Source organism: Serratia sp. YWN4, assembly GCF_055790845.1.
In genome coordinates this window covers 3968486-4025686 of record NZ_CM147696.1, presented here as the reverse complement: position 1 = coordinate 4025686, position 57201 = coordinate 3968486, and the positions used below count along the sequence as shown (strand labels likewise).

The window sequence follows — 57201 nt, the reverse complement described above, 5'->3', positions numbered from 1 at the left end:
CTGAAAAAAGATATTGGCTACACCGACCTATTCACTGTTGAGGATTTCCACATATCGATCAGTATGCAGGTCGATTACGACTTATCGGAGTGGGTTGAATCGGTAACCTTCCTACCTGCCTCAGAGGTGCGCTGGTAATTCAATTTTAACGGAGAGCATTTCCGACTACAGACTAACCCCACTTTTTGGTGGGGTTAGTCTGTAGCAGTGGCTAACGGACACCTCATTTTGTCTCGATCTGATGGCTAATGGCGCTGTCGCCATTTTGTCGCCACTACAAAGAAAAAGGGGCTACGCTTTCACGTAACCCCTTGTTTTATTTGGTGGAGCTGGGGGGATTTGAACCCCCGTCCGAAATTACTACACCGTCGGCACTACATGCTTAGTCCAATCTTTACATTCGCCGGTCAGCTGCGGATGGACACGCCACTAACAAACTAGCCTGATTGGATTTAACGCTTCAGCCCCAGGCAGGACATTCACGCGATCTCTTTTGGATTTGACCTCTCTTTATCCCCGTCTTAAGAGCGGAAGCTAGGGAGAGAGGGCTCTGAGCAGGGTATTAAGCTGCTAGTGCGTAGTTTTCGTCGTTTGCGACTATTTTTTTGCGGCTTTTTACGAGGCAAACCGCCCCTCGGCATGCTCCTAGGGCTTCGCAAATCCCGTCGAATCCAGAATCAGCCCCAAGTAACTGTGAGCAGTATAACAGAAGTTTACCCTGTTAAGCCAGAAGCTTAACGATTGGCATGCTTCATGATACGGGCTTTCGCCGTCTGCCATTCACGATCTTTGATGTCATCGCGCTTATCGTGTTCTTTCTTACCTTTGGCAACGCCAATCTTCACCTTGCTCCAGGCATTTTTCCAATACATGGATAAGGCAACGAGAGTGTAGCCATCGCGGTTCACCAGGCCAATCAGTGAGTCGAGCTCGCGTCTTTTCAGCAGTAGTTTGCGGGTACGAGTGGGATCGCATACAACATGAGTCGAAGCGACGTTCAGCGGCGAGATGGTAGCACCAAACAGATAGGCTTCACCGTCACGGAACGTTACGTAGCTGTCGCTGATGTTAGCTTTGCCTGCACGCAGTGATTTTACTTCCCAACCTTGCAGAGCCAAGCCCGCTTCGATCTCCTCTTCAATGAAGTATTCGAAACGTGCTCGCTTATTTTGCGCAATGGTAGCGGAACCGGGTTTGTGTGTTTTTTTCTTTGCCATAGTGTGAGCATTATACTGGATGCTACAGCGAAAGAAATCCTTTCCCGATCAGCACCTGCGCAATTTAATGCATTTTTGAACCATTAAATGTGCAGCGGTTTTTTTGTCTGACGATAGATAAATGGTATTATCTGTACGTTTTATGTCTCACAGGAAATGATATGCCCCAGATCAGTCGGTCTGCGTTGGTGCCGTTCAGCGCTGAGCAGATGTATCAGTTGGTTAATGATGTTCATTCTTACCCCGATTTTCTGCCGGGTTGTACCGGTAGCCGGGTGATTGCCGCTTCCCATAATGAAATGACCGCAGCGGTTGACGTTGCGAAAGCTGGCATCAGTAAGACTTTTACTACGCGTAATACGTTGCAGGATAACCAACGCATCAATATGCAACTGGTTGATGGCCCGTTTCGTAAGCTGATGGGGGGCTGGCAGTTCACCGCGTTGAGTCCAGAGGCTTGTAAGGTTGAATTGCATCTGGATTTTGAGTTCACCAATAAGCTGATCGAATTGGCTTTCGGTAAAGTATTCAAAGAGCTGGCAGGCAATATGGTGCAGGCGTTCACCCAGCGTGCAAAAGAGATTTACAGTGTCTGAAATACAGGTTGAGGTGGTGTACGCGCTACCAGAGCGCCAGTATGTGCGCCAGGTAAGATTGGCACCGGGTAGCAGCGTTGAGCAGGCAATCTTGGCTTCTGGGCTGCTTGAACTGCGCAGTGATATCGATTTAAGCAGCAATAAAGTCGGGATCTACAGTCGACCCGCCAAATTGGGCGATGTGCTTAATGATGGTGACCGGGTGGAGATTTATCGGCCGTTGATTGCCGATCCTAAAGAACTACGCCGCCAACGGGCGGAAAATGCAAAAAAATAAGGCGCAGTTAGCGCCTTATTTTTTATCAGAATTTTATCTTCCGAGTTGCAGCCTGTGACTGTCGTGAAGAATGCCAAACCTCCCCACGGGCCGGATGACAATCTCGGCTCAGCTTACTGTGGCGTCAGCGCGGTTTTATTCTGAATATCTGTTAGCACGCCCGCACTGTCGAAAGTCAGCGTCAGCGTTTGTTGCGTGACTTTTTCATGACCAGGTTGCTGGCGGAATACATAGAACCACGTCTTAGTACCAAACGGATCCTGCATCATTGGCGTGCCCAAGGTATAAGCAACCTGTTGTTGCGTCATTCCTTTGTGGACTTTCGCCACATCAGTGGATGTCAGGTAGTTACCCTGGTTGATATCAGGCCGGTAAACCACCTTCTCGAAAGTAGAACAGCCTGCAGTCAGCATCACAAGAACCACAGCGGCAGCTGTCAGCGTTTTACAGCGCATAGTAATCACATTCCTTTAGGGCATAGGATGCCGATGATAATAGACCTTGCGGCAGTTGGAAACCTTTACAGGGCTCCAATATGACCTCAGGAAAGTAAAAAAGTTATGCAGCCAACAATTCTTTTGCGTTTGCCAGCGTATTTTTGGTGACTTCGCTGCCACCAAGAAGGCGCGCCAGCTCTTGCAAACGAGCCCGTTTGTCCAAGGGGGACATCTGAGTTTCGGTTTCTGTTCCGTCGGTTTGTTTGCTGACAAAGAAATGCTGGTTACCACAACCGGCGACCTGTGGCAAGTGAGTAACGCACATCACCTGGGTTGATTCACCCAACTGGCGCAGCAAGCGACCGACAATGGCGGCGGTCGGGCCGCTGATCCCCACATCAACTTCATCGAAGATCAATGCCGGAGTTTCCATTTTACGCGCGGTAATCACCTGAATGGCTAACGCGATACGCGAAAGCTCACCACCAGATGCCACTTTAGCCAAAGGCTGCAACGGCTGCCCTGGGTTGGTGGAAACGCAAAATTCAATGCGGCTTGCTCCTTCACTGCTGAGATATTCTGGTTCAAAGCGTACATCAATATGGAATTTACCATGCGGCATGGAGAGCGTATTCATGCTGTCGGTAATCAACGCCGTCAGTTCTGCGGCATAATGCTGGCGTTTTTGATGCAATTGCTCAGCCAGAACCAGCGCTTGCTGATGATGCAAGGCAACCGCTGCGCTGAGATGCTGATGATCGCTTTCCTGCTGGGAAAGTAGCTGTTGTTCATCGAGCAATTGCTGATGCAGGTTGGGTAGCTCTTCCGGTGAAACATGGTGTTTACGCGCCAGGCTGATTTGCCGGGAAAGACGTTGCTCCAGCTCATACAACCGATTGGGATCGAGATCCATACGATCGGTGTAATGGCGCAGTTCGTCACTGGCTTCGCTGATTTGGATCGAGGCTTCTTCAAGCATATCCAGCAAGCCGCTGAGTTTCTCGTCCATGCCTGCCAACTCAACCAGCAGATGTTTGGTGCTATAGAGCTGGCTGAGCATGTTGTGTTCTTCATTATCGGCCAGCAGTTGCAAGGCCTGTTGGCTGAGCGTTAACAGCTGGCCGCTGTTGGCCAGGCGCTTATATTCGGTGTCGATCTGCTCGAATTCACCCGCCTGTGGGGCAAATTCATTCAGCTCTTTCAGTTGATATTGCAGCAGTTGCTTGCGGGCATCACGCTCGATGGATTGCTGCTGATGATGTGCCAGCTCGCGGCAGCTCTGATGCCACTGCTGGTAAACCTGGCGCATTGCCGCTTGCAGGGCGGGCTCACTGGCATAGGCGTCCAGCAACTGCTTCTGGTGTTCGGGTTTTAGCAGCAATTGGTGTGCATGCTGGCCGTGGATCTGGATTAGCCGCTGGCCCAGTTCACGCAGTTGAGAAAGCGGGACGGCGGTACCGTTGATAAAACCGCGGGAACGGCCATCGGCACCTATTACGCGGCGCAGCAGGCATTCGTTACTGTCATCAAGCTGATTCTGCTCCAGCCATTCGCGGGCGGAGGGCGTATCCGCCAGAGAGAAGCGAGCACAGATATCGGCGCGGGCGGCCCCCAAGCGCACCACCTTGCCATCGGCACGATTGCCGAGGCACAGGCCCAGCGCATCAATAGCGATCGACTTGCCGGCACCGGTTTCACCGGTAATCGCCGTCATACCCGGTTGAAAGTCGATCTCCAACTCACGAACGATAGCAAAGTTGCTGATGGTTAATTGTGCCAGCATAGGGACCTTCCTGTGTATAAAAACACAACTGTTGTTTCATACAGTATAAACTGGTTTTATATACAGTAAAGTAGCTGGTGCAATTTTTAGAACAATTTTTTTGACCACCCCAGTTTGGTGCTCAATGTATTGAAATAGCTGTAATCCTTCGGATGAATAAGATTCAGATGGAAGTCACTACGGCGAATCAAGACCTCTTCACCTTCCTGTATGGGCAGCGCGATCTGGCTGTCGCAACTGATTTCCAGGTCGCGGCCGGTCTGGGAAAACTTCAACCGGATGGTGCTGCTGCCATTGATGACTAACGGCCGTGCAGAAAGCGTGTGCGGGAACATCGGGACTAACGCGATGGCTTCCAGCGATGGGGTCAGTATTGGCCCACCGGCGGAAAGTGAATACGCGGTGGAGCCGGTGGGTGTGGCGATGATCAGGCCGTCGGAACGCTGGGAGAACGCAAAGCGATCGTCGATATACACTTCAAATTCAATCATGTGCGCCACTTTGCCGGGGTGCAGCACCACTTCGTTAATGGCGGTGCTGATGCGGCATTGCTGGTGCTCTTTATGCACGATGGTTTCCAGCAGGAAACGCTGTTCGTCAATGTATTCGCCTTCCAGCACGTCAGCCAGTTGCTGTAGAGCGTTATCGGGATCGAGATCGGTCAGGAAACCCAGATTACCTCGGTTAACGCCGATCACCTTGATATCGTAACGTGCCAGCACGCGTGCAGCCCCGAGCATATTGCCGTCGCCACCGACCACCACTGCCAGATCGGCCTGCTGACCAATATCCGCCAGGCTGCCGGTAACCACGTCTTTCAGCCCGAGATCGTGGGCGATCTGGCGCTCAAGCATCACCGCATAACCACGGGCGACCAGCCAGTGGAATAGCATCTCATGTGTTGCCAGTGCAGAAGGGTGGCGCGGGTGGCCAACAATGCCAATACATGTAAATTTTTTATTCATTGTTGTGAATTTCCTCACCTGGGCTGGTTTATGCCCCACATTGTGACCGGTTGACTTGAAACCCCGGTTTTGATCCCCATAATAAGCCAAGTTGCGAGATTAATGCTAAAACGCGGAGATATTCATGAGTAATAAAGAACAGAAGACGCCAAACGAGCAAGTTTCGGAAGAGATGGAACAGCAAGCTCAGCACGAGGAAACCCTGCCGGAGATGATGGAAGGTGTCGATCTGCGCGATGAACGCATTACTGAGCTGGAGGCTCAATTGGTTGAGGCTCAGCAGCGTGAGCGCGATAGCCTGTTGCGTGCCAAGGCGGAGATGGATAACGTCCGTCGTCGTACCGAGCTAGACATTGAAAAGGCACACAAATTCGCACTGGAGAAATTCGCAGGCGATCTGTTGCCAGTGATCGATAACCTCGAGCGTGCGCTTGAACTGGCAGACAAGAACAATCCAGATCTGGTCGCGATGATTGAAGGCATCGAGCTTACGCTGAAGTCGCTGCTGGATGCGGTACGCAAGTACGGCATTGAAATTGTTGGTGATATCAACGTTCCATTCAACCCGGATGTGCATCAGGCGATGAGCATGATGGAGTCCGCCGAGCATCAGCCGAACCATGTGATGATGGTGATGCAGAAAGGCTATACGCTGAATGGCCGCCTGCTGCGCCCGGCGATGGTTGCGGTTGCTAAAGCTAAAGCGTAAATCTTTAGTGATAAGTGAGGGCACCTTCGGGTGCCCTTGTTGTTTTTATCTGGGCACCCTTTCTCTCTCGTTACAAATCTTGCCTTCCCTTTAATCACTCCATTACAGATATTGCATTTATTTGCGATACAGTCTCGATATCCTCTTATCTGTATGCTTTAAAAATTAAAATTCTAAATCTGTATTCCTTTTTTGCCTGACGGCACACTAGTTAGCGGTAAGTCAGGCGAAAAGGGAGGGTGTGATGGATAACCTGCTGGAGGAACCCAGTGAATGTCAGCAAAACAAGGCCGTTAAGGTTAGAAAGTGCGGTGCCTGGTTGCTGTTGCGTTGGCGAGCTTGGTGGAACAGATATAAGACAAGAAAAGTTCTGGCAGCAATGAGTGAGGCACAATTGCGGGATATCGGGCTCAGGCGCAGTGATGTGAAACAGGAAGACCGCCATAGTATGGGCATAGGCCGTGGTCACTAATCCCTATGCCTCAAATAGGGGCATAGGGACGTAGCTTATGCTTGTGGCAAACGCGGTGTCCAGTCGATTGGCGCTGAGCCTTGCCGTTCAAGCAGTTGGTTGGCCTGCGAGAAATGGCGGCAACCGAGAAAACCCCGGTGTGCAGAAAGGGGGGATGGATGAGGGGCTTTCAGCACGTGATGGCGTTGGCGATCGATAAAATTCCCTTTCTTTTGCGCATGTGAGCCCCACAACAGGAACACTACCCCTTCGCGATGTTCATTCAGCGCGGCAATCACCTTATCGGTAAAGGTTTCCCAGCCCAGATTGGCATGAGAGTGTGCCCGGCCAGCCTCAACGGTTAATACGGTATTGAGCAGCAGCACGCCTTGCTCGGCCCAGCTTTGCAGATAACCGTGGTCAGGGCGTTCAAAACCGGGAATATCAGTCATCAGCTCTTTATACATATTGACCAGCGACGGCGGTGCCGGAATGCCGGGGCGCACGGAGAACGACAAACCATGAGCCTGATTCGGGCCGTGGTAAGGATCCTGGCCGAGGATCACCACTTTGACATCCGCCAGTTCAGTAAATCTGAAGGCATTAAACACGTCTTTCTGTGGTGGATAAATGGTCTTACCAGACTGACGCTCGGCGGCAACAAAGGCGAGCGTTTCAAGAAAATAGGGCTGCTCTTTCTCTTTGCCGATGACGTCATGCCAGGTGAGGGAGGTAGACATAAACGCTCTCCTTTGTTTTCGTTAGCAATTCACTGTGCATAGCTTACCGTTTACCTCGGCACAGTGAAACCCGCTTTTATTAAAAGCCTTAACGCCTTGACCGGCAAAAAATACAAATATTTTTTAAAATTTACAAAAATAATTTGAAGGGACGAAAAGGGTAAAATTGATATAAAACATAAATTTGCCTTTGGTGGCCGTAACGGCACCCCGTAAAAATTGACTTTAATCAAAGAACTCGCGGGGTCAGACTGGTATACAGAACAACAAGACAACATTGGTTTTACCAAATAGCCGGAGCTCAAAGTGGGTTTCGACAACGTAGAAATTTTTCTCCCTTATTACGGAGGCAACAAAATGATTACTGGTATTCAAATCACTAAAGCGAACAATCAGGCACTGGTGAACTCTTTCTGGCTGTTGGATGAAGAGAAATCAGAAGCTCGCTGCGTGTGCGCTAAAGCTGATTACTCTGAAGATCAGATCGTTCCTGTCAGCGAACTGGGCCAGATCGAGTATCGCGAAGTGCCGATGGAAGTACAGCCAACCGTGCGTGTTGAAGGTGGTCAGCACCTGAACGTGAACGTGCTGCGCCGTGAAACGCTGGAAGATGCGGTCAAAAACCCGGAAAAATACCCGCAACTGACCATCCGTGTTTCTGGTTATGCTGTGCGTTTCAACTCACTGACGCCAGAACAACAACGTGATGTTATTGCACGTACCTTTACTGAAAGCCTGTAATTTCGGGCTGAGTGCAAAAGGGAGCTTCGGCTCCCTTTTTTAATGCTGGTTGTGTAGAAAACGCTGAGCTTATAAAAAACCGCCCGGGAAAAGGCGGTTTTCTGATAATAGGCAACGCTATTATTCGGGTTTGGCTTTTGGCTGGCGGCGCTTGCCGACGTTTTTCGCGTCGCGATGGCGCACTTTGACCTTGGCCTTTTCTTTATTCTTTAGTTTGTCTTCCGCACGCTTGGCCATAACCTTCTTCGAAGGTTTGCCGTTGCTTTTCTCGCTTGGCGGCTTGGTGGTTGGGCGTAATTCATCAATCACGCGGGCTTTCAGCGGTTCATTCAGATAACGGCCCACTTTGCCCAGCAGCAGATGATCGTGTGCTTCCACCAGGGAGATCGCGGTGCCCTTGCGCCCGGCGCGGCCAGTACGACCGATACGGTGCAGATAGGTGTCGGCGGTACGCGGCATGTCGAAGTTGAACACGTGGGTGATATCCAGGATATCCAGACCGCGTGCGGCAACGTCGGTGGCAACCAGCACGTTCACCCGGCCATCCATCATGCGTTTGACCGCTTCGTTACGCTTGGCTTGCACCATTTCACCTTCGAGATAACAGGTGTTGATACCTGCTTCTCGCAGCCAGGCGGCCAGTTCATGCACCCGCTCACGTTTGCGCACGAAGATAACGGATTTTTGCACGTCCGGCTGTTTCAGCAAGTGCACCAGCAGGGCGGTTTTATGCTTCACGTCATCAACGCGGTAATACCATTGCAGGATTTTTTTGCGCTCGCGGCGTGAGGGATCGGCTTCCACTTCCACCGGTTCTTTCAGGATGCGCTCGGCAAATTCGCGAATGGCATCGCCTTCCAGCGTCGCGGAGAACAGCAGTGTCTGGTTGCGCCAGCGCGTTTCGGCGGAAATGGTCTCGATATCCTGTGCGAAACCCATATCGAGCATGCGATCGGCTTCGTCGAGGATCAGGGTTTCAACCGCGCGGCAGTCAAAGTTTTCTTCTTTGATGTATTGCAGCAGGCGGCCAGTGGTTGCCACCACGATGTCCTGATTCTCACTGAACACTTCCGCGTGGTTCATGTAGGCCACGCCGCCAGTGATGGTGGCGATATCCAACGAGGTATGAGCAGCCAATTCACGCGCCTGATCGGCCACCTGCATTGCCAGTTCACGCGTTGGAGTGAGGATCAGTACGCGCGGTGGGCCGGATTTTTTACGCGGGAAATCCAGCAGGTGCTGCAAAACGGGCAGCAAAAATGCGGCGGTCTTGCCGGTGCCGGTCGGAGCCGAACCCAATACGTCGCGCCCGTCCATCGCCGGCGGGATCGCTTCGGCTTGAATTGCGGTGGGGCGATCGTAGCCTTTATCACGCAGCGCGGTGATCAGGCGTTCATCGAGTTCGAGTTCGGAAAATTGGGTTGCTGTCATGGTCTACCTCTACTTGGGGCGCCGATTATAGACGGGTTAGCTTCAGGGTTCACCCTTTTTAAGGAAAGCATCTCTTTTACCCTAAATCAGATTGCCTTATGCTACGCCAGTTTTGTCTTCAGGTGGCTATTGTGAGTAATCAAACGACAACCCAACAGACTCCGCGCCGCGGCGGTTTTACCTTCAAACAATTCTTTGTGGCTCACGATCGCTGTGCAATGAAAGTGGGCACCGATGGCGTCATGCTTGGTGCCTGGGTGGCACTAGGGCAGGCAAGGAGGATCCTGGATATCGGCTGTGGTAGCGGGTTAATCGCGTTGATGCTGGCGCAGCGAACGGTCGCAGAAGTGAGCATCGACGCGGTTGAGTTGGATAATAGCGCCGCCGCCCAAGCGCGCGAAAACGTGCTGGAATCGCCCTGGCCGCAAAAGATTAACGTGTATAACCAGGATATTCACCATTTTGCCCAGCAACACGCCCATGGCTATGACTTGATCGTCAGCAATCCGCCCTATTTTGAGCCTTCCGTCGCCTGCCGCGATCTGGCCCGAGCTAATGCTCGTTACACCGAAACTCTGACGCACGATGCTCTGCTGGATTGTGCCGAACGTTTGATCGGTGAGAACGGCCATTTTTGTGTGGTGTTGCCCTATGGTATCGGCGAATCCTTTGAAGTGAATGCACACCAACGTGGTTGGCATACCGCTCGGCGGCTGAATATCAGCGATCGGGCCGATACGCCGAAGCATCGTATATTGTTGGCGCTGGCCCGCAGCTTAGTGGCGAAGGAAGAAACTGAGTTGGCAATAAAACGGGCGGATGGCAGCTATACCGCTGATTTCCGCCAGTTGATTACGGATTTTTACCTGAACTATTGAGATTCCCCTCTCTCACAACAAGAAAGGGAAAGGGTTCAAGGTTGCAAGATGGTGGGTTTGGGTTCCGGCAGCAGGTCGGGATAATCCAGCGTGAAGTGCAGCCCACGGCTCTCTTTGCGCTCCATCGCGCTGCGCACAATCAATTCCGCTACCTGCACCAGATTGCGTAACTCCAGCAGATTATTGGAGATGCGGAAATTGGCGTAATACTCGTCAATTTCCTGCTGCAACATATTGATGCGGCGCAGGGCGCGCTCCAAACGCTTGGTAGTACGCACGATACCCACGTAATCCCACATGAACAGCCGCAGTTCGTGCCAGTTATGCTGGATCACTACGCGCTCGTCAGAATCATCTACCCGGCTTTCATCCCACAGTGGCAGTTGTTTAGCTAATTTGATGGTCGGCAGGCGAGTCAGAATATCTTCGGCGGCGGACCAGCCATAAACCAGGCATTCCAGCAGTGAATTGGACGCCATGCGGTTAGCACCGTGCAGGCCGGTATAGCTGACTTCGCCGATGGCGTACAGGCCGTCCAGATCGGTACGGCCATGCTGATCGACCATCACGCCGCCGCAGGTATAGTGGGCGGCTGGCACGATGGGGATTGGCTGCTTGGTCAGGTCAAAACCCAGCGTCAGCAGCTTTTCGTGGATCATCGGGAAATGCTGGGTGATAAATTCAGCCGGTTTATGGCTGATGTCCAGATACATGCAGTCGGCACCCAAACGCTTCATTTCATGGTCAATGGCACGTGCCACGATATCGCGCGGAGCCAGTTCGCCACGCGGGTCGAAGTCCGGCATAAAGCGGCTGCCGTCCGGGCGTTTCAGATAAGCACCTTCACCGCGCAGCGCTTCGGTCAGCAGAAAGTTACGTGCCTGCGGGTGGAACAGGCAGGTTGGGTGGAACTGGTTGAATTCCAGGTTTGCCACCCTGCATCCGGCGCGCCAGGCCATGGCGATGCCGTCACCGGAGGAGATATCCGGGTTGGTGGTGTATTGATAGACCTTGGCCGCGCCGCCGGTGGCCAGCACCACCGTTTTGGCGCGGTAAGTCTCTACCTGCTCCTGCTCACGGTTCCAGACGTAAGCACCCACTACGCGTTTGGTTCCCGGCAGGCCGACTTTATTGGAGGTGATCAGATCGACCGCATTGCGGCGCTCCATCACACAAATATTGGGGTGTGCGCTTGCTTTCCCTACTAGGGTGGTCTCTACTTCTTTACCGGTAGCATCCGCAGCGTGCAGGATACGGCGGTGGCTGTGGCCGCCTTCGCGCGTCAGGTGATAGCGCTCTTCACCTTGGGAATTGGTTTCGGTGTCGAATAAAACGCCCTGATCGATCAGCCACTGTACGCAGTGGCGTGCATTTCCGGCAATAAATTCGACGGCGTCTTTATCGCACAGACCGGCTCCTGCGATCAGTGTGTCATCGACGTGTGAGGCAATACTGTCCGTTTCGTCGAACACCGCGGCGATCCCGCCTTGGGCATAAAAGGTTGCGCCTTCATTGAGTGGCCCTTTGCTGAGGACCGTAACCTTGCAATGTTGCGCCAGGCGCAACGCCAGTGACAAGCCCGCAGCACCGCTGCCGACGATCAGTACATCGCTAACATGTTCAGATGATGGTTGCATAACGTATGATGTGTGCAGAAGAAGAGTGAAATTCATGTTAGCCTACTTGTCCGGGCAAAAGCCACGGTAGGATGACATCGACAGAAAAACAATGGCGATATGGAACTTCATGTTCCATATGAACTCCAAGCGAGTGCTTGCTCAGGAAGATAATGTATGGCTGGCAGTACAATGTTACGCGTGGAGACAGATTTGGGGAGAATTTACCTCGGATGAGCGAGCAGTTAACGGATCAGGTGCTGGTTGAGCGAGTCCAAAAAGGCGATCAGAAATCTTTTAACCTACTGGTAGTGCGTTACCAGCATAAGGTTGCGAGCCTGGTTTCCCGCTATGTGCCGCAGGGTGATGTGCCCGATGTGGTGCAGGAATCGTTTATTAAAGCCTATCGCGCACTGGAATCATTTCGCGGAGATAGCGCCTTCTATACTTGGTTGTATCGCATTGCTGTGAATACGGCAAAAAACTACCTGGTTGCTCAGGGGCGGCGTCCACCGTCAAGCGATGTGGATGCTAACGATGCTGAAAATTATGAAAGTGCGGGTGCACTGAAAGAAATTTCGAACCCTGAGAACTTAATGTTGTCAGAAGAGTTGAGACAGATAGTTTTCCGTACTATTGAGTCGCTTCCTGAGGATCTTCGCATGGCGATTACCTTGAGGGAGTTAGATGGTCTAAGCTACGAAGAGATAGCTACTATCATGGACTGTCCGGTAGGAACAGTACGTTCGCGTATTTTCCGTGCCAGGGAGGCTATCGATAATAAAGTTCAACCGCTGATCCAACGTTAGCGATGGCGGACACAGGAAGGGTACTTAGGTATGCAGAAAGAAAAGCTTTCCGCTCTGATGGATGGAGAAACGCTCGACAATGAGCTGTTAAGTTCGTTGTGCAAAGATAAAGCGCTTCAACAAAGCTGGCAGAGCTATCACCTGATCCGTGACACATTGCGGGGTGATATAGGGCAAGTCATGCATCTCGATATCGCAGATCGTGTTGCTGCTGCGCTGGAGAAAGAACCCGCTCGTCTGGTTCCTTCAGCCGTTCCCGAGTCTCAACCAGAGCCTCGTACTTGGGAAAAAATGCCTTTCTGGAACAAGGTTCGTCCTTGGGCCAGCCAACTCACGCAGGTTGGGGTGGCCGCTTGTGTCTCTCTGGCAGTGATCGTGGGTGTGCAGCATTATAACCAGCCAAATGTAGAATCTGGTGTATCTGAAACGCCGGTGTTCAATACGTTGCCGATCATGGGGCAGCCTTCTCCGGTCAGCTTGGGCGTTCCAGCCGACAGTTTCTCTACCGGCAGTGGTCAGCAACAACAGGTGCAGGAACAGCGCAAGCGTATCAACGCTATGCTGCAGGATTATGAACTGCAACGCCGTTTGCATTCTGATCAACTGCAATTTGAACAGGGTACTCCACAACAAGCCGCTGTTCAGGTTCCCGGAACCCAGTCTTTAGGAACGCAACAGCAGTAATGAAGCAAATCTGGTTCTCCGTTTGTCTACTGACGGGCAGCCTGCTCTATTCAAGCATCGCCCCGGCGCAGCCTGCGTCTGGGGCGATGTTGCAACAAATGAGCAGTGCTAGCCGTTCACTCAATTATGAACTCGCCTATATCAGCATCAGCAAGCAGGGGATAGAGTCGTTACGCTATCGCCATGCGGTGATCGATAAACAGCCTTTGGGGCAATTGCTGCATATGGACGGCGCACGCCGTGAAGTGTTGCAGCGCGGTGGCGGGATCAGCTATTTCGAGCCTGGCTTGGAGCCTTTCACCTTATCTGGCGATCATATCGTCGATGTGCTGCCTTCCATCGTGTATGCCGATTTCAATTATCTGGCGAAATACTACGATTTCATTGCCGTCGGGCAAACCCGTATCTCCGATCGTCCGAGCGAGGTGTTCCGCGTCGTTGCGCGTGACGGCTCCCGCTACAGCTATGTTGTCTGGATGGACACGGAGAGCAAGCTACCGCTGCGGGTGGATCTGCTCGATCGTGATGGTGAAACCTTAGAACAGTATCGTGTGATCTCGTTTGTGGTGGGGGATCAGGTGAAGAACGTCATGCAGGGTTTGCTTAAGGCTAATCTGCCGCCATTGCTGGCGTTGCCCGCAGCAGAAAATATTCAACTGAGCTGGAGCACTGGCTGGTTGCCTGCCGGGGTCAATGAAGTGGCTCGCAATCGCCGCAAATTGCCCAATGTAGAGCAGCCCGTTGAGTCGCGCCTCTACAGCGACGGTCTCTTCAGTTTTTCGGTGAACGTAACTCCTTCTGGCAGCAATAGCGGCCAGCAGTTCTATCGTCAGGGCCGCCGTACCATTCAGAGCGAAATTCGTAACGGCAATGAAATTACCGTGGTTGGTGAATTGCCGCCATCAACGGCCAAACGGATTGCTGACAGTATTTCTTTCAAGGTATCAACACCATGATGAAAGAGTGGGCCACGGTTGTCTCATGGCAACAAGGCGTGGCGTTGCTGCGCTGCGAACCTAAAGCGGGTTGTGGCAGTTGTACGGCGCGTTCTGGTTGTGGGGCTCGTGCGCTGAATGAACTGGTGCCGGAAAGTGAGCACCATTTGCAGGTGCAGATTGAGCAGCCGCTTGAGCCAGGGCAGCGCGTTGAGGTTGGTATTGCTGAAGGCAGTTTGCTGCGCTCGGCGATGCTGGTCTATATGACTCCGCTGTTTGGCATGATGCTCGGCGGTGGTTTGCTGCAAGGGTGGTCTGGCAGTGATGCAGCAGCGCTGCTCGGTGCGGTTGTCGGTGGCAGCGCAGCCTTTCTGGTAGCCCGATTGTTGGCAACGCGCCTTGGTGAACAGGCCGATTACCAACCTGTGATACTGCAAATTGGTTTGCCCCCAGGTGCTCTGCGTTTACAAACAGAAAACGAAGCTCCGCTCTAAAATTATAACCGCCTCATCATCAGAATTATGTGGGCAGGATGCGGTTATAGCTCATACCTTCCATCGATACGTTCAGCCAGGATCCTGTACTGCTGCTGAGCAGAACCTTCTCTATTGGCTTTTGCCATTTACCTCGCTGGAACAAGGGTGCTTGTCGCAGCTGTTATTTGCTGACGGCAGCTTTCAAAACTCGTAGCGCTCTGCAACACTAAAGTAAGCATAATAGAACGCCTTCACTGCACCGATCGCTAGGTTTTCAGTGGTGTGGCATGTAGAATGCTGCGATTCAGGCGAAAGACGGCCGAACCCATTCACTGTCGCTTTATGTCCATGCGGGTTTCCATAGGCGAGTAATTCAGAAATACCAAGGCAGAAAAACTTTTATAATGAAGCATATACGAAATTTCTCCATTATTGCCCATATTGACCACGGTAAGTCGACGCTGTCAGACCGTATTATTCAAATCTGCGGTGGCTTGGCCGAGCGTGAAATGGCTGCACAGGTTCTGGATTCAATGGATCTGGAGCGCGAGCGTGGCATTACCATCAAGGCACAGAGCGTGACGCTCGATTATAAAGCCCCTGATGGCCAAATTTATCAGCTTAACTTTATCGATACCCCAGGGCACGTTGACTTCTCTTATGAAGTCTCCCGTTCGCTGGCCGCCTGCGAAGGCGCGCTGCTGGTGGTGGATGCCGGGCAGGGCGTAGAAGCTCAGACATTGGCCAACTGCTATACCGCACTGGATATGAATCTGGAAGTGGTGCCGGTATTGAACAAGATCGATCTGCCAGCCGCCGATCCGGATCGTGCAGCGCAGGAAATCGAAGATATCGTGGGCATTGATGCCACCGATGCGGTGCGCTGTTCAGCGAAGACCGGCGTAGGTGTACCTGAAGTTCTAGAGCGCTTGGTGCGCGATATTCCGCCGCCAGAAGGCGATCCGGAAGCACCATTGCAGGCGCTGATCATTGACTCCTGGTTTGATAACTACCTGGGTGTGGTTTCCCTGATTCGTGTTAAAAACGGTACGCTGCGCAAAGGCGACAAGATCAAGGTAATGAGTACCGGTCAAACCTATAACGCGGATCGTCTGGGGATTTTCACCCCGAAACGTGTAGATCGCGATGTGCTGAACTGCGGCGAAGTTGGCTGGCTGGTTTGCGCAATCAAAGACATTCTTGGTGCACCGGTAGGGGATACCCTGACCTTGGCGCGTCAACCGGCAGATAAAATGCTGCCAGGCTTCAAGAAAGTGAAGCCACAGGTTTACGCTGGCCTGTTCCCGATCAGTTCCGACGATTATGAAGCCTTCCGTGATGCGCTGGGGAAACTGAGCCTGAACGATGCTTCGCTGTTCTACGAGCCAGAAAGCTCCACGGCGTTGGGCTTTGGCTTCCGCTGTGGTTTCCTGGGCTTGCTGCACATGGAGATCATTCAGGAGCGTCTGGAGCGTGAATACGATCTGGAGCTGATCACTACTGCACCAACGGTGGTGTACGAAGTGGAAACCACCGGCAAAGAAACCATTTACGTCGACAGCCCCTCCAAGCTGCCGCCGCTGAACAACATTGCCGAGCTGCGTGAGCCGATCGCTGAATGTCATATGCTGATGCCGCAGGAATATCTCGGCAACGTGATTACGCTGTGCATTGAGAAACGCGGCATGCAGACCAACATGGTTTACCACGGCAACCAGGTGGCACTGACCTACGAAATTCCGATGGCCGAAGTGGTGCTCGACTTCTTTGATCGCCTGAAGTCGACTTCGCGTGGTTACGCGTCGCTCGATTATAACTTCAAACGTTTCCAGACCTCTGACATGGTGCGCGTCGATGTGCTGATCAACAACGAACGTGTGGATGCATTGGCGTTGATCACTCACCGTGACAACTCCCAATATCGCGGTCGTGAACTGGTAGAGAAAATGAAAGAGCTGATCCCGCGCCAGCAATTTGACATTGCGATCCAAGCGGCGATTGGCACTCACATCATTGCGCGTGCCACGGTGAAACAGCTGCGTAAAAACGTTCTGGCAAAATGCTATGGCGGTGACGTGAGCCGTAAGAAGAAGCTGTTGCAGAAACAGAAAGACGGTAAGAAGCGCATGAAGCAGGTGGGTAACGTTGAGTTGCCACAGGAAGCCTTCCTGGCCATTCTGCACGTAGGCAAAGACAGCAAGTAAGAGCGAAAGCTCGTTTAACGAGGAAGTTTGCATGGCGAATATGTTTGCCTTGATCTTGGCAATTGCAACGCTGGTGACTGGGATCATCTGGTGCTTTGAGCGCTTTAAATGGGCACCTGCACGCCGGGCGAAAATTGCGGCGATCAATGCACAGGCTACGGGCGAAATTGACGAAAGCGTGCTGGCGCAAGCGGCGAAGCAGCCGAGCTGGGTTGAAACGGGGGCCTCGGTCTTCCCGGTATTGTTACTGGTGTTTGTGGTGCGTTCGTTTATTTACGAGCCTTTCCAGATCCCTTCCGGTTCAATGATGCCGACGCTGCTGATTGGCGATTTTATTCTGGTAGAAAAGTTTGCCTACGGTATTAAAGACCCGATCACCCTGACGACGTTAATTCCTACTGGCCAACCAAAACGCGGTGATATTGCGGTATTTAAATATCCGCGTGACCCGAAACTGGACTATATCAAACGCGTTATTGGTTTGCCGGGCGATCGCGTGAGCTATGATCCCGTGAATAAGCGCGTCACGGTGCAACCGTCTTGTAATAACGGCCAGTCCTGCGATAGCGCATTGGCGGTGACCTACAGCGATGCGCAGCCAAGCGATTTCGTGCAAATGTTCAGCCGTAGCAGCATGGGTGAAGCCAGTAATGGTTTCTTCCAGATCCCATTGACCGACAATGTGCCACCGGGCGGTCTGCGCCTGAGCGAGCGCAAGGAAACCTTGGGTGATGTAACTCATCGTATTCTGACTGTGCCCGGTGCGATGGACAGTCAGCCTTATTATCAGCAACCAGGCCAGCAATTAGCTGAGTGGGTGGTTCCTGCTGGCCATTATTTCATGATGGGTGATAACCGCGATAATAGTGCTGACAGCCGTTATTGGGGTTTTGTACCTGAACGAAATCTGGTGGGTAAAGCGACGACTATCTGGATGAGTTTTGAAAAGCAGGAAGGTGAATGGCCAACCGGCGTAAGATTGAGCCGTATTGGTGGAATTCATTAATAAGCGTTTTTACCCTTGGTCTTTTTAACCGTAGCCGGTTTGGCTGCGGTTAAAAATCCACTGGGTATATATAAACGCAGCATTATATTTCCACTCGTTGTAGAATACCTTCTTGAGCGATAAAAAGTTGGCTCCCTTTCGGGAGCCACTGCAAACGAAACAGCTTTGGATTGGTTTTTGGCGAAGCAGGCCTGTTCCGTATGCTGCAAGTTTTTGACGCATTCTTGATCTATTGGTAACTCATGAACCCCATCGTAATAAACAGGCTACAGCGGAAGCTGGGCTATACTTTTCAACAGCAGGAGCTTTTACTGCAAGCGTTAACACACCGTAGCGCCAGCAGTAAACATAATGAACGTCTTGAGTTTCTGGGTGACTCTATTCTGAGTTTTGTCATCGCCAATGCGCTCTATCACCGTTTTCCTCGCGTAGATGAAGGCGACATGAGCCGCATGCGTGCCACGCTGGTGCGGGGTAATACGCTGGCGGAGATGGCACGCGAATTCGATCTGGGTGAGTGCCTGCGCCTTGGGCCGGGAGAGTTGAAAAGTGGTGGATTCCGCCGCGAATCGATCCTGGCGGATACGGTGGAGGCATTAATTGGCGGCGTGTTTCTGGATAGCGATATTCAAACCGTCGAACGCCTGATTTTGGACTGGTATCGTAGCCGGTTGGACGAAATCAGCCCCGGTGATAAGCAGAAAGACCCGAAAACCCGTTTGCAGGAGTTTTTACAGGGTCGCCATCTGCCGTTGCCTTCTTATCTGGTGGTGCAGGTTCGCGGTGAAGCGCACGATCAGGAGTTTACCATCCACTGCCAAGTGAGCGGTTTGAGCGAGCCTGTGATGGGCACCGGTTCAAGCCGCCGTAAAGCTGAACAGGCGGCAGCGGAACAAGCGATGAAAAAGCTGGAGCTTGAATGAGCGAAGAAAAACAATACTGCGGTTTTATCGCGATCGTGGGTCGTCCCAACGTGGGCAAATCCACTTTGCTGAACCAGTTGTTGGGGCAAAAAGTCTCCATCACCTCGCGTAAACCACAGACCACCCGTCACCGCATTATGGGGATCCATACCGAAGGGCCTTATCAGGCTATCTACGTGGATACTCCTGGGTTGCACATCGAAGAAAAACGCGCCATCAACCGTTTGATGAACCGTGCGGCCAGCAGTTCGATCGGCGACGTAGAGTTGGTGATCTTCGTGGTTGAAGGCACCCATTGGACCGCCGATGATGAAATGGTGGTGAATAAACTGCGCAGCCTGAAATGCCCGGTATTGCTGGCGATCAACAAGGTCGACAACGTGACCGACAAATCCAAGCTGTTGCCGCACATATCGTTCCTCAGCCAGCAGATGAATTTCCTTGATGTGGTGCCTATCTCCGCAGAAAAGGGCATGAACGTGGATACTATTGCCAGTATCGCGCGTAAACTGCTGCCGGAAGCGGAACACCATTTCCCGGAAGACTATATTACCGATCGTTCCCAGCGCTTTATGGCGTCGGAAATCATTCGTGAAAAACTGATGCGTTTCCTCGGTGAAGAGTTGCCTTATTCGGTGACGGTGGAAATCGAACAGTTTGTGGCCAACGATCGCGGTGGTTACGATGTCCACGGTCTGATTCTGGTGGAGCGTGAAGGCCAGAAGAAAATGGTGATCGGCAACAAAGGTTCGAAGATCAAAACCATAGGTATTGAAGCCCGTCAGGATATGGAACAGATGTTTGAAGCCAAAGTGCATCTGGAACTGTGGGTTAAAGTAAAATCTGGCTGGGCAGACGACGAACGTGCGTTGCGTAGCCTGGGTTATGTTGACGATTTGAAGTAACACATCTGATGGATGGCTGGGAGCGCGCCTTCGTCCTGCATGGGCGGCCGTACAGTGAAACCAGCCTGATGCTGGATATGTTCACGGAAAATCATGGGCGGGTGCGCTTGCTGGCAAAAGGCGCGCGCAGCCGCCGTTCCAACTTGAAAGGGTGCTTGCAACCTTTCACCCCTCTGCTGGTACGCTGGGGCGGGCGTGGCGAAGTTAAAACGCTGCGTAGCGCCGAAGCAGTCTCTCTCGGTTTACCCCTCAGTGGCATGATGCTCTACAGCGGCCTGTACGTGAACGAATTGCTGTCGCGCGTGCTGGAGCAGGAAGGCAATTATTCGGTGCTGTTTTTCGATTATCTGCAATGTCTGCAAGCACTCGCGGCGGAAGATAGCTCGCCGGAACATGCTCTACGCCAGTTCGAACTGGCTCTGTTAGGCCACCTCGGTTACGGTCTGGATTTTCTGCACTGTGCTGGCAGCGGTGAGCCGGTGGACGATGGCATGACCTATCGCTATCGCGAAGAAAAAGGCTTTATCGCCAGCCTGGTGGTGGATCACTACAGTTTTACCGGCCGTGAGCTGCGCGCTTTGGCCGAACGTCAATTCCCTGATGCGCCCACCCTGCGAGCGGCCAAACGCTTTACCCGTATGGCGCTGAAACCCTACCTTGGCGGCAAACCGCTGAAGAGCCGCGAACTGTTCCGCCAGTTTGTGCGCAAACAACCCGATACTCCCGTCGACGAAGCCTGATTTCTTTCTGCTTTTGCCGGTTTCCGCAGGCGTGTAAACTGCTGCTACTGAACATCGTTATTGAGAGGATTGTCATGGCTGATTTGCTGCTGGGCGTTAATATCGATCATATCGCCACGTTACGTAACGCGCGCGGAACTCACTATCCGGATCCGGTTCAGGCGGCCTTTATTGCCGAGCAGGCCGGTGCCGACGGCATTACCGTTCACTTGCGGGAAGATCGCCGCCATATCACCGATCGTGATGTGCGTATTCTGCGTCAGACGATCCAGACGCGCATGAATCTGGAAATGGCGGTCACCGACGAAATGTTGGATATCGCCATTGAGCTGAAGCCGCATTTTTGCTGCCTGGTGCCGGAAAAACGCCAGGAAGTGACCACCGAAGGCGGGTTGGACGTGGCCGGGCAACTGGACAAAATGACCGTGGCGGTCGAGCGGCTATCCCAAGCCGGGATCCTGGTTTCACTGTTTATTGATGCCGATCACCGCCAGATCGACGCCGCCGTTGCGGTTGGTGCTCCTTATATCGAGATCCACACCGGTGCCTATGCTGAGGCCGAAGGTGAACTGGCCGTGCAGGCTGAGCTGAAACGCATTGCCTCGGCGGCAACCTACGCCGCAGGTAAAGGGCTGAAGGTGAATGCCGGTCATGGCCTGACTTACCACAATGTCCAACCAATTGCAGCGATGCCGGAAATGCACGAACTGAATATCGGCCATGCGATTATCGGCCAGGCGGTGATGAGTGGTTTACCGGCGGCGGTGGCGGATATGAAACTGCTGATGCGCGAAGCACGCCGCTGATGGCGATCCTGGGTTTAGGTACCGACATCGTCGAGATAGCGCGCATCGAAGCGGTGGTGGAACGCAGCGGCGATCGTTTGGCGCGGCGGGTGTTGAGCCAGGCCGAATGGGAAGCGTATCAGCAACATCAGCAACCGATACGATTTCTGGCCAAGCGCTTTGCGGTGAAAGAAGCAGCCGCTAAAGCCTTTGGCACCGGGATCCGCAACGGTTTGGCTTTCAATCAGTTTGAAGTATTTAACGATGGTCTGGGCAAGCCCAATATCCGCCTGCATGAAAGTGCCGCTGAACTGGCGCAGAAAATGGGGGTTGTTTCGATCCACGTTTCTCTGGCAGATGAGCGCCGTTATGCCTGTGCCACCGTGATTATCGAAGGGTGATGGATTTCAGCTAACGCAAGGGCTCAGCATTTTGGGCCCGATGTTCCACCACTGCGCTTCGGTTCACAACCGATCGGCGTGGTGCAGCAGCACAAATTTTTCCCACAGCTGTTCCTGATTTTCGACGTGCTGTGGATCGGTAATGATGGTGTTGTCGATCGGGCAAACCTGCTGGCAGGTTGGTGTATCATAGTGGCCAACGCATTCGGTGCAGCGATTGGCGTCGATCTGGTAAATGTCATCCCCCATCGAAATGGCCTGATTTGGGCACTCCGGTTCGCACATATCGCAATTGATACAGCGTTTGGTAATCAATAGGGCCATTGCAGTTATTTACCTTTCTATCTTGTCATTTCAACGCCGCGCACTTTATCACAGAACCTGGTACATAAGCATCGGTGTTGCGGTGCTAAAACCCTTCCTTTGGGCCGAAGCGATAGGCTCGCACCTCTTTGGCTATGCGTCCAACTTCCCATCAGTTGCATTCCCCTGGTTATCTTTTAGTTAATGTCAGACATGTTGTAGATCTTCTTTATTCATTAGTAATTTGAAAGCGATGGTGATCGCTAGTTTAAATCGTATTTTTTCTTATTGCCTTATATTTTAATAAGAAAATTACTGTATAAAAATAACTCTACGTAATAATGACGCTATTTTGTTTGTTTTTTGGACTTTAAACCTGTGTTAATATCAAGTTTTTCTAATTGATTTTTGTTGTGGCTGGGACAGCATCAATAGTCATGTAAGGCAATTACTAAAATAAATGGAGTTTTAATATGGTATCTCGTAGACGATTTCTTCTGGGCTGTGGCGCTATAGGTGCAGGAAGCCTCACTGGTTTAAATTCAACCTCGGCACATGCCACAATATCGGCAATCAATACGCTGAAATATAAAATTCACGTTCCTGAAATTTTCCAAACGGTAAAGCGCCCTCCGGCTTATACACCCGTTATTGTTATCGGCTCAGGTTTTGGTGGAGCGGTTTCGGCTTTACGTTTCTCGCAGGCTGGCGAGAAAGTGACCGTGCTGGAGAGGGGGGTTAAATGGCCAACCGGGCCATTTCGTACCACCTTTACCAACGATACATTGCCTGACGGCAGGGCGTTTTGGCACCGCAATAGCGCCAAGATGATCGCTGGCAATACCGCTTATTTTGATAAATTTGCCGGTGTGATGGATGCCACTGATTATGCCAACATGACGGTATGGCGGGGTGCCGCAGTGGGTGGTGGCTCGGTTATTTTTACCGGCGTGATGATTCAACCGGAACGTCAGTATTTCGATGCAATCTTTGGTGGTGGTGTCAATTACGACGAAATGGATAAAAAATATTTTCCGCTAGTGCGTAAAATGTTAAATCTCAATTCAATGCCACTGGATATTTATAACAGCTCGCCATTTGGCCATTCACGCATCTGGGATCAACAGTCAAGAAAAGCGGGTTACACCACTTCACCGATTGACTCGATCTTCAACTGGGATGTGATTAGAGCCGAACTGACAGGGCGTAGCCTGCCTTCCGCTATCTCCGGTGCCAGTAACCACGGTAACAGCAACGGTGCCAAGTACGACTTAAACCAGAACTACCTGAAGCAGGCAGAGGCGACCGGGTTAACGACGATTTACCCTGGGCATGAGGTTTCTGATATTTCTTGGGATGGCCGCCGTTATCTGATCAGCGTGACTCAATGTTCGCCTGAAGGTAAGCAACTGAACCGTTATGAACTGTCTTGCGATCGCCTCGTGTTGGCTGCGGGTTCGATCGGCACGACAGAGTTGCTGGTCAAGGCTCAGGCCAAGGGCACGTTACCGAACCTCAACGAAGAGATCGGCCAAGGCTGGGGGACCAACGGCGATACTATTGTGACGCGCAGTTTCTCGCCGATCAAAGGGCTACAGCAGGCTTCGCCAAGTGCCTCACGCATCCACGACAAAAATGCTGGCCTGCCGGTGACCTTAGAAAACTGGTACGTGCCGGGTGTTCCGGTCAACTTGGGCATTATTGGCTCGCTGGGTATGGCGTTTGATGAAACCAATCGTGGGAACTTCGTTTACGACAAGGCGAAAGGCAAGGTCAATCTGCGTTGGGCGGCTAATGGTAATGCCGACATCGTGGAAGCCGCCCGCTATGTGAATAACCGGATTTGTGATGCTAACGGCGTTGTCCCTGGCGTACCGATCTTTAAAGAGGATGTTGCCGGTATGAACTGGACGGCGCACCCTCTGGGCGGAGCCGTGCTGGATAAAGCACTGGATAATGAAGGGCGGGTCATCGGCTATAACGGCTTGTACGTAATGGACGGCGCTGCCATTCCTGGTACGACCGGTTCTGTTAACCCATCTCTGACTATCACCGCGCTTGCAGAACGCAACATTGAACGGATTATTGCTGCTGGGGGTTAATACAGCCTAGGCTCAATCCACGGGCTGCGTTGTATAACGCAGCCTATTTCCCGAGTTTTTTCACCAGTTGTTCACTGTGGCGGATCCGATCGCAGGCATGTTCAAGATCGTGTTGGATCAGCGCCATAAACAGCAAATCGGTCAGAGCAAACTGTGCGGTACTGGAAGAGATGGCAGCACTGCGGGTATTGGGTTCTTCGGCAATGGTATACAGGCAGTGATCGGCGCGCTGCTGTAGGCTATTGGGGGAGAAACTGGTCAAGGCCAGCACCTGCGCACCGGCAATCCGGGCTTCTTCTGCGGTCAGATTGATTTCACGCCGTTCACCGCTGAACGAAATTGCCAGCAGCAGATCTTCTTTGCTCAACGCTTGCACGGTGGCCAACTGAACGTGCATATCTGCTTCTGCCACGGCCATCACGCCAATTTTCAGCAACTTAAATGACAGATCTTTCGCCACCAGCCCAGAAGCACCAAGCCCCACCAGCACCACCCGCCGTGCCGCACGCAGCATATCCAAAGCAGTATTCAGCCGTTGCTCGCTGTTGATATCCAGCGTTGCGCGTAACGCTGCCTGCTTTTCAGCCAGTAATTTTTCACCCACGGCTTTCAGCGAATCGCTGCTGAGGATCTGATTATGGACGGTAACGGTAGGTTCAGCCTGCGGTTGGGCCAGTGCCTCACTCAGGGCCAGCTTTAAAGCGGGGAAACCTTTATAACCCATTTTCTGAGCAAATTTGACCACGCTGGATTGGCTGACGCCTGCCAACTGGGCCAGTTTCTGTGAGCTGAGATGGCGTGCCTGCTCGGCGTTATGCAGCAGAAAGTCTGCCAGCTTGCGGTCATTTTGCGCCAGTGTCGGGTACATCTGGCGAATGCGAAGAAGGGTACTCATCAGGTTGTATTCCGTAATGGGTTGTGACGCCGTCAGTCGGCGGAAAAACCATAATCTATGATTTTTTCCTTTGAGCCAGCAGGCATTCTGCCATGTGGTAGTGAAAGGATTAACGAAAAGTTTTGTAATTTTACCTTTAAAATAACAAATATCCCGCATTGTGTTGATAAAATATTCAAATATTGATTTAATTTTATGAATTAAAAATTCAAGGTGATGAAATGAATTTAGGTGCATTAGTATCAGAAACCCGCAATCCCGCTACCATGATGCTGGATGAGATGTCCTCGCTTGAGATGATGATCTGCTTTAATAACGAAGATCGTAAAGTTCCGGAAGCTATTGCCAAGGTATTGCCAGAGATCGCTCAGGCGGTGGATTTGGCCGCTGCCGCTTTGCAGGCCGGTGGGCGTTTGATTTACCTGGGGGCGGGGACCAGCGGCCGATTAGGCGTGCTGGATGCTTCTGAATGCCCGCCGACCTTCGGTGTGCCACACGACCTGGTGATCGGTTTGATTGCGGGTGGGCCAGGAGCAATGTTTAAAGCGGTAGAAGGCGCTGAAGATGACGTTTCGTTAGGTGAAACCGACCTGAAAGCGTTGAATCTGGAGGCGCGTGATATGGTGGTTGGTCTGGCCGCCTCGGGGCGCACGCCTTATGTCATTGGGGCATTGCAGTTTGCTCGCAAGATGGGGTGCCCGACGGTGGCGATCTCCTGTAACCCAGGTTCTCCGATTGCCAAAGACGCGCAGGTGGCTATTTCGCCGGTGGTTGGCCCGGAAGCCTTAACCGGCTCTACCCGCATGAAATCGGGCACCGCGCAGAAACTGGTTTTGAACATGATCTCTACCGGTGCAATGGTCAAACTGGGTAAGGTTTATCAGAACCTGATGGTGGATGTGAAAGCCACCAATGACAAACTGGTGGACCGTGCCTGCCGCATCGTGATGGAAGCCACCGGTGCAGTTCGCAGCCAGGCGGAAGAGGCGCTGGCCCAAACCGGGTTTGAGGTAAAACCCGCTATCCTGATGATTCTGGCAGACGTTACGGCTGCCGAAGCGCAGCAGCGGTTGCAGCAGCATCAGGGGTATTTGCGTGCGGCATTGACGCGCTAAATCGGTTTAATCGTATTCTTGAGGAGCAGCATTTGACCGAACAACCAAGTCAGACGGCGGCACCAACTCGCCGCGTGGTGTTTTTTGACCTGGATGGGACGCTACATCAGGAAGATATGTTTGGCAGTTTCCTGCGTTTTTTGCTGCGGCACTTGCCGCTGAATTTAGCGCTGGTGCTGCCGTTGTCGCCCGTAGTGGGGTTGGGCATGCTGATTGGCGGGCGTGCCGCGCGCTGGCCGGTGAGCTTGCTGTTATGGGCGATGACGTTTGGCCGATCTGAGGCCAGGCTGAAAGCGCTGGAACAGCGCTTTATCGCTGATTTCCGTCAGAAAGTGACCGCGTTTCCAGTAGTACAGATGCGCCTGCGCCAGTATCTTGACCAACAGGAGGCTCAGGTATGGCTGATTACCGGTTCCCCGGAGCAACTGGTGCAGCAGGTTTATCAGGATTCTACTTTCTTGCCGCGGGTGAATTTGATCGGCAGCCGCACGGCACGCCGTTACGGTGGTTGGGTGCTGACGGTGCGTTGCTTAGGCAGGCAGAAAGTGTTGCAACTGGAACAACGTCTCGGTTCACCACTGAAACTGTACAGTGGTTACAGCGACAGTAAGCAGGATAACCCGCTGCTGTTTTTCTGCGAGCATCGTTGGCGGGTCAGTAAGCAAGGTGAGTTGCAGCAGTTGGAGTAGATCTGGTGGTCTATCAGGCTGCGTTTTTCGTGACGCAGCCTGAATATGAGTGATATCAATCAGTCATCGGCCACATCCTGCGGTTGGTGGCCCAACCGCCAGATTTTTTCCGCATAGTGGCCTAATGCCCACAGGCTTAACCCCAGCACAACAAAGAAAAACGCCTTCGGCATACTGTCCCAGAAGAACTCAAAGAACCGGGTGTACAGATTAATCCCGAGGAAGGTCAAACCAAATCCGCGCAGCATGCCGTCATCGTGCTTCAGCCCGAGCCAAGTAGCGGCGGCGGCAGCGATGCCAAACAGCAGGCTCCAGTGCAACAGTTCTATCTGGTGTACGCTGTACCAACTGTCCAGATCGCCATAGTTACCGAAGATCGACAGGATCCACAGCGCGATAAACAGATACAGCAGCCCCATGGCCAGCGAAACCCGATCCAGCCCGCGTTGGGCCAACGCGGGTTTCAGCAGTAGTGCAACAGCAATTAACACCATGCCGAAAGCAATAAAACGAATCGGATAACTCATACCCAGCCAGTAGGCTCCCCAGCCGGACAGGTAGCCGGTTTCTGCCCCAAAGGCGTTGCCGAGTGACAGCAAGGCAAACCACCACACCAGCCCGGAACGGCTGAACCAGCCGATAACGCCATACAACACTGCGCCCAACATCAGCAGCACCGATACCCGCCCGCTGCCGTTATCCTGCCAGACGCCCAATTGCCACAGCGCGCAGGCGGTGAGCAGAATGGCAATAAACAGAATGGCTTCATTGCTGTAGCGTTTGTCCGGATAGCGTAGGCGGCGGCGTAGCGCCCAGAGATAGACCGGAGCGGCCAGCACGGCGGCGATCGCCATGCGCACTGGCGCATCAAAGCGGAACAGTTCGCTGAGCTGCTCCAGCAGCCAACTGTCGGTAAACAGGCTGGTGATAGCGATCACCAGCGAAGCCAGCGCAGCAAGAAACGCGTAACGAGCCAGCCGACGCCAGTCAAAAGGTTGCACCTGCATATTTTGCAGCAGGTGCTGCTGTTGTTCGGCGCTGAGCGCACCTTCTTCCACCCAACCGCTGAGCGCTTTGCGCACCACCACGGCATTTTTCTTGCTGAGTTTCATGTTTGCGTCCTTGAATAACACCGATTGATGCTGACTTAGCTTGACTGGTAGCGATAACCCATACCGTGCACCGTGCGAACCAGCACCGGATTAAGCGGATCTCGTTCAATGGCCTTGCGCAGCTTGGAAATATGCTGATCGAGCGTGCGGCTTTGCGGCAGATGATCGTATCCCCAAACGGCGTCAAACAGCATATCCCGAGTTACCACCCGGTTTTTATGCTGATACAGATAACGCAGGATATTGACCTCGCGTAGCGACAGTTCAAGACGCTGCTCCAGGCGCATGGCACACAGTTCATTAGGGAAGACCGTCAGATCGCCAAACGGGAAGCTGCTATCTTCTTCTGCATCTGGCGTTTGACGCAGGCAACGCCGGGCGATGGTCTTGATCCTGGCACGCATTTCATGAATACCGAAGGGCTTACTGATGTAATCGTCTGCGCCGAGTTCCAGCCCGATCACCCGATCAATCTCCTCATCTTTGGCCGACAGGAAAACGATGGGGATCTGTTGGTCGTGCTTGCGGATCTCCTTGCACACTTTATATCCATCCAGCTCCGGCATCATGATGTCGAGAATAATAAAGTCTGGTTGCTGCTGGCGATACAGTGCCAGCGCCTGCGCCCCATTTTCTGCCGCGATAGGTCGGTAGCCTTCATGTGCCAGCACCTCCATCAGGCCGTTGCGGATGTGGGCATCGTCTTCGGCGATCAATATTTTCATTGGCACTGTTCCTTATCGGTGATGGCCTCTGGCCCAGCGGTTAGCGGGAGTGTCAGGGTAAAGCAACTGCCGGTTGGGCCACTGGTGACAGAGATCTCCCCTTGCAAACTGGTCGCCAGTTGCCGGGAGATGGTCAAGCCAATACCGGTACCGGAAACGCCTTCGGTAATGCTGCTTTTCACCCGATAAAACGGTTGGAAAATGGCCTTCAGCTCTTTTGCTGCGATGCCGCTGCCGTAGTCGCGCACTCGGATCAGCACATGGCTATCGCTTTGTTCGGCAATAAGTTCTACCCGTTTACCCTGTGCTGCATACTTTTCAGCGTTGCTGAGAAAGTTGCTGATAATCTGCGTCAGGCGATCCACGTCAGTGGTGAGATGAATTTCGGCGTGGACGAGCAGCACCAATTCCATTTGCCTGGCGCTGAAGGCGGGGATAAAGGCGTGGTAAATCTTGTTCAACAACGGGCTCAGTGCTACCGGCTGTAAGTGTACTTTGGGGGCTTTGGTAAAGCTGAGGATATTCTGGATCAGGCGTGAGAGGCGTTGGCTCTCATTGAGAATCACCTCAAGATAGCGCTGGTTTGGTGAATGCTCTGGGTGCTCTTCCTGCTGCAACTCCTGCAACATCTCCGCATACAGGGAGATATTGGTCAACGGCGTTTTCAACTCGTGGGAGACCTGGCCAACGAAGTTGACCTGCTGTTGGGCAAGCCGCAACTGACGGGTATATTCGCGGTACAGGTATAGCATGGCCAACCCGACGAGCGCGATCAGCAGCAGGATCAGCAGGCCGCCCCAGAGATAGGCGGTATAGCCGTTAAGCGTTTTGGCGTAATAATCTATCTGCCAGGCGCTCAGCGGATAAGGCAGTCGCTGGGAGTCCAGCGCCGTTTGCCCGTCGGCCAACGGCGCATCGCCGCTCTGATAGATCAGACGCCCGTCATCCAGTACCCGTACCGTATTCGGCGTATAGTCGAATGCCAGCGTGTTAATCACGTCGGACAGCAGCTTAACGTAAGAAAACTTGAATCCGATCAGTTGATTGCCGCGCTGCTGCCAGTAAATCAGCAGCGGCTCGCCGAACTCACGGCTAAGGTACCAACCGGAGGTCGGTTGGGTTCGCTCATTGGTAAAGTAGTGGCTGTAAAGCAGACTCGGATCCTGCACGATGGGCGTGATAGCCTGTACCCAGGTTTTTTCTTTTTCGGTCAGCGCCGCCTGAGTATTGGGGAACAACAGCCGGTTTTTCTCCAGCACAAAGAGCGCATCAATGCTGCTCTCTTGGGCGACTAATTCATTGAGCGCTTTACTGTCCAACGGGATATAGGTGGCGACAGAACTGAGGCGTACCGCGTTCTGATTCAGCAGGTCCATAATAAAGGTACTGACTTGGGTGGTATGGCTCTGTGCCAGACGCTGATTCTGGTAATGGCGCAGCAAGGCTTCGTGGGTCAGGGTACGATAGCCAAAGTAGGCGATCGCCGCGCAGATCAGCAACGTGGTAAAGGTAAAGAGAAACAGACTTTTTGACGACTTCATGACCCATCCCATGGCGGCGCTGAGCCCGTTTACTGACTCAGCGCGGAGTTGACCTTTACTTCTGCTGTTGTTTGACGTTGTAGTTCTGCTCTTTGAGTTCCTTACGGTAGGTGGCGGCTTCTTTACTGTCAATGTCCTCTGCCAGCTTGCGCTGTTTCTCCGTGCTCTCCCTCACCTTTTTCTCCGCAACCGGGCTGGAGAACGACAGGCCGCCGAGTTTGGTCGCATTGGATTCCAGCACTTTCTTTGCTTCATCTTTGCGGCCCGCATCGATTAGCCGGATAGCTTCGTCGTTGGCCAGCGCCGTTTTCTGAATCTCTGATTCGGCCAGCACCTCCTGCTGCACGGCATCGCTGACCTTCGCCGCGGAACGGCTGTAGCTGACGGTGACCCGTTCGTTGACACGATCCTGCTGCTTACTGCTGAGATTCAGGTAGCTGACGCTGACATCGGCCAGCTCTTTTTGCTGATTGTCTGTGCCCGTTTCTGGGATCACCTCCAGCAGGACGTATTTTTCCTGATTGGAATAAAGCTGATTCAGTTTGACGTTAACCACATTGCCGGAAATTTCACCATCACGCCCAAGCAAGCGTACCGGCTTGACGCGATCGCGGGTCTTGATCTGGACGACAACGTCCTGTGCCACCACCGACATGACATCCTGAAACTCTCGGGTGAAAGCGGTTTCCAGATCGGCCGAGTTTGCGACAAAGGCGTGGTTGCCGTCGCTGTAACCGGCGATGGCGGTCATTAAATCTTCGTTATAGTCGTCGCCCAGCCCGATGGTGGTGATGGCGATCCCTTTCTTGGCCGCGATACGGGCCAGCTCGGCCAGTTCGCTGATGGAGGTTGGGCCGGTGTTCGCCTGGCCGTCAGAGAGCAGAATAATCCGGTTTACCTGCTCGTTATTCAGGTGTTTATCCACCTGACCAATGCCTTTGCTGACCCCGGCAAACAGCGCGGTCATGCCTTGTGGGTGAATATGCTGCTGAATGCGGGCGATCAGCGCGGGTTTGTTGCTGACCTTGGTGGCGGGGATAATCACTTCGGCGCTGTTATCGTAAGCCACCACCGACAGCGTATCCGTTGGATTAAGCATATTCACCGCTAAAATCGCCGCCTCTCTGGCTTTTTCGATCCGATCACCGCTCATCGAGGTGGAACGGTCAATCACCAGCGCCAGGTTGATCGGGCTGCGGCGTTGGCTGTCAAGATTGAAACCGGTCAGGGAGATCTTCAGATAGTTTCTATCTTCACTGTTCACCAGCATCACCGGGGCGGCGAGCTCTGACTTAACGCTGACCACGGGGGATGCCGTTTTTGCCAGACCGAACAGCGGGAACAGAGTGAGAGTTAATAGGATTGCTGCCTGTTTTATTTTCACGATAGTGCCTCTTATGCAGGACTCGGGGAGTAGTGCAGCGATTATTCACCTTATCATGGGCTGAGTTGTCTGTTCGCTGTATAAAGTTGTCAAAATTTTGTAAAACAGCGACTTATTGCAGGGGCGAGCTTCTGTGAACACACCCCAACGGGCCACAGACCGATTTGTTGCGGTGCTGCTGCGATAAAAGGGGGCTACTGTGTATAATGCCCGCCGCAAAAAAGCGCACGAGGATTGATGTAATGAATGAATACAATGACGAATACTGGATGCGCCAGGCGTTGAGCCTGGCCCTGCGTGCGCAGGAAGAGGGTGAAGTGCCGGTAGGGGCGCTACTGGTGCTGGATAATCAGGTGATTGGCGAAGGCTGGAACCGGCCGATTGGCCGCCACGATCCTACCGCTCATGCGGAGATCATGGCGCTGCGCCAAGGGGGCTCGGTCTTGCAGAATTATCGCCTGCTGAACGCCACACTCTACGTTACGCTGGAACCCTGCGTAATGTGCGCTGGGGCGATGATCCATAGCCGCATCCGCCGCCTGGTGTACGGCGCGGCGGATGAGAAAACCGGTGCCGCCGGTTCGCTGGTGGATATTCTGCGCCATCCGGGTATGAATCATCAGGTTGAGATCGTTGCGGGAGTGTTGGCAGAAGAGTGCGCCGCGACGCTCAGCAACTTCTTCCGTTGCCGCCGTGAACAGAAAAAATCGCTGAAACAGGCGCTGCGTAGCGAGAAAGATCCAGAGTAATCAGTAGTTCAGCGCCAGCTTGGCTTCTACCGCCGGATAACCTGGTGCCAGTTCAGCCTGTTTTATGGCTGCCTGCGCCGCCTTCTTCTCTTTTTCCTGTAGATAACCCACCAGGCTGACCTGATAGCGGCGGATATTTTCCACGTAGTTATAGGCTTCATGACCACGGGCATAGCCATAGGTGAGTAAGGGGGAATAGCGTTTCTGGCTGAGCATCGGCAAGCGCTGTTTGACATCCACCCAGCGATCGGGGTTGCCCTGCTGGTTTTTGGTTAGTTTGCGGGCATCCAGCATATGACCCCAACCCATGTTATAGGCCGCCAGAGCGAACCAGATGCGTTCGTCTTCCGGTACGCTGTCCGGCACTTTTGCCATCAGGCGTTGCAAGTAAAGCGCGCCACCCTGAATACTCTCTTCCGGATCAAGCCGATCATTGACGCCCAAGCCATCGGCGGTGGCGCGTGTCAGCATCATCAGCCCGCGCACGCCGGTCGGGGAGGTGGCCTGCGGGTTCCAGTGGGATTCCTGATAGGCAATGGCTGCCAGCAACTTCCAGTCGATCTCATTGGCATGCTTTTCAAACAATGAACGGAAGTTAGGCAACACTGAGTCGATCGCCGACAGGAAGGTTCTGGTATCGACATAATCGAAGCTACCCACATGGCCAAGGTATTTTTCTTCGAGCCGCGCCAGCGTACCGTCTTCCACTTTCTGGCTGTAGAAATCCAGCAGCGCGGCATACAGGCTGTTATCGCTGCTGCGCTTCAGGTACCAGGTCACCGGTTCTTCATCGGTCACGTCAAACGCCACCGCCAGTTGTGGGTGAATACGCTGTAGCAGAGCAATGGTGACGGAATCACCAATGGTGTAATCAAGCTTGCCATCGGCGACCTGCTCCAGCAGTTCCTTGGAGGTGAGATCGCTCGAGGCTTCCCAACTCAGGGTGGGGTATTTATTCTGCTTGAGCTGTTTTAGCGTGCTGACGTGCGCCGAGCCTGAAGCTACCGCCAGCTTGCCTTTCATATCGGCAAAGGTTTTTGGCCGCGAAGTACCGAGCCGGTAAACCGCCTGTTGGGAAACCGAGTAGTAGGCCGGGCCGGTGCTGGCGCGGCTGAGACGATCCGGGTTGTAAATCAGGCCAGCGGCCAGCAGATCGGCGTTATCATCATCCAGATCGTCAAACAGATCGTTGATGTTCTGGTGTGGGATCACCACCAGTTTCACGCCCAGATAGTTGGCGAAGCTTTTTGCCAACTCATAGTCAAGGCCACTCGGCCCTTGCTTGGTGGTGAAATAGGTTAACGGCGAATTCAACGTACTGATCCGCAGCTCTCCCCGTGATTTGATCGCTTCAAGTTGACCACCCAGGCCACCGCGCCAAGCAATATTGGGCCACAGGGCGAGTGCCAGAAGCAAGGTGACAACACCGATTAGAATGTAATTTATTTTTATTCGTTTCAAATAGTTATCTCAAATAAACGCACGCTTTCAGTTAGCTGGAATACGGGATTGATCATGGTTAAATCACCAGTGTTGGGGGCATTTTGCGTAACTAAACGCCAGCGTGCAACTTTATTGACACGTTATGGTAAATCGATAACGGAAAGCGCTTTTATCAATAATAGCTACGCAAACGGTTTCGTCGGCGGCGCGGATTCTCTATAATGGCGCGCGTTTTCCCCTGTTGCGCCCAATGAAGTACTGAAGTTCAGTTGCTTCGAAGACGAGAGAACTTTGATTATGGAAATATTGCGTGGTTCGCCCGCTTTGTCGGCTTTTCGTATTACCAAACTGCTGTCCCGCTGCCAGGACGCTCAACTCCCGGTCAGTGATATCTACGCCGAATACGTCCACTTTGCCGATGTTAGCGCACCGCTAAGTGCTGAAGAACATGCCAAGCTTCAGCGGTTGCTCAAGTATGGCCCCTCTCTCGCTGAACATGCCCCGGAAGGCCGCCTGCTGCTGGTCACGCCGCGTCCAGGCACCATTTCTCCCTGGTCTTCCAAAGCCACCGACATTGCGCACAACTGTGGCCTGGCCCAGGTGATTCGCCTTGAACGTGGCCTGGCATTTTATGTCACCGCACCTGCGCTTGATGAAACCCAGTGGCAAACACTGGCTGCGTTGTTGCACGATCGCATGATGGAAACCGTCTTCAGCGAGTTGCAGCAGGCAGAAAAACTGTTTTCTCATCACCAACCCGCCCCTTATCAGACGGTCGACATACTGGGCCAAGGTCGCAGCGCACTGGAGCAGGCCAACGCGAAGCTCGGCTTGGCGCTGGCACAGGATGAGATTGACTATCTGCTGAATGCGTTTACCGGTTTGGGGCGCAACCCAACGGATATCGAACTGTATATGTTCGCGCAGGCCAACTCCGAACATTGCCGCCACAAGATTTTCAATGCCGATTGGATCATCGACGGTGAGCAGCAACCTAAGTCGCTGTTCAAAATGATCAAAAACACCTTCGAACAGACGCCGGACTACGTGCTGTCAGCCTATAAAGATAACGCCGCCGTGATGGAAGGTTCGCAGGTAGGCCGCTTCTTTGCTGCGCCGGAAAACGGCCTCTATGACTATCATCAGGAAGAGGCACATATCCTGATGAAAGTAGAAACCCACAACCACCCGACGGCGATCTCGCCGTGGCCGGGGGCCGCTACCGGTTCCGGTGGCGAGATCCGTGATGAAGGGGCTACCGGCCGCGGCGCGAAGCCGAAAGCCGGTCTGGTGGGTTTCTCCGTCTCCAACCTGCGCATTCCTGGTTTTGAACAGCCGTGGGAGCAGGATTTTGGCAAACCGGATCGCATCGTCACCGCGCTGGATATCATGACCGACGGCCCGTTAGGGGGCGCTGCGTTTAACAACGAATTTGGCCGCCCGGCGCTGGTGGGTTATTTCCGCACTTATGAAGAACGCGTCAACAGCCATAACGGCGTTGAGCTGCGCGGTTATCACAAGCCGATCATGCTGGCGGGCGGTCTGGGTAACATCCGTGCCGATCACGTGCAGAAAGGCGAGATCACCGTGGGTGCCAAACTGGTGGTGCTAGGCGGCCCGGCGATGAATATCGGTTTGGGCGGCGGTGCAGCCTCTTCTATGGCATCTGGTCAGTCTGATGCGGATCTGGACTTTGCTTCGGTACAGCGTGACAACCCGGAAATGGAACGCCGTTGCCAAGAAGTGATCGATCGCTGCTGGCAGTTGGGCGATCACAACCCGATTTTGTTTATTCACGACGTGGGTGCCGGTGGCCTGTCGAATGCGATGCCAGAGCTGGTGAGCGACGGTGGTCGCGGTGGTCGTTTTGAACTGCGTGACATCCTGAATGATGAACCGGGCATGAGCCCGCTCGAAGTGTGGTGTAACGAATCGCAGGAGCGTTACGTGCTGGCGGTGGCTCCTGAACAGATGGCGCAGTTTGATGCCATCTGCCGCCGCGAGCGTGCGCCTTATGCGGTGATTGGTGAAGCTACAGAAGAACTGCACCTGACGCTTAACGATCGCCACTTCGACAATCAGCCGATCGATATGCCACTGGACGTGTTGCTGGGTAAAACGCCAAAAATGACGCGCGACGTTCAGCGCCAGCAGGCGCAAGGCGAAGCGTTGCAGCGCGCAGAGATCACCATAGCCGAGGCGGTGAAACGCGTGCTGCACTTGCCCGCTGTGGCAGAGAAAACCTTCCTGATCACCATTGGTGACCGTACCGTGACCGGTATGGTAGCGCGTGACCAGATGGTTGGCCCATGGCAGATCCCAGTGGCCGACTGCGCGGTCACCACCGCCAGTTTGGACAGTTACTACGGTGAAGCTATGTCGATCGGCGAACGTGCGCCGGTGGCCTTGCTGGACTTTGCCGCCTCTGCCCGTTTGGCCGTGGGGGAAGCGCTGACCAACCTGGCGGCGACCGAAATCGGTTCGCTGAAGCGCGTGAAGCTTTCTGCCAACTGGATGGCGGCAGCGGGTCACCCTGGTGAAGATGCTGGCCTGTATGCAGCGGTAAAAGCCGTGGGTGAAGAGCTGTGCCCGGCGTTAGGCATTACCATTCCGGTGGGCAAAGATTCGATGTCGATGAAAACCCGCTGGCAGGAAGGTAATGAACAACGCGAGATGACCTCGCCGCTTTCGCTGGTGATCACCGCGTTTGCCCGTGTTGAAGATGTGCGCCACACCGTGACGCCGCAACTGCGTACGGATAAAGGCGATACCGCGCTGTTGCTGATCGACTTGGGTAATGGTCACAATGCGCTGGGGGCTACGGCGTTGGCGCAGGTTTATCGCCAACTGGGCGACAAACCGGCCGATGTGCGTAACGTTGAGCAACTGGCTGGTTTCTTCAATGCGATGCAGCAACTGGTGGCGGATCGCGCGTTGCTGGCTTATCACGATCGTTCCGACGGTGGCCTGTTGGTCACACTGGCAGAAATGGCCTTTGCTGGCCACTGCGGTGTGAATGTTGATATCCAGGCTTTGGGTGACGATGCGCTGGCCGCCCTGTTCAACGAAGAGTTGGGTGCGGTGGTTCAGGTTGCTACCGCGCAGTTGGCTGCCGTGCAGCAGGTGTTTGCCGAGCATGGCTTGACCGACAACATACATCATATCGGCAGCGTGCAGAGTGGCGATCGCTTTGAGATCGTCTGCGCAGGCCAACCGGTGTACAGCGAAAGCCGCAATACGCTGCGCACCTGGTGGGCCGCAACCACCTGGCAGATGCAGCGCCTGCGTGATAACCCGGAGTGTGCCGATCAGGAACATCAGGCCAAACAGGACGATCGCGATCCTGGTCTGAACGTTAAGCTGACCTTCGCACCGGGTGAAGACATTGCCGCACCTTATATTGCCAAGGGCGCGCGTCCGAAAGTGGCGGTGTTGCGTGAACAGGGCGTTAACTCCCACGTTGAGATGGCGGCTGCGTTCCACCGGGCCGGTTTCGACGCGGTTGATGTGCATATGAGCGATCTGCTGGCAGGGCGTCGCGATCTGCAGGAGTTCCACACGCTGGTTGCCTGCGGTGGTTTCTCGTACGGTGACGTGCTGGGCGCCGGTGAAGGTTGGGCGAAATCAATTCTGTTCAACGATCGCGTACGCGATGAGTTTGCCGAGTTCTTCCATCGGCCACAAACCTTGGCATTGGGTGTTTGCAACGGTTGCCAGATGATGTCCAACCTGCGTGAACTGATCCCAGGGGCTGAACACTGGCCGCGCTTTGTGCGTAACCTGTCGGATCGCTTTGAAGCCCGTTTCAGCCTGGTAGAAGTGGTTGCCGGTCCATCGCTGTTTATGCAGGGCATGGCCGGTTCACGTATGCCAATCGCGGTTTCTCATGGCGAAGGTCATGTGGAAGTGCGCGACGCGGCACATCTGGCGGCGCTGGAACATCATGGTCTGGTGGCTCTGCGCTTTGTAGATAATGCCGGTCAGGTGACCGAGGCTTACCCGGCAAACCCGAACGGTTCACCGAACGGCATCACCGCAGTGACCAGCAGCGATGGACGCGCCACCGTTATGATGCCGCATCCGGAACGAGTATTCCGCACGGTCAGCAACTCCTGGCACCCGGAAGAGTGGGGGGAAGACAGCCCTTGGATGCGCATGTTCCGCAACGCGCGTAAGCAACTGGGCTGATTGATTCTGCTCGCTTGAAGCGTAATTCACTGGGGCGCAAAATATTGCGCCCTTTTTATTGCTTTATATTTTAATAAGTTACAGGTGTTTTCGGTTTTTTGCGACAAACGCCATCTTGGGTGTCTCTAAAAAGAGACATCTAACGTGTTGATTTTATTGATGAGTAATTTTACAGGGATAAGTTGTCGGTATTTGGCGACGGTACGATGGGTTATAACTCATAAGGTATAACCCAGATTGGTAGGTTTAAATGGGTTTAAAATAAATTAACCAATAAAATCAATTAATTAATAAATTAATTTAAAACTTGGCACGAGTAGTGCATTATATCATTCAGTTGCTCATTCAACTTTTTATGACGGCCCCGTATTTAGACGGAATTCTGCCTCATAAGCCTCCGAATGATGCCAAAGAAATGGTGCCTATCGTCCAACTAAACCGATAACAGACGCGTAAGCGGCTTTATCAAGCATCGGACGACACGTTGAGTGAGGCACCGCCTTGTATCCAACTGTGATGATGTGTTCATCAATTCCGGATACTTAAGGATGCTATTCGTCCTATTCGATGCCAGCCTTGTGCTACATCACCCTGGGGACGAGGTGTAAGGGCATCCACACATCTTATTGCGATGGGGCATTCTTGCCCCAGCGTCAATATCAAAAGCGCATTCGCACTGTTGTCATATTGTCCTACTCCTTCTGGCAAAACACCTCAATCTCTTTTCCATTCTGCTTTCCGGCATTCAGCGTGAGAACAGGCTTTCTCGTGCGCTAAACGGCCCTCTTTGCGTGCCAGATCGCGGATTCTCCTTCATCGGGCTTTTTTCTCCCCGTCGAGTCAGTTAGCATCAAGGCAGACTAGAGATAATGAGATGATTTCTTTGAAAAGATGGCGTTTATTCCCACGCTCGCTGCGTCAATTGGTGCTGATGGCGTTTCTGTTGGTGCTGTTGCCGTTGCTGGTGCTGGCTTATCAGGCCTATCAGAGCCTGGATCATCTCAGTGCGCAGGCGGCAGATATCAACCGCACCACGCTGGTGGATGCCAGGCGCAGTGAAGCAATGACCAGCATGGCGCTGGAGATGGAGCGCAGCTATCGGCAGTACTGCGTGCTGGTCGATCCTACGCTGGAACGGCTCTACCAGAATCAGCGCAAACAGTATTCACAGATGCTGGATTCCCATGCGCCGATCCTGCCGGACGAGCGTTACTACCAGACACTGCGCGATCTGCTCACTCAGCTTGCCACCATCAAATGCCAGAGCAGCGGCCCCGATAAGGACTCTTCGCTGTTGCTGGAGTCGTTTTCTCGTTCCAACGCGGAAATGGTTCAGGCCACGCGCAGCGTGATCTTTTCCCGTGGTCAGCAGTTGCAACAGGCGATCGCCGAGCGCGGTCAGTTTTTTGGCTGGCAGGCGCTGTTGCTGTTTCTGGTCAGTGTGATACTGGTGGTGCTGTTCACCCGCATGATTATCGGGCCGGTCAAGGCGGTTGAGCGTATGATTAACCGTTTGGGAGAAGGGCGGCCAATCGGTATGACCGCCTCGTTCAAAGGCCCGCGTGAACTGCGATCGCTAGCGCAACGCATTATCTGGCTGAGTGAGCGCCTGGCGTGGCTGGAATCGCAGCGGCATGAGTTCCTGCGCCATATTTCCCATGAGTTGAAAACGCCGCTGGCCAGTATGCGGGAAGGGACCGAGCTGCTGGCGGATGAAGTGGCAGGCCCGTTGACCCCCGATCAAAAAGAGGTGGTGGCGATCCTCGATCAAAGCAGCCGCCACCTGCAGCAACTGATTGAGCAATTGCTGGATTACAACCGCAAACTGGCCGATGGCCCGTCAGAACATGAGAATGTTGAGCTGGAAGAACTGGTTGATATGGTCGTCGCCGCCCACAGTTTGCCCGCTCGGGCTAAAATGATCCGCACCGAGGTGAAGCTTGATGCGGAAATCTGCTGGGCACAACCTACGCTATTAATGCGCGTACTGGATAATCTCTACTCCAATGCGGTGCACTACGGCGAGGAATCCGGTAACATTTGGATCCGCAGCCGCCAGGTTGGACAACGGGTGCAGATTGACGTCGCTAACAGCGGTACGCCGATCCCCGAAACGGAACATACCATGATATTTGAGCCTTTTTTCCAAGGTAGTCACCAGCGAAAAGGGGCGGTGAAAGGAAGCGGGCTGGGGCTGAGCATTGCTCAGGACTGTATCCGCCGTATGCGCGGAGAACTGAAACTGGTCAACGTTGCTGACGCTGATGTCTGTTTCCGAATTGAATTGCCATTAACCGCCGAGAATGAATAAATAATGTACACATGGTCTAAACGCGCCTCTTTACCGCAGACCGAAGGTTCACCACGTGTTTCTCAACGTGCACCGCTCGGCAAGCGCCCACTCTCTTTTCTGGGCCCGATGCTTTTGGCCCCGTTTCTGCTGACCGGTTGTGTTGAACGTGCCGCCAGTACTGATTTGGCCCAGCAGCAGCAAGAGTCCATTCCAGACATTAAAGTCGTGGATTACCGCATTGCACCTTGTGAAACCCTGCTGCCGCTTGATGAAAAAGAGGTGTTGGAAAACCCTCTCTACTGGCTGCGAGTGATGGATTGTGCCGAGCGTATCGGTTCCACTCAGGCTCGTGCATTGGTAAAAACCCTGCCGGGCAGCAACTGGCAAGGCGTTTTCAAACAAAGCATTCTGCTGGGTAGCGCTGAACCGACCTCGGCTGAACGCCGCCAGATTATCGAGCGCCTGAACAGTTATCGTCTTGATTTTCCAAACTCATTACGCCCACTGTTGCAGCTATGGCGCCAGCAGCAAGCCTTGCAGGTCTCACTGTTTGACGAGCGGGCTCGCTATCAGCACCTGCAGGAAAGCTCAGACAACCAGATAGATTTGCTGCGCCAAAACCAGGCTCATTTGCAGAACCAATTGCAGGAAACGTCACGCAAGCTGGAGAATCTGACCGATATCGAACGCCAACTCTCTTCGCGTAAGCAAATGCAGGGTGAAATCCCGGAAAACAGTGCAGCACAGCCAAAAGCGGATGCTGCCAGCAAGGGGGCGGCGACAACGCCAGTGCCGGCCAAAGCTAAAGCCAAAGAGGCTGAGCCTGAGGTAGAAAAAGGGACTGCTGTGCCAGTAGAACCGGAAGAAACCGACGCACCGCCACCTGTTCATAAGGAACCTTAAGCGCAATGACAGCTCGCAAACCGGCCAATCTTCTGTTGGTTGACGACGATCCCAGCCTGCTCAAGTTGCTGGGGATGCGCCTGACAAGCGAGGGTTTTCACGTTACTACCGCCGCAAGCGGTCAAGAGGCCCTGCGCCTGCTGGCACGTGAAAAGATCGACTTGGTCATCAGCGATTTACGGATGGATGAAATGGACGGCATGGCGCTGTTCGCTGAAATCCAGAAGTATCAGCCGGGTATGCCGGTGATCATTCTTACCGCTCACGGTTCGATCCCGGATGCGGTTGCTGCCACCCAGCAAGGGGTATTCAGTTTCCTGACCAAGCCGGTCGATCGCGATGCACTGTATAAAGCTATCGATGATGCGCTGTCGTTGTCGATACCGGCCGGTGATGAAAGCTGGCGTGAAGACTTTGTGACCCGTAGCCCGATCATGCTGCGCCTGCTGGAGCAGGCCAAGATGGTGGCGCAGTCGGACGTCAGCGTGCTGATCAACGGCCAAAGCGGTACCGGTAAGGAGGTGTTGGCGCAGGCGATTCACGGTGCCAGCCCGCGGGCGAAAAAAGCCTTTATTGCCATTAACTGCGGCGCATTGCCCGAGCAACTGCTGGAGTCCGAGCTGTTTGGGCACGCCAAAGGCGCATTTACCGGTGCGGTGAGCAGTCGTGAAGGCCTGTTCCAGGCCGCAGCCGGCGGGACGCTGTTCCTGGACGAGATTGGTGATATGCCGCTTTCGCTACAGGTGAAGCTGTTGCGCGTGCTACAGGAGCGCAAGGTGCGCCCGCTGGGTAGCAACCGCGATCTGGACATCGACGTACGTATCATTTCCGCGACCCACCGTGATTTGCCCAAAGCGATGGCGAAAAACGAGTTTCGCGAAGACCTCTACTACCGCCTGAACGTTGTCAACCTGAAGATCCCGGCGCTGAATGAGCGGGCGGAAGATATCCCGCTGCTGGCCAATCATTTGCTGCGCGAGTCGGCCCTGCGCCATAAGCCTTTTGTGCGCAGCTTCTCCTCCGATGCGATGAAACGCCTGATGACCGCCAGTTGGCCGGGCAACGTGCGCCAGTTGGTGAACGTGATCGAGCAGTGCGTGGCGCTGACCACCGCTCCGGTGATCAGCGAAGCGCTGGTAGAGCAGGCCCTGGAAGGGGAAAACACCGCGTTGCCGACCTTTGTCGAGGCACGTAACCAGTTTGAATTACACTATTTACGTAAGCTGTTGCAGATCACCAAGGGTAACGTCACCCAGGCCGCGCGCATGGCGGGCCGTAACCGTACTGAGTTCTATAAATTGTTGTCGCGCCACGAACTGGACGCCAACGATTTCAAAGAATGATGTTTTCTTTCATCAACCTGCCTAGTGCAGGTTCTCAACAAACGAGCCGGAAGGGTATAAACTCCGTTTTCTTTGTTGTGGCATGGCAGACCATAGAGATATGAGCAGATCACTTTCCATTGCGTTGGCCCAGCTGAATTTGCTGGTGGGCGATATTGAAGGCAACACGGAGCGCATGTTGCAAACCGTGCAAGAGCAGCAGAAGGCGGGAGCCGATCTGGTCATGTTCACCGAGTTGGCACTGTCGGGTTATCCGCCGGAAGACCTGCTGTATCGTGACGATTTCTATCAGCGCTGCGATACCCAGCTTAACCGCTTGCAACAGGCATCGGCCAATGTGGCGATCCTGGTAGGCCACCCATGGCGTGAAGGCGATAAGCTGTATAACGCGCTGTCGCTGTTTTCCGCGGGGCAGTTGCTGGCGCGTTACTTCAAGCAACAACTGCCTAATTACGGTGTGTTCGACGAAAAGCGCTACTTCCATGCGGGCGATGAAAGCTGCGTGGTGGATCTGAAAGGCTATCGTCTGGGGCTGTTGATTTGTGAAGATCTGTGGTTCCCGGAACCGGTGGATGCGGTGAAAGCGGCTGGGGCGGAAATTCTGTTGTCGATCAATGCCTCGCCGTATAACCGTGAAAAACCTTATATCCGTAAAACCCTGATGGCAGGCCACTGCCAGCGCACCGGCCTGCCATTGGTGTATCTCAATCAGATCGGCGGGCAAGATGAGCTGATTTTTGATGGTTGCTCAAAAGTGTTTGATGCCGCAGGCAATATGACCCATCGCCTGGCGGCGTTTGCTGAGCAGGTCACGCAGTTAGAATTCAACGGGCTGCAAGTGGTGCCGATGACCGCCCCGGCGGCGGAACTGCCGCAGTTGGCGCAGGTGTATGAAGCGCTGGTGCTGGCAGTGCGCGACTATGTGACCAAAAACGGTTTCAAAGGCGCGGTGCTGGGCCTATCCGGCGGTATCGATTCGGCGCTGACGCTGGCGATTGCCGTTGATGCCTTGGGCAAAGACAAAGTTCAGGCATTGATGATGCCGTTCCGCTACACGGCGGATATCAGCATTGCCGATGCTAAAGAAGAAGCTGAAATCCTCGGCGTCGAGTTTGACATCGTTTCTATTGAGCCGATGTTTGATGCCTTTATGGGCCAGTTGTCACCGATGTTTGTTGGCACCGAGCGTGACACCACCGAAGAAAACCTACAGGCGCGCTGCCGTGGTGTGGTGCTGATGGCGTTGTCTAACAAACGCCGCAGCATCGTGTTAACCACGGGTAACAAAAGCGAGATGGCTGTGGGTTATGCCACGCTGTATGGTGATATGGCGGGTGGTTTCGACGTGCTGAAAGATGTGCCGAAAACGCTGGTGTTCAAGCTGTCTGAGTATCGCAATACCGTCTCTTACGTGATCCCACAGCGGGTGATCGATCGTCCACCGTCTGCCGAACTGGCACCGGATCAGCTCGATCAGGACAGCCTGCCGCCGTACGACATTCTGGATGCCATTCTGGAAGGCTACGTTGAGCGCGATAAATCCGTCGTCGATCTGGTGGCTGAAGGTTTTGAAGATGCCATCGTGCGTAAGGTGATTCGCCTGGTGGATATCAACGAATACAAGCGCCGTCAGGCTGCCGTTGGGCCGCGCATTACCGCCCGTAGTTTTGGTAAAGATCGCCGCTACCCGATCACCTCTGGTTTTGGCCGTAAAAATTGGTAATTAAGGAATAAAGATGAAAAAAATCGACGCTATTATCAAACCGTTCAAACTGGATGACGTGCGTGAAGCGCTGGCTGAAGTTGGGATCACCGGGATGACCGTCACCGAAGTTAAAGGCTTTGGCCGCCAGAAAGGCCATACCGAGCTGTACCGGGGTGCAGAATATATGGTCGACTTCCTGCCGAAGGTAAAAATCGAAATCGTCGTGGCTGACGATATCGTGGATACCTGCGTAGAAACCATCATGCAAACCGCACAGACCGGCAAAATCGGTGACGGTAAGATCTTTGTCTTCGACGTAGCGCGAGTAGTCCGTATCCGTACCGGCGAGCAAGACGAAGAAGCGATTTGATCTGTTCGGTCTTGAGTGGACTGATGCCATAGGGGCGTAGCATTGCTGCGCCTTTATTGATTCTGGCCTAATGAACATTATCCGTTCTTATCCCCGATAGTCGCAATTGCAAATCGGAACTCCAATGAGCAGATATGACGTTTCAAGCAGCGAAGGAAAGTATGCTGAAGACTCTGCTGAGCTGGTCTTGGCAAATAGGCTGGGGATTTTTGCCCCTGATGAAATCGATGGCGCTGAATTGGTTCTGTTGGAGAAGCTTTACCAAGCTGTTTTTGAATAGCAATTCCCTCAGGGGCCAATCACTTTTTCAATGATAAAAGGTTGGCACCGCCGCTGGCTGGCAAATATCTATAAATGGGCCGGACAAGAGCGAACCGTGAATATCAGTAAAGGTGGCTTTATGTTTGCGCCTTCTACACAGTTGCCAAAGCTATTGAGTGAATTCGAAACAAAGTATCTCGCTAGATATACGCCATGCACAGGAATGAACAAAGAAGAAGTTATAGAGGCAATTGCGGTTATCCACGTAGAGTTGATACTGATTCACCCGTTCAGAGAAGGTAATGGGCGTTTATCGCGGCTTCTTGCTGATGTAATGGCTGTTCAAGGAGGATTCAAACCTTTGGATTACCAAAGTTGGGAGCAAAACAAAACTCATTACATATCAGCCATTCATGCAGGAATGGGCATGGACTATGAACCGATGAAGTATTGGGTCAGCAGAGCGCTAGAAAATGATTAAATCCCTAGGCGCAGGTGAGCAAACTTTTCGCGTTGAATTTTGAGAGAGGCTTCAATTTTATCCGATGATTGACCTGTTTCGATGGCGGTGGAAGTCACCACAGAACGAACAATCTGTTCACGGGAAGGTTTGATATAAGATACCACCGTTTTTTTAGCACTGTTCATCACTGTTCCCATCTGTATATCTAGTCACCAGAACAGATTATAAGTTAAAACTGATACAGATGTGCCAGTATTTTGGGCCTGTCCATGATCTGGCTATCATTCTAAAAAAGCGAACGCTATCGCGTTTTGCACACTTTCCCCGATAGCTTGCTGGCAAGCACCTACACTCAAAACAACCGTTTTGAATGAGGTTGTTTGCCATGATGACGTTACGCCAAATCCGCCATTTCATTGCCGTGGCAGAAACCGGCTCAATCTCCGCTGCCGCGCAGGCGGTGTTTGTCTCGCAGTCTTCGTTAACCTTGGCGATCCAGCAGTTGGAAACTGACATCGGCGTCAGGCTGTTCGAGCGCCACGCCAAGGGGATGAACCTCACGCATCAAGGCCATCAGTTTCTGCGCCAGTCCTATCTGATCCTCGCCACGGTTGATAACGCTAAGCGCAGCCTGCAATTGGGCACCGAAAGCCTGACCGGCAAGCTGACTATCGGCGTCACCAGTCTGGTAGCCGGTTATTTTCTGGTGGAATTGCTCAAGCGCTTCAAATCAGCCTATCCCAACGTGACGATCCAGGTGATTGAGGACGAGCGGCCCTATATTGAACATTTGCTGGTGAGCGGTGAAATAGATATCGGGGTGCTGATCCTGTCAAACATTGAAGACCGTGATGCATTGCAAACCGAAGTGCTGATGCATTCGCCGTATCGCCTGTGGTTGCCGCCGCTGCATCCGTTGCTGGAGCATGACAGCATCGGTTTAGCCGACGTGGCCAAACAGCCGCTGATCCAGCTCAACGTGGATGAAATGGATGTGCATGCCCGGCGGATTTGGGGCCGTGCGGGCCTCAAACCAGAGATTGCGATGAAGACTGCCTCCACCGAAGCGGTGCGCAGCCTGGTGGCGGCAGGAATGGGGATTGCCATTCTGCCGGATATGGCTTATCGCGCCTGGTCGCTGGAGGGCAATATGATCGAAGCACGCAAGCTGGTGGATCTGCTGGAGCCGTTAGATATCGGCCTGGCATGGCGGCGGGGCAGCGCCCGGCCGGAATTGGTAACGCCGTTCCTCACCATTGCGCGTGAGAACAGCAAGATGAATGTGGCTGGCCTAAAGCATTCGATTTAATCGAACGCTGCCTTCGGTATTTAGTATTTGTTGTCCGCAGCGTGCTCGCCTAGGCTGATAAAACCAAATAACTACATTTGGTTAACGTTTTTGTCACAAGGCGATCCGTAATGGCAGATGTACACCTCGTTTCAGGTTTGTCCTGTCAGCAGTTCATTAACGGCCAGTCGGTGGAAGGCGAAGGCCATTGTGAGCAAATTGTTAATCCTGCCAACGGCGAAACGCTGGTTTCTATCGCCGAGGCTTCGGTTACCCAGGTTAATAGCGCTGTTGCCGCTGCGCAGCAGGCTTTTTCCCACTGGTCACGCACCACGCCCGCTTTTCGTGCGGCTATTTTACTGCGTATCGCTGATGCCATTGAGCAGCAGGCTGAACGCTTGGCACGGCTCGAAGCGCTCAACTGCGGTAAACCCTTTCATCAGGCGTTGAAGGACGATCTACCTGCGGCTGTCGACGTATTCCGTTTCTTCGCCGGGGCGGTGCGTACTCAGCAAGGGCAACTGGCCGGTGAATATATTGCAGGCCACACCTCAATGATCCGCCGTGATCCGCTTGGGGTGGTGGCTTCTATCGCACCCTGGAATTATCCGCTGATGATGGCGGCCTGGAAGATTGCTCCAGCGCTGGCCGCAGGCAATACCGTGGTATTCAAACCTTCCGAACATACGCCGCTGACGATATTGGCGCTAGTGCCTGCGTTGCAGGAGATCCTGCCGCCGGGCGTGCTGAACATTGTTTATGGCGGTGGTGAAGGGGTGGGCAGCCATCTGGTGGGGCATCCGCAGGTGCGGCTGGTTTCCGTCACCGGCGATATCGTCACCGGGCAAAAGATCATGCAGGCCGCGGCAAAAAACGTGAAGCGCACTCATCTGGAATTGGGCGGTAAAGCCCCGGTGATCGTCTGTGATGATGCCGATCTGAACGAGGTAGTCAGCAGCATCCGCACCTTTGGCTATTACAACGCCGGGCAAGATTGCACCGCAGCCTGCCGGATCTATGCGCAGGCGGGGATTTACCAGAAGTTGGTAGATGCCTTGGGCGAAGCGGTTGCCAGCCTGCGTTTTGCCCGCAAGCGCGATGAAGACAACGAGATCGGTCCGCTGATCAGCAGCCGCCAGCGCGATCGCGTAGCCAGCTTTGTCGAACGCGCCCTCAGCCAGCCGCATATCGAACTGATTACCGGTGCGGCAGCCCATTCCGGCCCCGGTTTCTACTATCAACCCACCTTGCTGGCGGGTTGCCTGCAAACCGACGAAATCGTCCAGCGTGAAGTATTTGGCCCGGTGGTCAGCGTAACGCGCTTCGACACGCTGGAGCAGGCGGTGAGCTGGGCAAACGACTCCGAATACGGCCTGGCCTCTTCGATCTGGACGCAGAACATCGATCGCGCGCTGCATATCGCCGCGCATTTGCAGTACGGCAGTACCTGGATCAACACCCACTTTACCCTGGCGAGCGAGATGCCCCATGGCGGCCTGAAGCGCTCCGGCTACGGTAAGGATCTCTCCAGCGATTCATTACAGGATTACAGCGTTGTCAGGCATGTGATGGCGAAATTCAAATCCACTTTCTAGCCAGTCACATTATAAAAATCAGCCACATTCAGATACGCAACACAGGGGTAATTACGATGGGAAAAACAACCGCAGTCACCACACTTTCCGCGCTCTGTATCACCGTTGTTTGCGGCATGGCGCAGGCCGCCGATCAGCCGCTTGGCAAAGGCGAAGGGCGGCTGGATATCATTGCCTGGCCCGGTTATATCGAACGCGGCCAGTCGGACAAAAATTACGATTGGGTAACCCAGTTCGAGAAACAGACCGGCTGTGCGGTGAACGTGAAAACCGCCGCCACGTCCGATGAAATGGTCAGCCTGATGGCTAAAGGCGGCTATGATCTGGTGACTGCATCCGGCGATGCGTCACTGCGCCTGATCTACGGCAAGCGCGTGCAGCCGATCAATCCCGCCTTGATCCCTAACTGGAAGAATATCGACCCACGTCTGCTGAACGGCCCTTGGTATACCGTGGCGGGCAAAACCTACGGCACGCCTTACCAGTGGGGGCCAAACCTGCTGATGTATAACAGCAAAACCTTCCCGACGCCGCCAGACAGTTGGGCGGTGGTATTCCAGCAGCAGAATCTGCCGGATGGCAAAACCAACCAGGGTCGGGTGCAGGCTTACGATGGCCCGATTTATATCGCCGATGCGGCGCTGTACCTGAAAGCGACCCAGCCGCAATTGGGCATCACCGATCCCTACCAACTGACCGAAGATCAATATCAGGCGGTACTCACGCTACTGCGCAGCCAGCACGCGCTGATCCACCGTTACTGGCACGATACTTCAGTACAGATGAGCGATTTCAAAAACGAAGGGGTTGTGGCCTCTGGCGCTTGGCCGTATCAGGCTAATGCTTTGAAAGGTGAAGGCCAGCCGATTGCTACCGTTTTCCCGAAAGAGGGCGTCACCGGTTGGGCGGATACCACCATGCTGCACGCAGAGGCCAAACACCCAAGCTGCGCCTATCAGTGGATGAACTGGTCGTTGGAGCCGAAAGTGCAGGGGGATGTCGCCGCCTGGTTCGGCTCGCTACCGGCGGTGCCAGCAGGCTGTAAAGCCAGCACCTTGCTCGGTGACAAAGGTTGCGAAACCAACGGTTTTAACCAGTTTGATAAGATTGCCTTCTGGAAAACACCACAATCGGAAGGCGGCAAGTTTGTGCCCTACAGCCGTTGGACGCAGGATTATATCGCCATTATGGGCGGCAGATAAATATCAGCTTACTTATCCCGATCGCCTAACGGCTCCCTCTCCCTGCGGGAGAGGGCTGGGGTGAGGGGAAAGCAACGTGGAGCGTGCATCATGACCATTGCCGTACAGTTTATCGACGTTTCGCGCATTTTCGGCGATGTTCGTGCCGTTAACCGGGTTTCTGTCGACATTCAGGATGGAGAGTTTTTCTCCATGCTTGGGCCTTCCGGTTCGGGTAAAACCACCTGCCTGCGCCTGATCGCCGGTTTTGAGCAACTCAGCTCCGGCTCGATCCGCATTCACGGACAAGAGGCCGCCAATCTGCCACCGTACCAGCGCGATGTGAATACCGTATTTCAGGATTACGCGCTGTTCCCACATATGTCAGTGCTGGAAAACGTCGCTTATGGGCTGATGGTGAAAGGCGTAGCCAAGCGTGAACGGCTGGCGCGGGCACAGCAGGCGCTGGAAAGCGTCGCGCTGGGTTTTGCCGCTGAGCGCAAGCCTGCGCATCTTTCCGGCGGCCAACGCCAGCGTGTGGCACTTGCGCGTGCGTTGGTCAATCGCCCGCGCGTATTGCTGTTGGATGAACCTTTGGGTGCACTGGATCTGAAGCTGCGCGAGCAGATGCAGGGGGAGTTGAAAAAGCTGCAACGCCAACTGGGCATCACCTTTATTTTTGTCACCCACGATCAAAGCGAAGCGCTATCGATGTCTGATCGCGTTGCAGTGTTCAATAACGGCCGTATTGAACAGGTGGATTCACCGCGTGAGCTGTATATGCGGCCAAGAACGCCGTTTGTCGCCGAGTTTGTCGGCACCTCCAACGTGGTGCGCAGCGATCTGGCGCAGCGGTTATTGGGGCAGAACGCTACCTTCTCCATTCGTCCGGAACATATTCGCCTGCTGGATCACAGCGCTGCTGCGCAGGGTGAAATTCAGGTGCAAGGGACTTTGCAGGATATCCATTATCAGGGCGCGGCTACCCGTTACGAAATTGCCCTGAACAGCGGTGAAAAACTGCTAGTCAGCCAAGCTAATCCACAGTGGCAGGCGGCTGAACAGCAGCGCCTGATCGGCCAGCCGGTAACTGCCTGTTGGGCGCGTGAGGCGATGGTGCCGCTGCTGGAGGAGAGGTGAGATGGAGATGAGCATCGAGAATCCGGTTTCACAAAGCGGCAAAATCCGCGCGCTCTCTACCTATCTATACCGCAAGCCGACGCTGTATTTGTTGCTGCTGCTGGTGCCGCCGTTACTGTGGTTTGGCGCGGTGTATCTGGGTTCACTGCTGACGCTGTTGTGGCAAGGGTTTTACACCTTTGATGATTTCACTATGACGGTGACGCCGGATCTGACCTTTGCCAACCTGCGTGCGCTGTTCAACCCGGCCAACTACGACATCATCGTACGCACGCTCACCATGGCGGTGCTGGTGTCGCTGGCCAGTGCGGTGCTGGCGTTCCCGATTGCTTATTACATGGCGCGCTACACCAGCGGCAAAGTGAAGGCGTTCTTTTATATCGCCGTAATGATGCCAATGTGGGCCAGCTATATCGTCAAAGCCTATGCCTGGACGCTGTTGCTGGCTAAAGACGGCGTGGCGCAGTGGTTCCTGCAACATATGGGGTTAGAACCGCTGTTGGTGGGGATCCTGAGCATTCCCGGCGTGGGGGGGAATACGTTGTCCACCTCCGGCCTGGGGCGGTTCCTGGTGTTTGTCTATATCTGGCTGCCGTTCATGATCCTGCCGATCCAGGCGGCGCTAGAACGCCTGCCACCTTCGTTGTTACATGCTTCTGCGGATCTGGGTGCTCGCCCAGCACAGACGTTCCGCTATGTGGTCCTGCCGCTGGCGGTGCCGGGGATTGCCGCCGGTTCGATTTTCACCTTCTCGCTGACGCTGGGGGATTTTATTGTGCCGCAGCTGGTGGGCCCACCGGGCTATTTCATCGGCAGCATGGTGTATGCCCAGCAAGGGGCGATCGGCAATATGCCGATGGCGGCGGCTTTTACCCTGGTGCCGATCGTGCTGATTGCGATTTATCTTTCGATTGTTAAACGCTTGGGGGCTTTCGATGCACTCTGAACGCGCGCCGTTAGGGCTGAAATTGGCTGCCTGGGGCGGCCTGATCTTCCTGCACTTCCCGCTGGCGATTATCGCCATCTACGCTTTCAACACCGAGGAAGCGGCATTCAGCTTCCCGCCGCAGGGTTTGACGCTACGCTGGTTCAGCGTGGCCGCCGGGCGGCAGGATATTATCGATGCGGTGCTGCTTTCGGTGCAGATCGCCAGCCTGGCGACGGCCGTTGCGCTGGTACTGGGCACCTTGGCCGCTGCGGCGCTGTACCGTCGTGATTTTTTTGGTAAACAAAGTATTTCTCTGCTGCTGCTGTTACCGATCGCTTTGCCGGGGATTGTCACCGGTATCGCGCTGCTGGCGGCTTTCAAGACACTGAATATCGAACCGGGGATCATGACCATTGTGATCGGCCACGCCACCTTCTGCGTGGTGATCGTATTCAACAACGTGATCGCCCGCTTCCGCCGAACCTCGCACAGTTTGATCGAAGCCTCGATGGATCTGGGGGCCGATGGTTGGCAGACCTTCCGCTACGTGATCCTGCCTAACCTGGGTTCGGCACTGTTAGCGGGCGGCATGCTGGCGTTTGCCCTGTCATTTGACGAAATCATCGTCACCACCTTTACCGCCGGGCATGAGCGCACGCTGCCGCTGTGGTTGCTGAACCAGCTTGGTCGGCCGCGCGATGTACCGATCACCAACGTGGTGGCGCTGTCGGTGATGGTGCTGACCATGATCCCGATTCTGGGGGCTTACTACCTGACCAAAGGTGGGGAAAGCGTTGCGGGTAGCGGCAAGTAGCTTGAACTCTTATGTCCATTTTTTTAAAGGAAAACCCTATGCAAAGCCAACTGCTGATTAATGGCCAACTGGTTGCGGGCCAAGGTGAGAAGCTGCCGGTAGTTAACCCGGCAACGGGAGAGATCATTGCGCAGGTGGCAGAAGCCAGCGCACAACAGGTGGATCAGGCGGTATTGGCGGCAGATGCCGCGTTTACTGAATGGGGGCAAACCACGCCGAAAGAGCGGGCCGAGCATTTGCTGAAACTGGCTGATGTGATTGACGCACATGCAGCAACCTTCGCCAAGCTGGAGTCCCTCAACTGCGGCAAACCCTATCACTGTGTGCTGAATGACGAACTGCCCGCGGTTGCCGATGTGTTCCGCTTCTTTGCCGGTGCCAGCCGTTGCCTGAGCGGGTTGGCCGCCGGTGAATATTTGGCCGGGCATACCTCGATGATCCGCCGCGATCCGTTGGGCGTGGTGGCTTCGATCGCCCCTTGGAACTATCCGCTGATGATGGCGGCCTGGAAGCTGGCACCTGCGTTGGCGGCGGGCAACTGCGTGGTGATTAAGCCTTCTGAACAAACCCCTTTGACCACCTTCAAACTGGCAGAACTGGCGGCAGGTATTTTCCCGCCGGGCGTGCTGAACGTGCTGTTTGGCCGCGGAGCCAGCGTGGGCGATGTGCTGACGGGGCATAGCAAGGTGCGCATGGTATCGCTCACCGGTTCTATCGCGACCGGGGAACATATCATTGCCCACACCGCGCCGGGTATTAAGCGCACGCATATGGAACTGGGCGGCAAAGCCCCGGTGCTGGTATTTGATGATGCCGATCTGCAACAGGTAGTGGAGGGGATTCGCACCTTTGGTTTTTACAATGCCGGGCAGGATTGCACCGCCGCCTGCCGTATCTATGCGCAAAAAGGTATTTATCCCCGCCTGGTGCAAGCGCTGGGTGAAGCGGTCGCCAGCCTGAAGATCGGGCCACCAGAAGATAGCAGCACCGAACTGGGGCCGTTGATTACGGTACAGCATCTGGAGCGGGTGGTTGGCTTTGTTGAACGGGCCAAAGCGTTGCCGCATGTGCAGGTAGTCACTGGCGGTGAGAAGGTGAATGGCCCAGGGTTCTATTTCCAGCCGACGTTACTGGCCGGGGCACGTCAGGAAGACGAAATTGTGCAGCGCGAAGTCTTCGGCCCGGTGGTGACGGTGACGCCGTTTGATGATGAAGCGCAGGTGTTGGCCTGGGCGAATGAGTCAAACTATGGTTTGGCTTCCTCGTTGTGGACGCGTGATGTTGGCCGCGCGCACCGCCTGAGCGCACGCCTACAGTACGGCTGCACCTGGGTGAACACGCACTTTATGCTGGTCAGTGAAATGCCGCACGGTGGTCAGAAGCTGTCTGGCTATGGCAAGGATATGTCGATGTATGGGCTGGAGGATTATACCGCTATTCGCCATGTGATGTTTAAGCACTGATTCATCAGGTTTATCTGCAAAATAACGCGGTTTTCAGGCTGATAAAAATTGAAGGAGGTCATTAATGGCTATCACTCGTCGTGATTTTCTTAATGGAGTGGCGATTACCCTCGCTGCCGGTTTAACGCCGATGCAAATTCTGCGTGCATCGCCGCAAACCGCCAATAAAACCCTCTATTACCCGCCAGCCTTAACCGGCTTGCGGGGCAATCATCCCGGCTCATTCGAGCGTGCTCATCAACTGGGCCGCAGCGGTAAAGCGTTTGATTTTGGCACTGTGCCGGTTGAAGAAGAGTTCGATCTGGTGGTAGTCGGTGCCGGTATCAGCGGCTTGGCCGCCGCCTGTTTCTGGCAGCAGATGAAAGGTGGGCAACAGCGCATTTTGCTGATTGATAATCATGATGACTTTGGCGGGCACGCCAAGCGTAACGAATTCAGCAGCGAAAACGGCATGATCCTGGGTTACGGCGGCAGTGAATCGTTACAGTCGCCGCGCTCCAACTTCAGCCCGGTGGCGCTGGGGTTGCTGCAAAAATTGGGCGTCAGTATCGATAATCTGGAAAAGTCGTTCGATAAAACCTTCTATCCTGATCTGAACCTGAGCCGTGGTGTTTACTTCGATCGCAAGAATTTTGGTGTTGATAAAGTGGTGAGTGGCGATCCGGGCCGGGTGGTGGCGGATGATATTCCGCGCGATCGCCTCAACGGCCGTTCCTATGAAGCTTTTATTGGTGATTTCCCGTTAGCGGAAAGCGATCGCCAAGCGCTGATTGCGCTGCATACCCTCGATAAGGATTACTTGCCGGGCATGAGTCAGGAAGAAAAGGTCGCCTGGCTGGACAAGCACAGCTATAGCCAATTCCTGCGTGAGAAAGTGGGGCTGAGCGAGATGGCCATCCGCTATTTCCAACAGACTACCAATGATTTCCAGGCGGTTGGCATTGACGCCACCTCCTGTAGCGACGCGCGGATTTGTGATTTACCGGGCCTGAACGGCATGAACCTGCCGCCGCTGGACGAAGAGTCGCAGGCGGATCTCGACGATCCTTACGTTTTCCATTTCCCCGATGGCAATGCCTCGCTGGCGCGTCTGATGGTGCGCCACCTGATCCCGGCGGTTGCACCGGGCAACGACATGAACGATATCGTGATGGCGCAGTTTGATTACAGCCAGCTCGATCGCCCTGAATCGCCAGTGAAACTGCGGCTGAGCAGTACCGGCCTGCACGTGGCTAACGTGGGCGATAAGGTCGAAGTGTCTTACATCAGCGGGGTGAATATTTCTAAGGTGCGTGCCGGGCAAGTGGTGATGGCCGGTTATAATATGATGATCCCTTATCTGGTGCCGGAAATGCCTCAAGTGCAGCAGGAGGCGCTGAAGCAGAACGTGAAATCCCCTTTGGTCTACAGCAAGGTGGTGATCAGTAACTGGCAGCCGTTTATCAAGCTGGGCGTGCATGAAGTGTATTCGCCGACTGCGCCATACAGCCGCGTCAAGCTGGACTATCCGGTGAATATGGGCGGCTATCAGCACCCGCGCGATCCGAATCAGCCGATTGGCCTGCACATGGTATATGTTCCTACCTTGGCTGGCAGTGGCCTCAGCCCGCGTGAACAATCACGCAAAGGGCGAGCTTTGTTGTTGGGTACTTCCTTCGAGGTGCATGAACAGATGATCCGTGAACAGCTGCAAGGCATGTTGGGTTCCGCTGGGTTCGATCATCAGCGCGATATTCAGGCGATCACCGTTAACCGCTGGTCACACGGCTATTCGTATTTCCTTAATGGGATGTTCGATGATGAAGATGAAGCGAAGAAAATCATTGAAACGGCACGGCAACCGATCGGCAAGATCGTGATTGCCAATTCAGACTCCGACTGGAGCCCTTATGCCAATTCGGCCATCGATCAGGCGTGGCGCGCAGTGAATGAACTGGCCTACGGCAACGTTGCCGCTAAGGAGGGAGCATGAGCCTGCGTCCACTGTATCTGATGCTGTTGCTGGCCACAGGTTCGGCGCAGGCCATGTCGGCGGGTGAATATGTTGCCAAAGCGGGTGACTGTAGTGCCTGCCACACCATGCCAGGTGGCAAGACCTTGGCGGGAGGGATGGAGTTCCCAACCCCGTTGGGGGATATCTATGCCACCAACATCACGCCAGATGCGGTGCATGGCATTGGAGCCTATAGCTTTGCCGAGTTTGATCGCGCGATGCGCCAAGGCATTGCCAGAGATGGCCATCGTTTGTATCCGGCAATGCCTTATACCTCTTACGCCAAAATGAGCGCAGAGGATATGCGTGCCTTGTATGGCTATCTGATGCAGGAGGTTGCGGCGCAGCCCGTAGCTAACCGGGAAAACGACATCAGTTGGCCGCTCTCCATGCGCTGGCCGTTGGCGGTATGGAATATCGGGTTCCACGAAGATCAGTTTTATCAACCGGACAGCAAACAAAGCGCCGAGTGGAATCGCGGTGCTTATCTGGTGCAGGGGCTAGGCCATTGCGGCAGTTGCCACACGCCACGCGGTTGGGCCATGCAGGAAAAAGGGCTGGACGATAAAACGCCGGAGTTCCTGAGCGGAGCAGAACTGGACGGCTGGTATGCGCCGGGCATACGCGGGTTGCAGCAGGATGAAGTGTTCTCCCTGCTGAAAAGCGGGCGCAGCCAACATGCGGCGGTGGCCGGGCCAATGAGCGAGGTGGTGGTTCACAGTACTCAATATTTCAGCGATGCCGATCTGAACAGCATTGCGCTATACCTGCATAGCCTGACGGCGGCAGCATCGCAAACGGCTAGGGTGCCGTTTGCCGCGCTCAGCACCCTGGAAGCTGGCAGGCAGACCTATGCCACCTATTGCTCAACCTGCCATGGTGACGCAGGGCGGGGCAGTGATCATGTAATTCCTGCCTTGGCAGGCAACTTGACGGTGACGGCAGAGAATCCGCTGACTGCGCTGCGAGTGGTGCTGGAAGGCGCACATACCCCAATTACCCAGCAGGGAACGACTGTGATCATGCCGGGCTATGGTTGGGTGCTGACCGATTCGGACGCTGCGGAGTTGATGAGTTATATCCGTGGCAGTTGGGGAAATCAGGCTGCGCCAGTTACGGCTGAGCAGGTTAAGGCGGCCCGTGCGTTGAAGGCACAGTAAAACAAGCAGGGTGCGGTTTGGTTTGTGCCGCACCCTGTACTCTTACAGCACCTTATGTGGGCCAAAGCATTCGTAGTGGATACGCTCGGCTGCCACACCCATCGCCAGCAACTGCTGGGCAATAAACTGCATAAACGGCACCGGGCCACAGAAGTAGTAATGCATCTGCGGGTTATTCAAGGTGGCACGCAGTGTGCTGAGATCCATCAGGCCACGGCGGTGGTAATCACGCTCTGCCACATCATCTGCACCAGGTTCCCGATACCAGACATGGCGGCTCAGGTTTGGCATGCGCTCGGCGATCTCCGCTACTTCGTCGGCAAAGGCATGAACCGCGCCGTTCTCT

53 protein-coding genes, 1 other RNA gene and 1 pseudogene (2 of these 55 only partly in view) are annotated in these 57201 nt (G+C 53.9%); 38 read left to right on the top strand and 17 right to left on the bottom strand.

Annotation, left to right across the window (positions count from 1 at the left end; translation table 11 throughout):
• On the top strand, window positions 1–138 hold the 3' end of the coding sequence (locus tag ACX9GT_RS18860; protein WP_473188190.1) for a DUF6392 family protein. The gene continues 330 nt to the left of window position 1, outside the view; the window shows 138 of its 468 coding nt (coding positions 331–468); its start codon lies off the left edge, out of view; the stop codon is at window positions 136–138.
• A gap of 183 nt (window positions 139–321) precedes the next feature.
• On the opposite strand, the gene ssrA is transcribed toward ACX9GT_RS18860, so the two are convergent.
• Both ssrA and smpB read right to left on the bottom strand, forming a co-directional pair.
• Window positions 322–685, bottom strand: a transfer-messenger RNA (tmRNA) gene (ssrA, locus tag ACX9GT_RS18855).
• 49 nt (window positions 686–734) lie between these two features.
• On the bottom strand, window positions 735–1217 hold the full coding sequence (smpB, locus tag ACX9GT_RS18850; protein ID WP_459401649.1) for an SsrA-binding protein SmpB: 483 nt from the start codon (window positions 1215–1217) through the stop codon (window positions 735–737).
• A gap of 161 nt (window positions 1218–1378) precedes the next feature.
• Between smpB and ACX9GT_RS18845 the strand changes: the two genes are divergently transcribed.
• Window positions 1379–1813 (top strand): type II toxin-antitoxin system RatA family toxin, encoded by a 435-nt coding sequence (locus ACX9GT_RS18845; protein WP_473188189.1) that lies wholly within the window; start codon window positions 1379–1381, stop codon window positions 1811–1813.
• Window positions 1806–2090, top strand: coding sequence for an RnfH family protein (locus ACX9GT_RS18840; RefSeq protein WP_473188188.1), 285 nt, complete (start codon window positions 1806–1808; stop codon window positions 2088–2090). The genes ACX9GT_RS18845 and ACX9GT_RS18840 overlap by 8 nt, the downstream gene beginning before the upstream one ends.
• Before the next feature lie 113 nt (window positions 2091–2203).
• Here the strand turns inward: ACX9GT_RS18840 and bamE are convergent, their stop codons facing one another.
• From bamE to nadK, 3 genes are all read right to left on the bottom strand, one after another.
• Window positions 2204–2545: an outer membrane protein assembly factor BamE gene (bamE, locus tag ACX9GT_RS18835; protein ID WP_459401652.1), complete on the bottom strand. Its 342-nt coding sequence runs from the start codon at window positions 2543–2545 to the stop codon at window positions 2204–2206.
• Window positions 2546–2648: 103 nt separating this feature from the next.
• A complete protein-coding gene (gene recN, locus ACX9GT_RS18830) occupies window positions 2649–4310 on the bottom strand; it encodes a DNA repair protein RecN (RefSeq protein ID WP_473188187.1) in 1662 nt (553 codons plus the stop codon).
• An 86-nt stretch (window positions 4311–4396) separates the two neighbouring features.
• Window positions 4397–5275: an NAD(+) kinase gene (nadK, locus tag ACX9GT_RS18825; RefSeq protein WP_473188186.1), complete on the bottom strand. Its 879-nt coding sequence runs from the start codon at window positions 5273–5275 to the stop codon at window positions 4397–4399.
• A gap of 124 nt (window positions 5276–5399) precedes the next feature.
• On the opposite strand from nadK, the gene grpE reads away from it, so the two are divergent.
• On the top strand, window positions 5400–5984 hold the full coding sequence (grpE, locus tag ACX9GT_RS18820; protein ID WP_473188185.1) for a nucleotide exchange factor GrpE: 585 nt from the start codon (window positions 5400–5402) through the stop codon (window positions 5982–5984).
• Window positions 5985–6228: 244 nt separating this feature from the next.
• The gene (locus tag ACX9GT_RS18815) at window positions 6229–6456 is read left to right on the top strand and encodes a DUF1127 domain-containing protein (RefSeq protein ID WP_473188184.1); all 228 of its coding nucleotides are present in this window, start codon (window positions 6229–6231) and stop codon (window positions 6454–6456) included.
• Between the two features lie 35 nt (window positions 6457–6491).
• On the opposite strand, the gene ung is transcribed toward ACX9GT_RS18815, so the two are convergent.
• A complete protein-coding gene (gene ung, locus ACX9GT_RS18810) occupies window positions 6492–7175 on the bottom strand; it encodes a uracil-DNA glycosylase (protein WP_473188183.1) in 684 nt (227 codons plus the stop codon).
• Window positions 7176–7532: 357 nt separating this feature from the next.
• Here ung and grcA point away from each other — a divergent pair, with 357 nt between their 5' ends.
• The gene (gene grcA / locus ACX9GT_RS18805; protein WP_459401658.1) at window positions 7533–7916 is read left to right on the top strand and encodes an autonomous glycyl radical cofactor GrcA; all 384 of its coding nucleotides are present in this window, start codon (window positions 7533–7535) and stop codon (window positions 7914–7916) included.
• Window positions 7917–8036: 120 nt separating this feature from the next.
• On the opposite strand, the gene srmB is transcribed toward grcA, so the two are convergent.
• Window positions 8037–9347 (bottom strand): ATP-dependent RNA helicase SrmB, encoded by a 1311-nt coding sequence (srmB, locus tag ACX9GT_RS18800; protein WP_473188182.1) that lies wholly within the window; start codon window positions 9345–9347, stop codon window positions 8037–8039.
• Window positions 9348–9445: 98 nt separating this feature from the next.
• Between srmB and trmN the strand changes: the two genes are divergently transcribed.
• On the top strand, window positions 9446–10225 hold the full coding sequence (gene trmN, locus ACX9GT_RS18795) for a tRNA(1)(Val) (adenine(37)-N(6))-methyltransferase TrmN (RefSeq protein WP_473188181.1): 780 nt from the start codon (window positions 9446–9448) through the stop codon (window positions 10223–10225).
• A 35-nt stretch (window positions 10226–10260) separates the two neighbouring features.
• On the opposite strand, the gene nadB is transcribed toward trmN, so the two are convergent.
• Window positions 10261–11862, bottom strand: a complete 1602-nt coding sequence (gene nadB, locus ACX9GT_RS18790) for an L-aspartate oxidase (RefSeq protein WP_473188180.1) — start codon at window positions 11860–11862, stop codon at window positions 10261–10263.
• Between the two features lie 212 nt (window positions 11863–12074).
• Here nadB and rpoE point away from each other — a divergent pair, with 212 nt between their 5' ends.
• The 11 genes from rpoE to acpS all read left to right on the top strand — a co-directional run bounded on the left by rpoE (window position 12075) and on the right by acpS (window position 21709).
• On the top strand, window positions 12075–12650 hold the full coding sequence (gene rpoE, locus ACX9GT_RS18785; protein ID WP_424839962.1) for an RNA polymerase sigma factor RpoE: 576 nt from the start codon (window positions 12075–12077) through the stop codon (window positions 12648–12650).
• 30 nt (window positions 12651–12680) lie between these two features.
• The gene (rseA, locus tag ACX9GT_RS18780) at window positions 12681–13334 is read left to right on the top strand and encodes an anti-sigma-E factor RseA (protein ID WP_473188179.1); all 654 of its coding nucleotides are present in this window, start codon (window positions 12681–12683) and stop codon (window positions 13332–13334) included.
• Entirely contained in the window at window positions 13334–14290 is a 957-nt protein-coding gene (rseB, locus tag ACX9GT_RS18775) for a sigma-E factor regulatory protein RseB (protein WP_473188178.1), read from the top strand. Before rseA ends, rseB begins: the two co-directional genes overlap by 1 nt.
• A complete protein-coding gene (gene rseC / locus ACX9GT_RS18770; RefSeq protein ID WP_473188177.1) occupies window positions 14287–14763 on the top strand; it encodes a SoxR-reducing system protein RseC in 477 nt (158 codons plus the stop codon). Before rseB ends, rseC begins: the two co-directional genes overlap by 4 nt.
• Before the next feature lie 386 nt (window positions 14764–15149).
• The gene (lepA, locus tag ACX9GT_RS18765) at window positions 15150–16949 is read left to right on the top strand and encodes a translation elongation factor 4 (protein ID WP_473188176.1); all 1800 of its coding nucleotides are present in this window, start codon (window positions 15150–15152) and stop codon (window positions 16947–16949) included.
• A gap of 31 nt (window positions 16950–16980) precedes the next feature.
• Window positions 16981–17955, top strand: coding sequence for a signal peptidase I (gene lepB / locus ACX9GT_RS18760; protein WP_473188175.1), 975 nt, complete (start codon window positions 16981–16983; stop codon window positions 17953–17955).
• Window positions 17956–18197: 242 nt separating this feature from the next.
• Window positions 18198–18878, top strand: a complete 681-nt coding sequence (gene rnc / locus ACX9GT_RS18755; protein WP_037395344.1) for a ribonuclease III — start codon at window positions 18198–18200, stop codon at window positions 18876–18878.
• A complete protein-coding gene (era, locus tag ACX9GT_RS18750; RefSeq protein ID WP_473188174.1) occupies window positions 18875–19783 on the top strand; it encodes a GTPase Era in 909 nt (302 codons plus the stop codon). Before rnc ends, era begins: the two co-directional genes overlap by 4 nt.
• 8 nt (window positions 19784–19791) lie before the next feature.
• Entirely contained in the window at window positions 19792–20523 is a 732-nt protein-coding gene (recO, locus tag ACX9GT_RS18745; RefSeq protein WP_473188173.1) for a DNA repair protein RecO, read from the top strand.
• 74 nt (window positions 20524–20597) lie between these two features.
• Window positions 20598–21329 (top strand): pyridoxine 5'-phosphate synthase, encoded by a 732-nt coding sequence (gene pdxJ, locus ACX9GT_RS18740; RefSeq protein WP_473188172.1) that lies wholly within the window; start codon window positions 20598–20600, stop codon window positions 21327–21329.
• Window positions 21329–21709, top strand: coding sequence for a holo-ACP synthase (gene acpS / locus ACX9GT_RS18735; protein ID WP_473188171.1), 381 nt, complete (start codon window positions 21329–21331; stop codon window positions 21707–21709). The genes pdxJ and acpS overlap by 1 nt, the downstream gene beginning before the upstream one ends.
• Window positions 21710–21772: 63 nt before the next feature.
• On the opposite strand, the gene ACX9GT_RS18730 is transcribed toward acpS, so the two are convergent.
• Window positions 21773–22033 carry a YfhL family 4Fe-4S dicluster ferredoxin gene (locus ACX9GT_RS18730; protein ID WP_473188170.1) on the bottom strand — a complete coding sequence of 87 codons (261 nt, stop codon included), beginning with the start codon at window positions 22031–22033 and terminating at the stop codon, window positions 21773–21775.
• A 452-nt stretch (window positions 22034–22485) separates the two neighbouring features.
• On the opposite strand from ACX9GT_RS18730, the gene ACX9GT_RS18725 reads away from it, so the two are divergent.
• Window positions 22486–24114, top strand: coding sequence for a GMC oxidoreductase (locus ACX9GT_RS18725; RefSeq protein WP_473188169.1), 1629 nt, complete (start codon window positions 22486–22488; stop codon window positions 24112–24114).
• A gap of 43 nt (window positions 24115–24157) precedes the next feature.
• Here ACX9GT_RS18725 and ACX9GT_RS18720 read toward each other — a convergent pair whose 3' ends face one another.
• Complete coding sequence (locus ACX9GT_RS18720) at window positions 24158–25009, bottom strand: MurR/RpiR family transcriptional regulator (protein WP_473188168.1); 852 nt, start codon at window positions 25007–25009, stop codon at window positions 24158–24160.
• A gap of 221 nt (window positions 25010–25230) precedes the next feature.
• On the opposite strand from ACX9GT_RS18720, the gene murQ reads away from it, so the two are divergent.
• Together murQ and yfhb are read left to right on the top strand one after the other, a co-directional pair.
• Entirely contained in the window at window positions 25231–26124 is an 894-nt protein-coding gene (gene murQ, locus ACX9GT_RS18715; protein WP_473188167.1) for an N-acetylmuramic acid 6-phosphate etherase, read from the top strand.
• Between the two features lie 32 nt (window positions 26125–26156).
• Window positions 26157–26813, top strand: coding sequence for a phosphatidylglycerophosphatase C (gene yfhb, locus ACX9GT_RS18710; protein ID WP_473188166.1), 657 nt, complete (start codon window positions 26157–26159; stop codon window positions 26811–26813).
• 59 nt (window positions 26814–26872) lie between these two features.
• On the opposite strand, the gene ACX9GT_RS18705 is transcribed toward yfhb, so the two are convergent.
• From ACX9GT_RS18705 to ACX9GT_RS18690, 4 genes are read right to left on the bottom strand one after another with little or no spacing between them, the layout of a single operon-like run.
• Window positions 26873–27925: a DUF2157 domain-containing protein gene (locus ACX9GT_RS18705; RefSeq protein WP_473188165.1), complete on the bottom strand. Its 1053-nt coding sequence runs from the start codon at window positions 27923–27925 to the stop codon at window positions 26873–26875.
• 35 nt (window positions 27926–27960) lie between these two features.
• Window positions 27961–28650, bottom strand: coding sequence for a response regulator transcription factor (locus tag ACX9GT_RS18700; protein ID WP_473188164.1), 690 nt, complete (start codon window positions 28648–28650; stop codon window positions 27961–27963).
• On the bottom strand, window positions 28647–30191 hold the full coding sequence (locus ACX9GT_RS18695) for a sensor histidine kinase (RefSeq protein ID WP_473188163.1): 1545 nt from the start codon (window positions 30189–30191) through the stop codon (window positions 28647–28649). Before ACX9GT_RS18695 ends, ACX9GT_RS18700 begins: the two co-directional genes overlap by 4 nt.
• Before the next feature lie 55 nt (window positions 30192–30246).
• Window positions 30247–31578, bottom strand: a complete 1332-nt coding sequence (locus ACX9GT_RS18690) for a vWA domain-containing protein (protein ID WP_473191637.1) — start codon at window positions 31576–31578, stop codon at window positions 30247–30249.
• Window positions 31579–31817: 239 nt separating this feature from the next.
• Here ACX9GT_RS18690 and tadA point away from each other — a divergent pair, with 239 nt between their 5' ends.
• Window positions 31818–32324 (top strand): tRNA adenosine(34) deaminase TadA, encoded by a 507-nt coding sequence (gene tadA / locus ACX9GT_RS18685; RefSeq protein ID WP_473188162.1) that lies wholly within the window; start codon window positions 31818–31820, stop codon window positions 32322–32324.
• Here the strand turns inward: tadA and mltF are convergent, their stop codons facing one another.
• On the bottom strand, window positions 32325–33785 hold the full coding sequence (gene mltF, locus ACX9GT_RS18680; protein WP_473188161.1) for a membrane-bound lytic murein transglycosylase MltF: 1461 nt from the start codon (window positions 33783–33785) through the stop codon (window positions 32325–32327).
• A 276-nt stretch (window positions 33786–34061) separates the two neighbouring features.
• Here mltF and purL point away from each other — a divergent pair, with 276 nt between their 5' ends.
• The 7 genes and pseudogenes from purL (at window position 34062) to ACX9GT_RS18645 (ending at window position 45311) form a co-directional block, all read left to right on the top strand.
• Entirely contained in the window at window positions 34062–37955 is a 3894-nt protein-coding gene (purL, locus tag ACX9GT_RS18675) for a phosphoribosylformylglycinamidine synthase (protein ID WP_473191636.1), read from the top strand.
• 874 nt (window positions 37956–38829) lie between these two features.
• Window positions 38830–40266, top strand: coding sequence for a sensor histidine kinase (locus ACX9GT_RS18670; protein WP_459401681.1), 1437 nt, complete (start codon window positions 38830–38832; stop codon window positions 40264–40266).
• 3 nt (window positions 40267–40269) lie between these two features.
• A complete protein-coding gene (gene qseG, locus ACX9GT_RS18665) occupies window positions 40270–41151 on the top strand; it encodes a two-component system QseEF-associated lipoprotein QseG (RefSeq protein ID WP_473188160.1) in 882 nt (293 codons plus the stop codon).
• Window positions 41152–41156: 5 nt separating this feature from the next.
• Complete coding sequence (gene glrR / locus ACX9GT_RS18660; RefSeq protein ID WP_459401683.1) at window positions 41157–42494, top strand: two-component system response regulator GlrR; 1338 nt, start codon at window positions 41157–41159, stop codon at window positions 42492–42494.
• A gap of 100 nt (window positions 42495–42594) precedes the next feature.
• Window positions 42595–44217 (top strand): NAD+ synthase, encoded by a 1623-nt coding sequence (locus ACX9GT_RS18655; RefSeq protein WP_473188159.1) that lies wholly within the window; start codon window positions 42595–42597, stop codon window positions 44215–44217.
• A gap of 13 nt (window positions 44218–44230) precedes the next feature.
• A complete protein-coding gene (gene glnB, locus ACX9GT_RS18650; RefSeq protein WP_004847623.1) occupies window positions 44231–44569 on the top strand; it encodes a nitrogen regulatory protein P-II in 339 nt (112 codons plus the stop codon).
• Between the two features lie 124 nt (window positions 44570–44693).
• Window positions 44694–45311, top strand: a pseudogene (locus ACX9GT_RS18645) (Fic/DOC family protein).
• Here ACX9GT_RS18645 and ACX9GT_RS18640 read toward each other — a convergent pair.
• Window positions 45308–45478: a hypothetical protein gene (locus tag ACX9GT_RS18640; protein WP_473188158.1), complete on the bottom strand. Its 171-nt coding sequence runs from the start codon at window positions 45476–45478 to the stop codon at window positions 45308–45310. The pseudogene ACX9GT_RS18645 and the gene ACX9GT_RS18640 overlap by 4 nt on opposite strands.
• A 200-nt stretch (window positions 45479–45678) precedes the next feature.
• Here ACX9GT_RS18640 and ACX9GT_RS18635 point away from each other — a divergent pair, with 200 nt between their 5' ends.
• From ACX9GT_RS18635 to ACX9GT_RS18595, 9 genes are all read left to right on the top strand, one after another.
• A complete protein-coding gene (locus tag ACX9GT_RS18635) occupies window positions 45679–46602 on the top strand; it encodes a LysR substrate-binding domain-containing protein (RefSeq protein WP_473188157.1) in 924 nt (307 codons plus the stop codon).
• Window positions 46603–46712: 110 nt separating this feature from the next.
• Window positions 46713–48176 (top strand): gamma-aminobutyraldehyde dehydrogenase, encoded by a 1464-nt coding sequence (locus ACX9GT_RS18630; protein ID WP_473188156.1) that lies wholly within the window; start codon window positions 46713–46715, stop codon window positions 48174–48176.
• Between the two features lie 56 nt (window positions 48177–48232).
• A complete protein-coding gene (ydcS, locus tag ACX9GT_RS18625) occupies window positions 48233–49378 on the top strand; it encodes a putative ABC transporter substrate-binding protein YdcS (protein ID WP_473188155.1) in 1146 nt (381 codons plus the stop codon).
• Between the two features lie 90 nt (window positions 49379–49468).
• Window positions 49469–50497: an ABC transporter ATP-binding protein gene (locus tag ACX9GT_RS18620; RefSeq protein ID WP_473188154.1), complete on the top strand. Its 1029-nt coding sequence runs from the start codon at window positions 49469–49471 to the stop codon at window positions 50495–50497.
• Between the two features lies 1 nt (window position 50498).
• Complete coding sequence (locus tag ACX9GT_RS18615; RefSeq protein ID WP_473188153.1) at window positions 50499–51443, top strand: ABC transporter permease; 945 nt, start codon at window positions 50499–50501, stop codon at window positions 51441–51443.
• Window positions 51433–52239, top strand: coding sequence for an ABC transporter permease (locus ACX9GT_RS18610; protein WP_473188152.1), 807 nt, complete (start codon window positions 51433–51435; stop codon window positions 52237–52239). Before ACX9GT_RS18615 ends, ACX9GT_RS18610 begins: the two co-directional genes overlap by 11 nt.
• Window positions 52240–52277: 38 nt before the next feature.
• Window positions 52278–53702: an aminobutyraldehyde dehydrogenase gene (gene patD, locus ACX9GT_RS18605; RefSeq protein WP_473188151.1), complete on the top strand. Its 1425-nt coding sequence runs from the start codon at window positions 52278–52280 to the stop codon at window positions 53700–53702.
• Between the two features lie 64 nt (window positions 53703–53766).
• Window positions 53767–55674 carry an NAD(P)-binding protein gene (locus ACX9GT_RS18600; protein WP_473188150.1) on the top strand — a complete coding sequence of 636 codons (1908 nt, stop codon included), beginning with the start codon at window positions 53767–53769 and terminating at the stop codon, window positions 55672–55674.
• Complete coding sequence (locus ACX9GT_RS18595; RefSeq protein ID WP_473188149.1) at window positions 55671–56855, top strand: c-type cytochrome; 1185 nt, start codon at window positions 55671–55673, stop codon at window positions 56853–56855. The genes ACX9GT_RS18600 and ACX9GT_RS18595 overlap by 4 nt, the downstream gene beginning before the upstream one ends.
• Before the next feature lie 42 nt (window positions 56856–56897).
• On the opposite strand, the gene hmpA is transcribed toward ACX9GT_RS18595, so the two are convergent.
• Window positions 56898–57201, bottom strand: the end of a protein-coding gene (gene hmpA / locus ACX9GT_RS18590) for an NO-inducible flavohemoprotein (protein WP_473188148.1). It continues 887 nt past the right edge of the window; only the last 304 of its 1191 coding nucleotides appear in the window; its start codon lies off the right edge, out of view; its stop codon occupies window positions 56898–56900.

Excerpts from the sequence above, each read along its gene's own strand:
- smpB (WP_459401649.1), bottom strand. The coding sequence starts at position 1,217 with ATGGCAAAGAAAAAAACACACAAACCCGGTTCCGCTACCATTGCGCAA.
- ACX9GT_RS18845 (WP_473188189.1), top strand. The coding sequence starts at position 1,379 with ATGCCCCAGATCAGTCGGTCTGCGTTGGTGCCGTTCAGCGCTGAGCAG.
- bamE (WP_459401652.1), bottom strand. The coding sequence starts at position 2,545 with ATGCGCTGTAAAACGCTGACAGCTGCCGCTGTGGTTCTTGTGATGCTG.
- recN (WP_473188187.1), bottom strand. The coding sequence starts at position 4,310 with ATGCTGGCACAATTAACCATCAGCAACTTTGCTATCGTTCGTGAGTTG.
- nadK (WP_473188186.1), bottom strand. The coding sequence starts at position 5,275 with ATGAATAAAAAATTTACATGTATTGGCATTGTTGGCCACCCGCGCCAC.
- grpE (WP_473188185.1), top strand. The coding sequence starts at position 5,400 with ATGAGTAATAAAGAACAGAAGACGCCAAACGAGCAAGTTTCGGAAGAG.
- ACX9GT_RS18815 (WP_473188184.1), top strand. The coding sequence starts at position 6,229 with ATGGATAACCTGCTGGAGGAACCCAGTGAATGTCAGCAAAACAAGGCC.
- ung (WP_473188183.1), bottom strand. The coding sequence starts at position 7,175 with ATGTCTACCTCCCTCACCTGGCATGACGTCATCGGCAAAGAGAAAGAG.
- grcA (WP_459401658.1), top strand. The coding sequence starts at position 7,533 with ATGATTACTGGTATTCAAATCACTAAAGCGAACAATCAGGCACTGGTG.
- srmB (WP_473188182.1), bottom strand. The coding sequence starts at position 9,347 with ATGACAGCAACCCAATTTTCCGAACTCGAACTCGATGAACGCCTGATC.
- trmN (WP_473188181.1), top strand. The coding sequence starts at position 9,446 with ATGCTACGCCAGTTTTGTCTTCAGGTGGCTATTGTGAGTAATCAAACG.
- nadB (WP_473188180.1), bottom strand. The coding sequence starts at position 11,862 with ATGCAACCATCATCTGAACATGTTAGCGATGTACTGATCGTCGGCAGC.
- rpoE (WP_424839962.1), top strand. The coding sequence starts at position 12,075 with ATGAGCGAGCAGTTAACGGATCAGGTGCTGGTTGAGCGAGTCCAAAAA.
- rseA (WP_473188179.1), top strand. The coding sequence starts at position 12,681 with ATGCAGAAAGAAAAGCTTTCCGCTCTGATGGATGGAGAAACGCTCGAC.
- rseB (WP_473188178.1), top strand. The coding sequence starts at position 13,334 with ATGAAGCAAATCTGGTTCTCCGTTTGTCTACTGACGGGCAGCCTGCTC.
- rseC (WP_473188177.1), top strand. The coding sequence starts at position 14,287 with ATGATGAAAGAGTGGGCCACGGTTGTCTCATGGCAACAAGGCGTGGCG.
- lepA (WP_473188176.1), top strand. The coding sequence starts at position 15,150 with ATGAAGCATATACGAAATTTCTCCATTATTGCCCATATTGACCACGGT.
- lepB (WP_473188175.1), top strand. The coding sequence starts at position 16,981 with ATGGCGAATATGTTTGCCTTGATCTTGGCAATTGCAACGCTGGTGACT.
- rnc (WP_037395344.1), top strand. The coding sequence starts at position 18,198 with ATGAACCCCATCGTAATAAACAGGCTACAGCGGAAGCTGGGCTATACT.
- era (WP_473188174.1), top strand. The coding sequence starts at position 18,875 with ATGAGCGAAGAAAAACAATACTGCGGTTTTATCGCGATCGTGGGTCGT.
- recO (WP_473188173.1), top strand. The coding sequence starts at position 19,792 with ATGGATGGCTGGGAGCGCGCCTTCGTCCTGCATGGGCGGCCGTACAGT.
- pdxJ (WP_473188172.1), top strand. The coding sequence starts at position 20,598 with ATGGCTGATTTGCTGCTGGGCGTTAATATCGATCATATCGCCACGTTA.
- acpS (WP_473188171.1), top strand. The coding sequence starts at position 21,329 with ATGGCGATCCTGGGTTTAGGTACCGACATCGTCGAGATAGCGCGCATC.
- ACX9GT_RS18730 (WP_473188170.1), bottom strand. The coding sequence starts at position 22,033 with ATGGCCCTATTGATTACCAAACGCTGTATCAATTGCGATATGTGCGAA.
- ACX9GT_RS18725 (WP_473188169.1), top strand. The coding sequence starts at position 22,486 with ATGGTATCTCGTAGACGATTTCTTCTGGGCTGTGGCGCTATAGGTGCA.
- ACX9GT_RS18720 (WP_473188168.1), bottom strand. The coding sequence starts at position 25,009 with ATGAGTACCCTTCTTCGCATTCGCCAGATGTACCCGACACTGGCGCAA.
- murQ (WP_473188167.1), top strand. The coding sequence starts at position 25,231 with ATGAATTTAGGTGCATTAGTATCAGAAACCCGCAATCCCGCTACCATG.
- ACX9GT_RS18705 (WP_473188165.1), bottom strand. The coding sequence starts at position 27,925 with ATGAAACTCAGCAAGAAAAATGCCGTGGTGGTGCGCAAAGCGCTCAGC.
- ACX9GT_RS18700 (WP_473188164.1), bottom strand. The coding sequence starts at position 28,650 with ATGAAAATATTGATCGCCGAAGACGATGCCCACATCCGCAACGGCCTG.
- ACX9GT_RS18695 (WP_473188163.1), bottom strand. The coding sequence starts at position 30,191 with ATGAAGTCGTCAAAAAGTCTGTTTCTCTTTACCTTTACCACGTTGCTG.
- tadA (WP_473188162.1), top strand. The coding sequence starts at position 31,818 with ATGAATGAATACAATGACGAATACTGGATGCGCCAGGCGTTGAGCCTG.
- ACX9GT_RS18670 (WP_459401681.1), top strand. The coding sequence starts at position 38,830 with ATGATTTCTTTGAAAAGATGGCGTTTATTCCCACGCTCGCTGCGTCAA.
- qseG (WP_473188160.1), top strand. The coding sequence starts at position 40,270 with ATGTACACATGGTCTAAACGCGCCTCTTTACCGCAGACCGAAGGTTCA.
- glrR (WP_459401683.1), top strand. The coding sequence starts at position 41,157 with ATGACAGCTCGCAAACCGGCCAATCTTCTGTTGGTTGACGACGATCCC.
- ACX9GT_RS18655 (WP_473188159.1), top strand. The coding sequence starts at position 42,595 with ATGAGCAGATCACTTTCCATTGCGTTGGCCCAGCTGAATTTGCTGGTG.
- glnB (WP_004847623.1), top strand. The coding sequence starts at position 44,231 with ATGAAAAAAATCGACGCTATTATCAAACCGTTCAAACTGGATGACGTG.
- ACX9GT_RS18640 (WP_473188158.1), bottom strand. The coding sequence starts at position 45,478 with ATGAACAGTGCTAAAAAAACGGTGGTATCTTATATCAAACCTTCCCGT.
- ACX9GT_RS18635 (WP_473188157.1), top strand. The coding sequence starts at position 45,679 with ATGATGACGTTACGCCAAATCCGCCATTTCATTGCCGTGGCAGAAACC.
- ACX9GT_RS18630 (WP_473188156.1), top strand. The coding sequence starts at position 46,713 with ATGGCAGATGTACACCTCGTTTCAGGTTTGTCCTGTCAGCAGTTCATT.
- ydcS (WP_473188155.1), top strand. The coding sequence starts at position 48,233 with ATGGGAAAAACAACCGCAGTCACCACACTTTCCGCGCTCTGTATCACC.
- ACX9GT_RS18620 (WP_473188154.1), top strand. The coding sequence starts at position 49,469 with ATGACCATTGCCGTACAGTTTATCGACGTTTCGCGCATTTTCGGCGAT.
- ACX9GT_RS18615 (WP_473188153.1), top strand. The coding sequence starts at position 50,499 with ATGGAGATGAGCATCGAGAATCCGGTTTCACAAAGCGGCAAAATCCGC.
- ACX9GT_RS18610 (WP_473188152.1), top strand. The coding sequence starts at position 51,433 with ATGCACTCTGAACGCGCGCCGTTAGGGCTGAAATTGGCTGCCTGGGGC.
- patD (WP_473188151.1), top strand. The coding sequence starts at position 52,278 with ATGCAAAGCCAACTGCTGATTAATGGCCAACTGGTTGCGGGCCAAGGT.
- ACX9GT_RS18600 (WP_473188150.1), top strand. The coding sequence starts at position 53,767 with ATGGCTATCACTCGTCGTGATTTTCTTAATGGAGTGGCGATTACCCTC.
- ACX9GT_RS18595 (WP_473188149.1), top strand. The coding sequence starts at position 55,671 with ATGAGCCTGCGTCCACTGTATCTGATGCTGTTGCTGGCCACAGGTTCG.